The sequence below is a fragment of the Acuticoccus mangrovi genome (assembly GCF_016411865.1).
In the GTDB taxonomy this organism is placed as follows: domain Bacteria; phylum Pseudomonadota; class Alphaproteobacteria; order Rhizobiales; family Amorphaceae; genus Acuticoccus; species Acuticoccus mangrovi.
Map to the genome: position 1 here is coordinate 172,088 of NZ_JAEKJA010000006.1, position 57,057 is coordinate 229,144.

General features: G+C 69.9%; 46 protein-coding genes and 1 pseudogene (2 of these 47 only partly in view). 28 read left to right on the forward strand and 19 right to left on the reverse strand.

Going from position 1 to position 57,057, the window contains the following annotated elements; translation table 11 throughout:
- From JCR33_RS08780 to JCR33_RS08800, 5 genes are all read left to right on the forward strand, one after another.
- Positions 1–688: the 3' portion of an ABC transporter substrate-binding protein gene (locus JCR33_RS08780; RefSeq protein WP_198881676.1), read on the forward strand. It extends 632 nt beyond the left edge of the window; 688 of the gene's 1,320 nt are visible here — the last part of the coding sequence; its start codon lies beyond the left edge, outside the window; it ends in the stop codon at positions 686–688.
- Between the two features lie 155 nt (positions 689–843).
- On the forward strand, positions 844–1,311 hold the full coding sequence (locus tag JCR33_RS08785) for a hypothetical protein (protein WP_198881677.1): 468 nt from the start codon (positions 844–846) through the stop codon (positions 1,309–1,311).
- 12 nt (positions 1,312–1,323) lie between these two features.
- On the forward strand, positions 1,324–2,163 hold the full coding sequence (locus JCR33_RS08790; RefSeq protein ID WP_198881678.1) for an ABC transporter ATP-binding protein: 840 nt from the start codon (positions 1,324–1,326) through the stop codon (positions 2,161–2,163).
- Between the two features lie 173 nt (positions 2,164–2,336).
- The gene (locus tag JCR33_RS08795) at positions 2,337–3,947 is read left to right on the forward strand and encodes a sensor domain-containing diguanylate cyclase (protein WP_198881679.1); all 1,611 of its coding nucleotides are present in this window, start codon (positions 2,337–2,339) and stop codon (positions 3,945–3,947) included.
- Positions 3,948–3,982: 35 nt separating this feature from the next.
- Positions 3,983–4,906: a DUF6492 family protein gene (locus JCR33_RS08800; protein WP_198881680.1), complete on the forward strand. Its 924-nt coding sequence runs from the start codon at positions 3,983–3,985 to the stop codon at positions 4,904–4,906.
- 4 nt (positions 4,907–4,910) lie between these two features.
- Here JCR33_RS08800 and JCR33_RS08805 read toward each other — a convergent pair whose 3' ends face one another.
- From JCR33_RS08805 to JCR33_RS08825, 5 genes are all read right to left on the reverse strand, one after another.
- The gene (locus tag JCR33_RS08805) at positions 4,911–5,966 is read right to left on the reverse strand and encodes a glycosyltransferase family 2 protein (protein WP_198881681.1); all 1,056 of its coding nucleotides are present in this window, start codon (positions 5,964–5,966) and stop codon (positions 4,911–4,913) included.
- Positions 5,963–6,943: an NAD-dependent epimerase/dehydratase family protein gene (locus tag JCR33_RS08810; RefSeq protein WP_198881682.1), complete on the reverse strand. Its 981-nt coding sequence runs from the start codon at positions 6,941–6,943 to the stop codon at positions 5,963–5,965. The genes JCR33_RS08805 and JCR33_RS08810 overlap by 4 nt, the downstream gene beginning before the upstream one ends.
- Positions 6,940–8,088 carry a Gfo/Idh/MocA family protein gene (locus tag JCR33_RS25495; protein WP_198881683.1) on the reverse strand — a complete coding sequence of 383 codons (1,149 nt, stop codon included), beginning with the start codon at positions 8,086–8,088 and terminating at the stop codon, positions 6,940–6,942. The genes JCR33_RS08810 and JCR33_RS25495 overlap by 4 nt, the downstream gene beginning before the upstream one ends.
- A gap of 69 nt (positions 8,089–8,157) precedes the next feature.
- On the reverse strand, positions 8,158–10,230 hold the full coding sequence (locus tag JCR33_RS08820) for a xanthine dehydrogenase family protein molybdopterin-binding subunit (protein ID WP_198881684.1): 2,073 nt from the start codon (positions 10,228–10,230) through the stop codon (positions 8,158–8,160).
- Positions 10,227–10,700 (reverse strand): (2Fe-2S)-binding protein, encoded by a 474-nt coding sequence (locus JCR33_RS08825; protein ID WP_198881685.1) that lies wholly within the window; start codon positions 10,698–10,700, stop codon positions 10,227–10,229. The genes JCR33_RS08820 and JCR33_RS08825 overlap by 4 nt, the downstream gene beginning before the upstream one ends.
- Positions 10,701–10,994: 294 nt before the next feature.
- Here JCR33_RS08825 and JCR33_RS08830 point away from each other — a divergent pair, with 294 nt between their 5' ends.
- Positions 10,995–12,209: an OsmC family protein gene (locus JCR33_RS08830; protein WP_198881686.1), complete on the forward strand. Its 1,215-nt coding sequence runs from the start codon at positions 10,995–10,997 to the stop codon at positions 12,207–12,209.
- 53 nt (positions 12,210–12,262) lie between these two features.
- Here the strand turns inward: JCR33_RS08830 and JCR33_RS08835 are convergent, their stop codons facing one another.
- The gene (locus JCR33_RS08835; RefSeq protein WP_198881687.1) at positions 12,263–13,285 is read right to left on the reverse strand and encodes a cobalamin-independent methionine synthase II family protein; all 1,023 of its coding nucleotides are present in this window, start codon (positions 13,283–13,285) and stop codon (positions 12,263–12,265) included.
- An 87-nt stretch (positions 13,286–13,372) separates the two neighbouring features.
- Here JCR33_RS08835 and JCR33_RS08840 point away from each other — a divergent pair, with 87 nt between their 5' ends.
- The 4 genes from JCR33_RS08840 (at position 13,373) to JCR33_RS08855 (ending at position 16,913) form a co-directional block, all read left to right on the forward strand.
- Entirely contained in the window at positions 13,373–14,245 is an 873-nt protein-coding gene (locus JCR33_RS08840; protein ID WP_198881688.1) for an ABC transporter permease, read from the forward strand.
- A 19-nt stretch (positions 14,246–14,264) separates the two neighbouring features.
- Positions 14,265–14,891, forward strand: coding sequence for a TetR/AcrR family transcriptional regulator (locus tag JCR33_RS08845; protein WP_198881689.1), 627 nt, complete (start codon positions 14,265–14,267; stop codon positions 14,889–14,891).
- 138 nt (positions 14,892–15,029) lie between these two features.
- Complete coding sequence (locus JCR33_RS08850) at positions 15,030–15,794, forward strand: phytanoyl-CoA dioxygenase family protein (RefSeq protein WP_198881690.1); 765 nt, start codon at positions 15,030–15,032, stop codon at positions 15,792–15,794.
- 72 nt (positions 15,795–15,866) lie between these two features.
- Positions 15,867–16,913, forward strand: a complete 1,047-nt coding sequence (locus JCR33_RS08855) for an NAD-dependent epimerase/dehydratase family protein (RefSeq protein WP_198881691.1) — start codon at positions 15,867–15,869, stop codon at positions 16,911–16,913.
- A 24-nt stretch (positions 16,914–16,937) separates the two neighbouring features.
- On the opposite strand, the pseudogene JCR33_RS24700 reads toward JCR33_RS08855, so the two are convergent.
- Positions 16,938–17,991 (reverse strand): annotated as a pseudogene (locus JCR33_RS24700) (class I SAM-dependent methyltransferase).
- A gap of 259 nt (positions 17,992–18,250) precedes the next feature.
- On the reverse strand, positions 18,251–19,417 hold the full coding sequence (pobA, locus tag JCR33_RS08870; protein ID WP_198881694.1) for a 4-hydroxybenzoate 3-monooxygenase: 1,167 nt from the start codon (positions 19,415–19,417) through the stop codon (positions 18,251–18,253).
- A 71-nt stretch (positions 19,418–19,488) separates the two neighbouring features.
- On the opposite strand from pobA, the gene JCR33_RS08875 reads away from it, so the two are divergent.
- Both JCR33_RS08875 and JCR33_RS08880 read left to right on the forward strand, forming a co-directional pair.
- Positions 19,489–20,400 carry a helix-turn-helix domain-containing protein gene (locus JCR33_RS08875; RefSeq protein ID WP_198881695.1) on the forward strand — a complete coding sequence of 304 codons (912 nt, stop codon included), beginning with the start codon at positions 19,489–19,491 and terminating at the stop codon, positions 20,398–20,400.
- A gap of 55 nt (positions 20,401–20,455) precedes the next feature.
- Positions 20,456–22,360 carry an ABC transporter ATP-binding protein gene (locus tag JCR33_RS08880; RefSeq protein ID WP_211110169.1) on the forward strand — a complete coding sequence of 635 codons (1,905 nt, stop codon included), beginning with the start codon at positions 20,456–20,458 and terminating at the stop codon, positions 22,358–22,360.
- A 55-nt stretch (positions 22,361–22,415) separates the two neighbouring features.
- On the opposite strand, the gene JCR33_RS08885 is transcribed toward JCR33_RS08880, so the two are convergent.
- Entirely contained in the window at positions 22,416–23,369 is a 954-nt protein-coding gene (locus JCR33_RS08885; protein WP_198881696.1) for an alpha/beta hydrolase, read from the reverse strand.
- Positions 23,370–23,661: 292 nt separating this feature from the next.
- Here JCR33_RS08885 and gltB point away from each other — a divergent pair, with 292 nt between their 5' ends.
- Complete coding sequence (gltB, locus tag JCR33_RS08890) at positions 23,662–28,347, forward strand: glutamate synthase large subunit (RefSeq protein ID WP_198881697.1); 4,686 nt, start codon at positions 23,662–23,664, stop codon at positions 28,345–28,347.
- Positions 28,348–28,467: 120 nt separating this feature from the next.
- Here the strand turns inward: gltB and folB are convergent, their stop codons facing one another.
- Entirely contained in the window at positions 28,468–28,833 is a 366-nt protein-coding gene (gene folB, locus JCR33_RS08895; RefSeq protein WP_198881698.1) for a dihydroneopterin aldolase, read from the reverse strand.
- Between the two features lie 62 nt (positions 28,834–28,895).
- Between folB and JCR33_RS08900 the strand changes: the two genes are divergently transcribed.
- Both JCR33_RS08900 and JCR33_RS08905 read left to right on the forward strand, forming a co-directional pair.
- Positions 28,896–29,741, forward strand: coding sequence for a 23S rRNA (adenine(2030)-N(6))-methyltransferase RlmJ (locus tag JCR33_RS08900; protein ID WP_198881699.1), 846 nt, complete (start codon positions 28,896–28,898; stop codon positions 29,739–29,741).
- An 88-nt stretch (positions 29,742–29,829) separates the two neighbouring features.
- Positions 29,830–30,318 carry a DUF2938 domain-containing protein gene (locus JCR33_RS08905; protein ID WP_198881700.1) on the forward strand — a complete coding sequence of 163 codons (489 nt, stop codon included), beginning with the start codon at positions 29,830–29,832 and terminating at the stop codon, positions 30,316–30,318.
- 3 nt (positions 30,319–30,321) lie between these two features.
- Here JCR33_RS08905 and JCR33_RS08910 read toward each other — a convergent pair whose 3' ends face one another.
- From JCR33_RS08910 to JCR33_RS08920, 3 genes are read right to left on the reverse strand one after another with little or no spacing between them, the layout of a single operon-like run.
- Complete coding sequence (locus tag JCR33_RS08910) at positions 30,322–31,041, reverse strand: FCD domain-containing protein (protein WP_198881701.1); 720 nt, start codon at positions 31,039–31,041, stop codon at positions 30,322–30,324.
- Positions 31,042–31,069: 28 nt separating this feature from the next.
- Positions 31,070–32,158 carry an Ldh family oxidoreductase gene (locus tag JCR33_RS08915; protein ID WP_198881702.1) on the reverse strand — a complete coding sequence of 363 codons (1,089 nt, stop codon included), beginning with the start codon at positions 32,156–32,158 and terminating at the stop codon, positions 31,070–31,072.
- Position 32,159: 1 nt separating this feature from the next.
- A complete protein-coding gene (locus JCR33_RS08920; protein ID WP_198881703.1) occupies positions 32,160–33,134 on the reverse strand; it encodes a sialic acid TRAP transporter substrate-binding protein SiaP in 975 nt (324 codons plus the stop codon).
- Positions 33,135–33,409: 275 nt separating this feature from the next.
- Between JCR33_RS08920 and JCR33_RS08925 the strand changes: the two genes are divergently transcribed.
- From JCR33_RS08925 to JCR33_RS08970, 10 genes are all read left to right on the forward strand, one after another.
- Positions 33,410–34,387: a 5'-methylthioadenosine/S-adenosylhomocysteine nucleosidase gene (locus JCR33_RS08925; protein ID WP_198881704.1), complete on the forward strand. Its 978-nt coding sequence runs from the start codon at positions 33,410–33,412 to the stop codon at positions 34,385–34,387.
- Positions 34,388–34,495: 108 nt separating this feature from the next.
- On the forward strand, positions 34,496–35,917 hold the full coding sequence (locus JCR33_RS08930; protein WP_198881705.1) for a glutamate synthase subunit beta: 1,422 nt from the start codon (positions 34,496–34,498) through the stop codon (positions 35,915–35,917).
- Positions 35,914–36,978 carry an AbrB family transcriptional regulator gene (locus JCR33_RS08935; protein ID WP_198881706.1) on the forward strand — a complete coding sequence of 355 codons (1,065 nt, stop codon included), beginning with the start codon at positions 35,914–35,916 and terminating at the stop codon, positions 36,976–36,978. The genes JCR33_RS08930 and JCR33_RS08935 overlap by 4 nt, the downstream gene beginning before the upstream one ends.
- Before the next feature lie 44 nt (positions 36,979–37,022).
- Positions 37,023–38,276, forward strand: a complete 1,254-nt coding sequence (locus JCR33_RS08940) for a multidrug effflux MFS transporter (RefSeq protein ID WP_198881707.1) — start codon at positions 37,023–37,025, stop codon at positions 38,274–38,276.
- A 76-nt stretch (positions 38,277–38,352) separates the two neighbouring features.
- A complete protein-coding gene (locus JCR33_RS08945; protein ID WP_198881708.1) occupies positions 38,353–38,517 on the forward strand; it encodes a YdcH family protein in 165 nt (54 codons plus the stop codon).
- A gap of 894 nt (positions 38,518–39,411) precedes the next feature.
- The gene (locus JCR33_RS08950; protein ID WP_232372448.1) at positions 39,412–41,283 is read left to right on the forward strand and encodes an AMP-binding protein; all 1,872 of its coding nucleotides are present in this window, start codon (positions 39,412–39,414) and stop codon (positions 41,281–41,283) included.
- Positions 41,280–42,068, forward strand: a complete 789-nt coding sequence (locus JCR33_RS08955; RefSeq protein ID WP_198881710.1) for an SDR family NAD(P)-dependent oxidoreductase — start codon at positions 41,280–41,282, stop codon at positions 42,066–42,068. Before JCR33_RS08950 ends, JCR33_RS08955 begins: the two co-directional genes overlap by 4 nt.
- A 180-nt stretch (positions 42,069–42,248) precedes the next feature.
- On the forward strand, positions 42,249–43,421 hold the full coding sequence (locus JCR33_RS08960; RefSeq protein WP_198881711.1) for an acetyl-CoA acetyltransferase: 1,173 nt from the start codon (positions 42,249–42,251) through the stop codon (positions 43,419–43,421).
- Between the two features lie 140 nt (positions 43,422–43,561).
- Positions 43,562–44,941 (forward strand): DUF1800 domain-containing protein, encoded by a 1,380-nt coding sequence (locus tag JCR33_RS08965; protein WP_198881712.1) that lies wholly within the window; start codon positions 43,562–43,564, stop codon positions 44,939–44,941.
- Positions 44,942–44,946: 5 nt separating this feature from the next.
- The gene (locus tag JCR33_RS08970; RefSeq protein WP_198881713.1) at positions 44,947–46,185 is read left to right on the forward strand and encodes a DUF1501 domain-containing protein; all 1,239 of its coding nucleotides are present in this window, start codon (positions 44,947–44,949) and stop codon (positions 46,183–46,185) included.
- 70 nt (positions 46,186–46,255) lie between these two features.
- On the opposite strand, the gene JCR33_RS08975 is transcribed toward JCR33_RS08970, so the two are convergent.
- Genes JCR33_RS08975 through JCR33_RS08990 form a run of 4 tightly spaced genes read right to left on the reverse strand, consistent with a single transcriptional unit; the run spans position 46,256 to position 51,294 of the window.
- Complete coding sequence (locus JCR33_RS08975) at positions 46,256–46,810, reverse strand: sarcosine oxidase subunit gamma (RefSeq protein ID WP_198881714.1); 555 nt, start codon at positions 46,808–46,810, stop codon at positions 46,256–46,258.
- Positions 46,803–49,757 carry a sarcosine oxidase subunit alpha family protein gene (locus JCR33_RS08980; RefSeq protein ID WP_198881715.1) on the reverse strand — a complete coding sequence of 985 codons (2,955 nt, stop codon included), beginning with the start codon at positions 49,755–49,757 and terminating at the stop codon, positions 46,803–46,805. The genes JCR33_RS08975 and JCR33_RS08980 overlap by 8 nt, the downstream gene beginning before the upstream one ends.
- The gene (locus JCR33_RS08985; RefSeq protein ID WP_198881716.1) at positions 49,754–50,032 is read right to left on the reverse strand and encodes a sarcosine oxidase subunit delta; all 279 of its coding nucleotides are present in this window, start codon (positions 50,030–50,032) and stop codon (positions 49,754–49,756) included. The genes JCR33_RS08980 and JCR33_RS08985 overlap by 4 nt, the downstream gene beginning before the upstream one ends.
- A gap of 5 nt (positions 50,033–50,037) precedes the next feature.
- Positions 50,038–51,294 (reverse strand): sarcosine oxidase subunit beta family protein, encoded by a 1,257-nt coding sequence (locus tag JCR33_RS08990; protein WP_198881717.1) that lies wholly within the window; start codon positions 51,292–51,294, stop codon positions 50,038–50,040.
- Positions 51,295–51,684: 390 nt separating this feature from the next.
- On the opposite strand from JCR33_RS08990, the gene JCR33_RS08995 reads away from it, so the two are divergent.
- On the forward strand, positions 51,685–53,199 hold the full coding sequence (locus tag JCR33_RS08995; RefSeq protein ID WP_232372467.1) for a putative bifunctional diguanylate cyclase/phosphodiesterase: 1,515 nt from the start codon (positions 51,685–51,687) through the stop codon (positions 53,197–53,199).
- 94 nt (positions 53,200–53,293) lie between these two features.
- Here the strand turns inward: JCR33_RS08995 and JCR33_RS09000 are convergent, their stop codons facing one another.
- Positions 53,294–54,058, reverse strand: coding sequence for an SDR family oxidoreductase (locus tag JCR33_RS09000; protein ID WP_198881719.1), 765 nt, complete (start codon positions 54,056–54,058; stop codon positions 53,294–53,296).
- Positions 54,059–54,151: 93 nt separating this feature from the next.
- Positions 54,152–55,147: an ABC transporter substrate-binding protein gene (locus tag JCR33_RS09005; RefSeq protein WP_198881720.1), complete on the reverse strand. Its 996-nt coding sequence runs from the start codon at positions 55,145–55,147 to the stop codon at positions 54,152–54,154.
- Positions 55,148–55,331: 184 nt separating this feature from the next.
- Here JCR33_RS09005 and JCR33_RS09010 point away from each other — a divergent pair, with 184 nt between their 5' ends.
- Entirely contained in the window at positions 55,332–56,393 is a 1,062-nt protein-coding gene (locus JCR33_RS09010; RefSeq protein WP_198881721.1) for a dihydrodipicolinate synthase family protein, read from the forward strand.
- A gap of 2 nt (positions 56,394–56,395) precedes the next feature.
- Positions 56,396–57,057, forward strand: partial view of an ABC transporter ATP-binding protein gene (locus JCR33_RS09015; protein WP_211110187.1) — the 5' portion only. Its footprint extends 124 nt past the window's final position; only the first 662 of its 786 coding nucleotides appear in the window; the start codon lies at positions 56,396–56,398; its stop codon lies beyond the right edge, outside the window.

The following is a 57,057-nucleotide window of genomic DNA, read 5'->3' on the forward strand; positions in this document are numbered from 1 at the left end:
GCAGAACCAGTCGTCCCAATGGCTCAACGTGCGCCGCGACCGGCCCGACTACATGATCATGTGGGGCTGGGGCGCGATGAACCCCACCGCCGTGCGCGAGGCGGCCAAGGTGCGCTATCCGATGGAGAAGTTCATCGGCACCTGGTGGTCGGGTGGTGAGGACGACGCCCGTCCCGCCGGCGGCGGCGCCAAGGGCTACAAGACGATGAACTTCAACGGCGTCGGCACCGACTTCCCGGTCATCGCGGACATCACCACCCACGTCTACGACAAGGGCCTCTCCAAGGTGTCCGACAAGTCGCGTATCGGCGAGAACCTATATAATCGCGGCGTGATGAACTCGTTCCTGATGGCCGAGGCGGTGCGCAACGCCCAGGCCGCCACCGGCAAGACGCTGGTGACGCCCGCCGAGGTGCGTGCCGGCTTCGAAGCGCTCGACATCACCGCGGAGCGGCTGAAGGAGGCGGGCATGGAGGGCTTCATGAAGCCGCTCAAGCTCTCCTGCACCGACCATGCCGGCCAGAGCGACGTCTACGTGCAGGAGTGGACCGGCGAGGCCTGGCAGCCGGCGTCCGACTGGTTCTCGCCGATGGTGGAGAAGGTGCGCCCGATGCTGGAGAAGGCGGCCGAGGAGTACGTCGCCGCCAACCAGCCCTGGCCCAAGCGCGAGGTGCCCTGCGCGGACTGATTTAACCATCAGGTATCCGTCCACGGCCACTATGGTTGTGGACGGATTTGACGGAACGGCCATATGATTAACGGACCGTCATCGACCAAGGCGGGGCAAAGCACCGCGGACTAAGGAACGACTTTTGCGATAACGGGATTAGGAGCCATCGGCACGTGAGCTTTGATAGTTTGGGCTATGCGCGCCGTTTGCGCGATGACGGTGGTGTGGAGCAGAAGCAGGCGGAGGCGCATGCAGCTGCGGTACAGGAGTTCGTTGTGAAGGATCTTGTCACCAAGGACGACCTTGGTGTCAGCTTCGCCAAGCTGGACGCCTCTCTTGGCGAGCGTCTCAGCTCTGTCGAGGATCGCGTCAGGCACCAGTTCTCGACGTTGCACTCAGATCTTGCCACCGTCCGCGAGAAGCTCAACTCCTTCGATAGCCGCTTTGCTCCGATTGATCAGAGAGGCTCGCTGATCGACCAACGCATGCAGCACCTCACGGAGCGGATGACGGAGCTCACGCGGAGCCTCGAGCGCTCGCAGAGCGTCGTCATGGACAAGCTGACCCTTCGGTTTGGCGCGATGTTCCTGACGCTCGCTCTTTCGCTCGTCGTCATCTATTTCCGCAAAGCGCTGTTCTAGAACGGGCAGAGCATGACGACCGCGTCGCTCCCCCACGCCTCGGGCTCTTCCGCGCCGATCCTCGACGTCGCCAACATCGAGGTGATCTACGACCATGTGATCCTCGTCCTGAAGGGGGTGTCGCTCACCGTCCAGCAGGGCGGCATCGTGGCGCTGCTCGGGGCGAACGGGGCGGGCAAGACCACCACGCTCAAGGCGATCTCCAACCTCTTGCGCGCTGAGCGGGGCGACGTGACGAAGGGTGCCATCCTCTTCGACGGGGAGGAGGTGCAGGCGCTCTCGCCCAACGCTCTCGTCACCCGCGGCTGCATCCAGGTGATGGAGGGGCGCCACTGCTTCGGCCATCTGACGGTGGAGGAGAACCTTCTCACCGGCGCCTTCACCCGGCACGACGGATGGGGTGCGGTGAAGGCCGATCTCGAAAAGGTGTACGACTACTTTCCCCGCCTGCGCGAGCGGCGCTCGAGCCAGGCGGGCTACACCTCCGGCGGCGAGCAGCAGATGTGCGCCATCGGTCGCGCCCTGATGAGCCGTCCGAAGATGATCCTCCTCGACGAGCCCTCGATGGGCCTCGCCCCGCAGCTCGTGGAGCAGATCTTCGAGATCGTGAAGGAGATCAACGCCAAGGAGGGGGTGTCGATCCTCCTCGCCGAGCAGAACACCAACGTCGCCCTGCGCTACGCCACCTACGGCTACATCCTGGAATCGGGACGCGTGGTGATGGACGGCGACGCCGACGCGCTGCGCCAGAACGAGGACGTGAAGGAGTTCTACCTCGGGGTCGCCGGCGACGGCCGCAAGTCGTTCCGCGAGGTGAAGCACTACAAGCGGCGCAAGCGCTGGCTCAACTGACGCTGTCCACACCGACGCTGTCCACCGTCCTCGACGGCCGAACGGTTGGTGTTCGCACCGAAGACCGATAGGGTGCGCCATCATCTCCGAGCCGAGCGTGCCGTCTCCTTCTATGCTCCGACCCTCGATCCGCGCTGCAGCGCTGCCGCTCCCCACGAGGCGGGCGAGCGGCAATGAGTGAGCGGCTGCACCCGCAGGAGGCGGCGCGGGCGCGGCAGACCCCGGTGCCGTGGGGCGACTTCTGGCGCGTGTTTCCGCTCCTCGCGCTGGTGCCCATCGGCATCTTGTGGCTCTACGCCGACTGGATCAGCGAGCGCCGATACGGCGACCTCCTGCGCGCCGAGCGCATCGCGGTGTCGATGCAGGTGGCGGCGGTCTCGCGCGGGCTGCGCGACGTCTCCGTCGGCGTCTGCACGCTCGCCGAGCAGAACGAGCTCGGCGCCTATCTCGAATCACCCGATCCGAAGATGCTGGCAGCCATCGCCAACGAATATCGCTCCGTCGCCCGCCACGGCGCCCTCGTCAGCGACGTCCATCTCCTCGACAAAAGCGGCAGTCAGCTCGTCCACGTGCTGCGCATGGGGGCGGGCGAGGAACCGCGGGTCATGTCGACCGACGAGCTGCAGCAGCTCTCCGACGCCTTCTACGACGACGTCGCCTCGGCGAAGCGGACGGGGGAGCTCTTCGTTTCCCCTCTGAAGCGGGACGCCGACGGCAAGGGGGTGACGATCCGCTTCGGCACGCCCGTCTTCAGCGAGGATGGTGGCGACAAGGCGATGGTGGTGATCGGCTACAATGCCGCGCCGATCCTCGACAGTGCGGCGGCCGCCGGCGCCGCTTCACTGGGCGTGCCGATCATCATGGACAGCGACGGGATGCTGCTGATCACGCCCGACATCGACGGCGGCATCGGCTTCGGCGATCCAGCCGATCCCGCGCACGGCCTCGCCCTCGGCCTGCCGGACGAGTGGCGCACCATGGCCAACACCGACATCGGCAGCGTGCGCACCGAGGCGGGCCTCTTCACCTTCGAGGCCTACCGCCCGCTCGCCGACCTCAAGGGCTGCGAGGGCGATCCGGCGAACGCCGCGGGGGCCGACGGCGAGCGCTATCGCTGGGTGGTCGCCTCCCACGTGCCCGACCCGGTGCTCGACGACATCCGCGAGGACGCCTACATCACCGCCGCGGCGATCGGCGCCCCCATCCTGCTCCTCCTCGCGGTGGCGACGCGGACGGTGGGGGTGATCGTCGGCAATCGGCGCATCTACCGCGCCGAGCTCGAAGCGATGGCGCGTCGCGATGCCTTGACCGGGCTCGCCAACCGCATCGCCTTCGAGGAGGCGCTGACGGAGGCGTGCCAGCGGGCCGAGGACGAGGCCACCCGCTTTGCGGTGATCTTCATGGATCTCGACGGCTTCAAGGGCGTGAACGACGCGCTCGGCCACTTCGCCGGCGATCTGGTGCTGCGCCGCATCGCCCGCCTGCTCTCCGAGAACTGTCGCGACGGCGACACCGCGGCGCGCGTCGGCGGCGACGAATTCGTGGTGCTGATGCCGGGCGCCGATCATCAGGGGGCGCACGGTTTCGCCGAGCGGGTGAAGGACCGCGTCATCGCCGCGGGCTCGCCGGAGCGTCCCATCGGCGTCAGCATCGGCATCGCCATCTGGCCGGACGACGGCGGCGATGCCGAGACGATTGTCGTGCGGGCCGATCAGGCGATGTATGAAGCGAAGCGGGCGGGCAAGAACACCATCCGTCATGCATCCGCGACCGGCGTCGCGTAGCGGCGCGGCGACGGGCAGGGCAAGCGGGGATGCCGATGCGGATCGAACTCCAGACATGCTCCTACGCGGGCGACTTCGGCCTCTGCGAGATGCTGTGCGAGACGATCGACCGCTTCGCCCCCGCCGACATGCGGCACGTGCTCATCGTGCCCACCGCCGACCTTGCGGTGTTCCGCCCGCTGGAGCGCTCGGGCCGCGAGGTCCGCTCCGAGGACGAGTATCTGCCGCGCTGGCTCCACCGGCTGCCGATCCCGCGCGGATCGTGGCGGCGCTACCTGATGCTGCCGCGCCGCGACATCTTCCTCTCCTTCCGCAGCGCGCCGGTGCGGGGCTGGATCGTGCAGCAGATGATCAAGATCGGCGCCACCCGCGCCTCGGAGGCCGACGTGGTGCTGCACGTCGATTCCGACACCGCCTTCGTACGCCCCTTCACCGAGGAAAGCCTCGTGGTGGACGGCAAGGTGCGCTGCTATCGCAATCCCGGCGCCGGCATCCTCGATACGCACGCACTGTGGCACGAGGCGGCCTCGCGCCTCCTCGGCCTGCCGCCGACCCCCTACCACGGTGCCGACTTCATCGACGCCATGGTGACGTGGCGGCGCGATACGGCGCGGGCGATGATCGACCGCATCGAGAGCACGACGGGCGTCGACTGGCAGGTGGCGCTCGCCCGCACCCCGCACTTTTCCGAGTACATCCTCTACGGCGTCTATGCCACGAAGATCGCCGAGGCCGAGCCGGCCACCGCGGGCCGTCTCTGGTTTACCGAGCGCTCTCTCAGCCGCTCGCTGTGGACGGAGGGGCTGGCGGACGAGGCGCACAAGGCCGCCTTCGTCGCGAGCCTCGAGCCCGACGAGATCGCCTGCCTGGTGCAGTCCACCCTGCCGATGAGCGCGGCGGAGCGGCGGGCGCTGATCGAGGACCTCGCGGCGGTCGCAGCGCGGCAGCAGGCGGGCTGACCGCTCAGCCGGCCGGGACCCGCGTCGCGTCCTCGTGGCGGTAGAGGGGGACGCGGCGGCTGAAGAAGGTGAGCTTGCCCCACTGGCCGGCAAGGCGCATCGCGAGCGACCGGCGGCGCTCCGTGGAGCCGGTGACGGCGGCAAGGCACCACGCCGCGGCGAGGAGGACGAGCTTCACCGCCGCCCCCGCCATCAGCTTCGCCGCGGCGAGCCGCCGGTCGGGGGCGGTGAGGTAGATCACCCAGGCGTAGCTCTGCCCTCCGGCGAGGAGGCGGCGCCGTAGGTAGGCGGGTTCGGTGCGGCTCGCCGGCACGACATCGCGGGCACCGGCCTCGGCGAGCCAACCGAAGCGGCTTCCGGCCTGATGCATCCGGTGGAAGAGCAGGAGGTCTTCCCCGCCATTGGCGCCGAGATAGAAGTCGAACGGATCGTGGTCGGGGATCGCGGCGCGGCGCAGGATGCAGTTGGAGGTGGCGAGCACGAAGCCCTGGCGGTGCCGCTCGGGACCGTCGACGGCGAGCTCGGTCCCGTCGGGAAGGTCCGGCTCGCGCTCGTAGAGGCCGCGGGCGATGGGGCCGACCCCGTCGGGGTTGCCATAGATCGGCTCCACCGGGCCGAAGAAGCCGTCATAGGGCAGCCGCGCCACGCCCTGGCGCACGGCGCGGATCCAGGTCGGTACCACGGCCTGATCGTCGTCGAGGAAAGCGACGAACTCGGCTTTGGAGGCGGCTATGCCGGCGTTGCGCGCGACGGAGATGTTGGGCGGGTGCGCCTCGACGTAGCGCACCGGGTAGGGTAGGCGCGGGGCGGCCGAGGCCACCGCACGGCGCGCCGTCGCTCCGTCGGAGTTGTCGACGACGATGATGCCGAGGTCGGCGCGCGGGTCCGCCGTCGCGGCGCCGATGCTCGCGAGGAGGGCGACGAGCAGGTCCTCTCGGTGGAAGGTGCAGATGATGATGTCGATGCCGACGCGGCGCTCCGCCGCGATCCGGTCGGCCGTCGTCGGGCGGCCCGTGCCCGCATCGCTCGCTCCGACGCCGCTCGTCGCCGCGTCGCTCATGGTCGCACCGCCGCGACGGCGGGGCCGATCGCCTCCTCGAGCCGTACGCGGGGCTCCCACCCGATGGTCTCGGCGGCCGCGTCGGTCAGGTAGCGCGCGTCGCGGCGGAAGAGGGCGAGCTCGCCGCGCGCCGGCGCGAGGGCGGCTCGCTCGAGCCCCGGCAGGCCGAGCCGGCGCCACGCCTTGGCGGGGAGGCTCGCCGCGACCTCCGCGGTAAGCCGCGACGGCGACACGCGGCGCAGCGGCGGCGCCCCCGCCGCGGCGGCGAGGCGGGCGAAATAGTCGTTCCAGCTCATCCTGTCCGGCCCGTCGATGTTGAGGGGGAGGAAGCCGTCGGGCCCGGCGAGGATCGCGGCGGCCGCGGCGCGCGCCACGTCGTCGACGTGGACGAGGGGGGCGCGGGCGGCGGCGGCGCTGCCGAAGTCGCCCCAGGCGCCGGCGCGGATGCGGTGCACCATCTTGTCCACCCACAGCGTGCTGCCGGGCCCGTAGACGGCGCTCGCCCGCAGCGCCACCGCGCTGCGGTTGGGACCCGCCGCGGTCCATTCCGCGAGGCGGGCCTCGGCCGCGACCTTCGCCGCGCCGTAGTCGCCGACGGGGGGGACCGGAGGATCGTCCTCGCGCACCTCTCCGGTGCGGGCGCCGTAGACCTCGATGGAGCTCAGATAGACGACGCGGGCGACGCCTGCGGCCGACGCCGCCTTGGTGAGGCGCACGACGTCGTCGGCAAGGCTCGAGGTCGCGCCGCCGTAGGCCGCGTGGACGACTCCTGTGGTACCGGCCATCGCGGCGGCGAGCGCCTTGGCGTCGTCGAGCGGCGCCGAGGCGGTGGCGACGCCGCGCGCCGCGAGCGAGGCGGTAAGCGGGCTGTGGTGGAGCCCCGCCCGCACCGGCGCGCCGCGATCGAGGAGGGCGGCGCACACCGCGCGGCCGATGAAGCCGGCGGCGCCGGTGACGAGGACCGGGCCCGCCGTCATGCAGCCGCCCACGGCATCGGTGCGATGGGGGGAACGGTGCTCGTCACGCTATAGGGCATCGCGAATCGGTCGGGATGCTGCACCACCTCGGTCACCTCGGTGATGTGCACCGCGAGCTCGGAGGAGAGGCGGCAGGGGCGCCCCTCGCGCAGCGCGTCCGCGAGCTCGGCGACGCCGCGCATGAAGTCCATCGTCGGCACGCCCCGGCGCGTCGGCAGCGCGGGCTTGCGCACCGGCGGCACGGTCTCGGTCGGGCGCCAGCCGAGGCGCCGCTCGGCGAGGCGGGCGAGGCGGCTCGTCGCCGGCCGCGACAGCCGCACCGGCGAGGCGTAGGTCCACGGCTCGGCAAGGCTCAGCATGCCGGTTTCGCCGAAGAGGCGCAGGCGATGGTCGTAGGGGGCGATGACGGAGTTCGTCATGCGGGCGGTGACCCCGCCGTCGAAGGTGAGGAGGGCGACCGACATGTCGGGGGCGGGGTCCGGCAGCGGCGGGTCGGTCTGCTTGTCGGCGATCACCAGGGCGGAATGGGCCGTGACTGTGCGCACCGGCCCGAAGAGGGCGACGAGGGGGCCGAGCGTGTAGCCCGCGTGCTCGAAGGTGCAGCCGACCTGGAACTCGCCCCGGGCCGGCCACGGCGCGCCGGAGCGGTTCGCCCAGTCGCGATAGGCGGTCCGGTGGATCATGCCGTCGTCCATCTCGGCATAGACGAGGCCGATCTTGCCCGCGAGCCCGTCCCGCGCCGCCTTCATCAGCGTCTGCGAGTGCTCGCCGAGGAAGTTGCAGGGGGCGGCGGCGAGGGCGACGCCGCGTGCCTCGGCCGCGGCGGCGAGGCGCTTGGCGGCCGCCCCGGTCATCGCCAGCGGCTTCTCCGAGTAGACGTGCTTGCCGGCCGCGATCGCCGCCGCGCTGACGGCCTCGTGGTTGTGCGGGTCGGTGAGGTTGACGACGATCTCCACCGCCGGATCGGCGAGCATCGCCTTGAGCGAGGCCGCCGTCGGCAGCGACCAGGTGGCCGAGGTGCGGGCGAGGCGATCGGGATCGCGGTCGTAGACCGCGCGGATCGCCACCCCGTCGTGGAAGGGGGCGGTCGCGGCGTAGCTGTCGGCGATATAGCCGCAGCCAACGATGCCAAGTCCCGTCGCCACTCCGATCTCCTCCCGCCATAGGTGCGGCGAGGAGATTGCACACCCGCGGCCGCCGAATAAAGCCTGCCGTCAGGCCGAAAGGGCCGCAACGATCGCCTCGCGCGAAAACGGCATCGCCGTGAGGCGCACGCCGAGCGCTTCGGCGAGGGCGTTGGAGATGGCCGCGGCGGTGGGACCCTGGGCCGCCTCGCCGCATCCGAGCGGCGGCGCGTCCTGCGGGCCGACGATCCTCACGGTGATGCGGGGCACCTCGGGGAAGGTGAGGATCGGGTAGGTCTCCCAGTCCCGCGTCGCGACACGATCGCCCTCGTAGCGGACGGCCTCCTTGAGCGCCCAGCTCGTCGACTGGACGATGCCGCCCTCGATCTGGTTGCGCACCCCGTCGGGGTTGATCGCCTCGCCGACGTCGACGGCGGCCCAGGCGTCGGTCACCCTGACGTCCTCCTCCACCTCGATGCGCGCCACCACGGCGCAGTAGCCGGCGCGGTTCTTGTAGCGGGCGTAACCGATGCCGTAGGCGGCGCCGTCGGCGGAGGTGCCCGGCCAGCCGGCGCCGTCGGCCGCGGCCTCCACCACGGCGCGAGCGCGCGGGTCGTCGAGATGGGCGAGGCGGAAGGCGACCGGATCCTCGCCGAGCGCGCGGGCGACGTCGTCGACGAGGGTCTCGATGGCGGTCACGTTGAGGAAGGCGCCGAGCCCGCGCATCGCGGAGGTGCGCACGGGAATGTCGCCCACCACGCGCTTTGCCACCCGCTGATAGGCGATCGCGTAGGCCGGGATGGCGTTGCGCTCGGCCCCGCCGCCGGCCGCGAGCGGAATGTCGCCCGGCGTCTCTATCGGAACGCCGTCTTCGATGAGGTAGGCGGAACGCAGGTAGGGCGCGCCGGGGCCGGGGCGGCTCGAATGGGTGAAGCTCGTCGCCGTCGCCTCGAAGCCTTCGATGCGGCCGTTCGCGACGATGGCGGTGGCGCGCGTCACCATCGGCGCGCCGACGGGGGCGGTGCCGAACTCGTCGGCGCGGCTCCAGACGACGCGCACCGGTCGGCCGGGAACCGCCCGGGCGAGGAGAGCGGCGTCGAGGGCGACGTCGTCGGCGCCGTTGTGGCCGTAGCAGCCGGCGCCGTTCCGGTGGATCACGTCGACCGTCGCGGGATCGAGCCCGAGAACCTCGGCGAGCGCCGCCTTGAGGCGATAGACCGCCTGGCTGTGGCAGTGGACGGTGAGGCGCTCTTCGCTCCATTGCGCGATGGCGCAGGAGGGGCCGATGGAGCCATGCGAGAGGGGCGGGCGCGACACCTCCACCGAGAAGCGGGTTCCTTCGGCGGGCGGCTCGCCCTTCAAAAGCACCACCTCAGCCTCCCCGTCGGCTGCGGCGAGGTGGGCGACGGGGTCGAGGCTCTCGGCCGGCCCGTCGGACCAGACCGCGTTCGCCGTGGCCCACGCGACGGCGGCGAGCGCGTCGTCCTCCCGCTCGGCGAGGACGCCGAGGAAGTCGCCGTCGCGCACCACCTTCGCAACGCCCGGCCGGGCGGCGAGGGCGTCGACGTCGACGCTCAGGAGCCGGGCGTGCAGGGCGGGGGGATGGACGGGCCGGCCGTGCAGCATGCCGGGCAGGCGCATGTCGTGGATGAAGCCGCCGGCGATGCGCGACAGGAGATCGGCGCGCGGCAGCGGGGCGAGGGTGTGGGGCACGGGCGGCACGTCGGTGGTGATCGCGACGGCGAGGTCCACCTCCTCGGCGAGGCGCCACAGGGTGAGGTCGCTCGCCATGCCGCTGCGCCGCACCTCGCCGTCGACGATGTCGAGCGCATCGGTGCTCGACTGAAGGAGGGCGGCGGCCCGCTCCAAGAGGCGCGCGCGGGCGGCGAGCGCGGCAAATCGCAACGAGACGCCGCCGACCGAGACGGAGAGGCTGCCAGCCGTCACGCCCTCGTCAGGGGCCTCGCGCGTGTCGCCGGAGACGAGCCGCACCCGCTCCGGCGCGACCGACAGCGCGTCGGCCGCGATCTGGACCATCGCCGTGGCGATGCCCTGCCCGAGCTCCACCCGCCCGGTCCGCACGCGAAGGGTGCCGTCCGGCTCGAACCGGATCCAGTCGGAGATGAGCGGATAGGCGACGACCGGGGCGGGGAGGGTGCTCATGCCGCCTCGGCGATGGTGCGGGCGGCACGCTCGATGGCGTCGAGGATGCGCCCGTGCGCGCCGCAGCGGCAGAGATTGCCGGCGAGCGCGGTGGCGATGGCCGCCCGGTCGGGCACCCCGTCCGTCCGGTCGAGGAGGGCGCGCGCCTGCATCAGGATGCCCGAGAGGCAGTAGCCGCATTGGCCCGCGTTGCCGGCGAGGACTTCGGTGACGAGGGGATGGCGCGGCTCGGCGATGAGCGCCTCCACCGTCTCCACCCGCTTCGCCTCCACCTCCCACACCCGCAGCTGGCAGGCCCAGCGCGGCTCCCCGTCGACGAGCACGGTGCACACGCCGCACAGCCCGTCGCCGCAGCCGAACCGCGTGCCGGTCAGCGCCAGATCGTTGCGCAGGGCGTAGAGGAGCGGCGTCTCCGGCGGCACCGTCACGACAATCTCGGCGCCGTTGACGACAAATGCAAACGATTGCATTCTCGGGTCCGACGCAGGGGCGTCGCGCTCGACGGATGGCGCACGAGGGTCGTTCATAGCGGTCTCGGGGTTCTTCTGATCTCGGTTCGGATGGGACCCGCGTCAGGGCAGGGTGCGCAACGGTCCGCACCGTCCGCAGGGTTTCGAAGCGACGCCGTCGATCATAGGCGGCTATGCCGATCGTGCAAGGGCGGGTTGCCGGCGAGGGGCCCCGCGTCGATGATCCGCCGGCGGGGCGTCGTCGCGTCGCCGGCCATAGACGTGGCCGAAGGGCCCGCACCGGGAGGAGCCGAGATGGCGCTGACGCTCGAAGAGATGACCACACCGCTCACCTATCGGGTCGGCAACGCGTCGGAGGCGGGCTTCGACGCGCCGCCCGACCGGCACGGCCGTTCGATCCGCACCTACGTGCGCTCGTTGGAGGGCATTCAGAAGGAGGCGGTGACGGTGTCGCGGGCGACCGGCCTCGCCTGGCGCTACGCCTCCGACGAGGGCGTGCACCTCAACGGGCGCGACGCGGCGACCAATCCCTTGAGCTTCGTCGCGGTGGGGATGGTCGCATCCTACATGAGCGAGCTCCTGGCGCTCGCTGCCGCCCGCGGCATCGCCCTGCGCGGACCCGAGCTGACGCTGGAGAATTTCTATTATCGCGCCGGCTCCTTCCCGCGGGGGACGATGATCTCCGGCGCGCTGCCGCCCTCGCTCACCCTCGTCTGCGATACGGACGCGAGCGAGGACGAGATCACCCGCCTCCTCGCCGACGCGGTGGTAGCCTCGCCCCTCAACGGGCTGACGAAGGGGGAGAATGTCAGCCTCTTCACCATCGTCCACAACGGCCGCGAACTGGTGCCGGCGGGGGTCGCCCCCCTCGGCGCCCCGGCGGAGGCCGACAGAGGCGACCGCTTCGACGCGCTCGCCCTCGCGCCCGACGCGGAGCGCTTCCAGCCGCTCACCGAGCGCATCGGCTCCGAAGAGGCGATGAAGGCGCGCCTTGCCGCGAGCCCCGAGCCGGCGCCGAGCGTGGGGGAGGGCGAGGCGCTGCTTCATCTGCGCTCGGTCTGCCGCATCCTGCCGAACGGGGTGAAGGAGATCGTGCGCGAGCAGTACAAGATGCCGAGCTCCACCTGGCGCTTCCTCTGCGACGAGGCGAAGGGGGAGGGCGGCGAGGGCCGGGCGCCCGACGCGCTCAGCTATTTCGCGGCCGGTCTCGCCTTCTGCTTCATGACCCAGCTCGGCCGCTACGCCCACATGGCGAAGCTGCCGCTCCACGCCTACCGCGTGATCCAGGACACCCACTTCTCGCCGGGCGGCGGGTCGGCGGGTACCGGTCGGGCGGGCCGCGGCGATCCGGTGGAAACCCACGTCGCCCTCGAGACCGGGCTGGACGACGCCGCGGCGCAGGATCTGGTGCGGGTGGGGGAGCGCACCTGCTTCCTCCACGCCCTCTGCCGCGACGACGTGAAGGTGAAGACCCGCTATCGCCGCCGGGGGATGCGCCTCGCGGGCTGAGTGGCCGCCCACCCGCCGCCGCCCGCAACGCGGCCGCGGGTGGGCTCCATGCCTTAGGAGGCGATGGCGCTGACGCGATCCTCGAAGAGGTCGCGCCCCTTGACCAGCGCGGCGATCTTGGCGTCGGCGATGGAGCGCTTCAGCATCCAGAAGCCGCAGTCGGGGTGGACGTAGCGGATGCGGTTCTCGCCGAGGAGCGAGGCGGCGCGCTCGATGGCGCGGGCGATGCCGTCGGCGCTCTCCACCTCGGTCGCCTTCACGTCCACCACGCCGAGGCCGAGCCCGATCTCCGGCCGCAGCCCGCGGAACGCCGTGACTTCCTCGGCGGGCCGGTGGGCCATCTCCATCACGATGTGATCCACCTGCAGCGAGTTGAGGTAGCCGATCAGCTTGTCCCAGGTGCCGCGCTGGATGCTCTGGCCGCCATAGTTGCCGAAGCAGAGGTGGATGGCGGGCGTGGTCTTCACCGCCGAGAGCACGATGTTCGCCGCCTCGGACGCCCACTCCCACTCCTCCGGATGGCCGGGAAGGTTCGCCTCGTCGATCTGGATCACGTCGGCGTCGCAGGCGGCGACCTGCTCGGCGAGCACCTCGGCGACCGCCATCGCGAGGCGCGGCGTCGAGCCGTAGTGGTGGTCCGACAGCGTCTTGGCGAGCATGTGCGGGCCGGTGAGGGTGAACTTCAGCGGCTTGGTGGCGAGCCCCTTCGCCCGGGCGCAGGCGTCCGGCAGATCGAGCGTGCCGGAGCTGATCGGCCCGTCGACCACGCCGGCGGGCTGGGTGCGGAAGCCCATCCCCTCCTGCGAGCGGAAGGACTGGATCTCCTTGAAGGTGAGATCGGCCCGGACGCCCGCCATCGGCCGCACGAAATATTCGATCATCCCGTTGGTCTCGGGATGGTTGACGTCGAAGCGGTAGAGCTCGCCGTCGCACACGAGGTCGATGCCGGCCTTCTCCTGGGTCGCGAGCACCACGCGGGTGGCGTCGGCGAGGGCCTGCTCGCTCGGCGCGGCGGCGAGCCAGTCGGGCACCGGATAGGAGCCCACGACCGTCGTCTTGATCCCTGGCGTTGACATTCTCACGCACCTCCCGAGGCTGTTGTCTTGACCGCGCAGAACGGTCGCCGGATTATCTGGTTAGTTAATTCTAGGGACACGCCGCCGATGTCGCAACACGTCACGCTCGCCGCCAGCAACGACACAGCCTCGGCCGAGGAGGGGGCGCTCGAGCCTCGCAGCCGGCCGATCGAGAAGCCGGGCTTCGCCGCCAACGTCGCGAATTTCGTGGCGCGCAACTGGATCGCCGTGCTCGCCCACCTCGCGCTGATCGTGGCGTGGCAGCTCTGGGTCACGCTCGGCGACGTGCCGAGCTACGTGATGCCGAGCCCGGTCGAGACCTTCGCCTCGCTCGGGGAGGGCAACTACGACTGGGTGCGCAACACCCTCGTCACCGCCGGGGAGATTCTGGCCGGCTACTCCGTCGCGGTGGTGTTCGGCGTCGTCGTGGCGCTGCTGTCATCGTGGTCGCGTATCATCGACCAGGCGGTGATGCCCTTGATGGTGAGCCTCAACATGATCCCGAAGGTGGCGCTCGGCCCTCTCTTCATCGTCTGGTTCTCCTACGGGTTCACGCCCAACGTGCTGATCGTGTTCGCGATCTGCGTCCTGCCGATCCTCCTCACCACGGCGCGGGGGCTGAAGGAGGTGGAGCCGGACCTTCTGGAGCTGGTGCGGGCGCTGAAGGGCTCGCGCTGGCAGATCTTCACCAAGATCCAGCTGCCGTCGGCGCTGCCCTACGTGTTCTCGGGCATGAAGGTGGCGACGGTGCTCGCCGTCGCCGGCGCCGTGGTGGGCGAGTTCATCGCGTCGCAGGAGGGATTGGGCTACCTGATGTTGCAGGTCCAGGTGACTTTGGATACAGCGGCGATGTTTATGTCCGTACTCCTGATCACCCTCATCGGCGTGGTTTTGTATGGACTCGTTCAAATTCTGGAGTTCCTGACCGTGCCAAGAGACAGCCGTGTCGCCACAGCCTAGCGCCGCCTTCGAATCCAAAGTGACACGCCGGAGCACAACCCGAGATCCCGAACGCACCCGCCGCCACATTCTGGACGCCGCTCGCGCGGCGTTCGCCCATCAGGGCCTCGACGGGGCGCGAGTCGACGCCATCGCCGAGGCGTCGGGCGTCAACAAGCGGATGATCTACTACTATTTCGACGACAAGGAGGGTCTCTTCCTCGCCGTTCTGGAGGAGATCTACGCCGAGCTCTCCGCCGCCGGCGAAGCGATGGACCTCGCCGCCCCGCCGCTCGACGCGCTCACCCGCTACGTCGACTTCGTGTGGACCTACTATCACGGCCATCCGGAGGTCATCGCGATCCTCAACAACGAGAACCTGCATGGCGGCGCCCATCTCGCGCGCTCGCTGCATATCCGTGAGCTGGAGCGGCCGTTCATCGACAAGCTCGCGCGCCTCCTCCAGCAGGGCGAGGAGAAGGGCGCCTTCCGTCCGGGTCTCGACCCCGTGACCATTCACATCACGGTGATCGCCCTCGTCTATCTCTTCCTGGGCAACAACCGCACGCTCTCGATCTTCTTCGACCGCGACCTCTCCACCGCGGTGGCGAAGAAGAGCTGGCGCGAGCACATCCAATGCTCGGTCCGGGCCATCGTCACCGTCTGAGCATCGAAACCGTCTGAGCGTCGTCACCGCCTGAGCATCGCAACGGTCCGAGGATCAGGGGCCTCGTCTATGGGGCCCTTGACATCGTGTGTCTCGTAGTAACTAGTCAGTTAGTTACAAAATCCAAGGGAGGGGGCGATGCTCGCGAACGACGTGATGACCGCGCGCGACACCAAGGATCTCGTTGCGCTCTACGAGGAGGACGGCCACGCCACCAAGGCCGGGGTGTTCACGCCGGAGCGGATGGATGCCGCCATCGCCGACGTGATCGCCTGGAGCGACGAGGCGATCGCCGCGATGTCGGAAAAGGATCGTCGCTGGTTCGTCGACGGGGCGGCCAAGGGCACGGTGCTGCGCAAGCTCGACAACCCGCACACCAAGCGGGCCTTCTTCACCGAGCTTGCGAGCGATCCGGCGATCGTGGAGCTCGTCGAGGCGCTGGTGGGCAAGGGGGTCTCGGTCTACTTCAGCCAGATCTTCTTCAAGCCGCCGCACGGGGGCGGACCCAAGCCCGCCCACCAGGATAATTTCTATTTCGGCCCCTCCGATCACGACGGGGTGGTGACGGCCTGGATCGCCCTCGATCAGGCCGACGAGGAGAACGGCTGCCTGCGCTACGGGCGGGCGACCCATCGGGGTCCGATCATCGGTCACACCGCACCGCAGGATCGGCCGTTCGACCTCCAGATCGCGGCGCCGGACATGGCCGGCATGGAGATGCGCCCCGCGCCCGTGCCGAAGGGCGGCGTCTCCTTCCACCACGGCGGCACGGTGCACGTCTCCGCCGACAACAACTCCGAGCGCTGGCGGCGCGCGTGCGCCTTCCACTACGTGCGCAACGACGTGGTTTTCTCCCACCCCGCGCTCCCTTACGATCACTCCCTGGTGCTGCGCGTCTCCTGACGCGCGGCGGCCCACGAAACGGCAGAACGCCATGCGGCGCGGGCGATGATCCGCGCCCGCCGGAGGACACCCATGGACCAGCTCGCCCCCCGTGCCCCGTTGCCGGACAGCTTCGCCGACGTCGCCCATCTGGAGGAGGTGATGACGCGCCCTTCCGAGGCGCTGATCGCCGATCTCGAGAAGGCGCCGGGCGACATCGTCGTACTCGGAGCGGGGGGCAAGATGGGGCCCACCCTGTGCCGTCTCGCCAAGCGTGCGGTGCCGGATCGGCGCGTCTTCGCCGTCGCCCGCTTCTCCTCGCCCGGCCTTGCCGACGCGCTCGCCGAGCACGGGGTGGAGCCCATCGCGGCGGATCTTCTCGACCGCGACGCCCTCGCCGCGCTTCCCGATGCGCCCAACGTCGTGTTCATGGCGGGCTTCAAGTTCGGCGCCGCCGGCAAGGCGCCGCTCACCTGGGCGATGAACGCGCTGGTGCCCGCCAACGTCGCCGAGCGCTATCGCGCGGCGCGCATCGTCGCCCTCTCCACCGGCTGCGTCTATCCCTTCGCCACCGCCGCCTCGGGCGGGCCCACCGAGGAGACGCCGATCGGCCCGCCGCCCGGCGAATATGCCTGGTCGTGCCTCGCCCGCGAGCGGCTGTTCGAATATGGCTCGCAAATCCATGGCACCGCGGGCCGCCTCATCCGCCTCAACTACTCGATCGACATGCGCTACGGCGTGCTCCACGACGTTGCCGCCGCCGTGTTCGCGGGCTCGCCGGTGGACGTCACCATGGGCCACTCCAACGTGATCTGGCAGGGCGACGCCAACAGCCAGATCCTGCGCGCCCTCGCCCACGCGACGACGCCCACATCGCCGCTCAACGTGACGGGGCCGGAGATCGTCGAGACGCGCTGGCTCGCTCATCGGTTCGCCGAGCGCTTCGGCACCACGGCGACGATCGTCGGCGAGGAGGCGGCGGCGGGCTGGCTCAACAACTCCGCCAAGGCCCGCGCCCTGTTCGGCCCGCCGTCGGTCGACCTTCAGCGGCTGATCGACTGGCAGGCCGACTGGATCGCCCGCGGCATGCCCTCGCTCGGCAAGCCCACCGGCTTCCAGGTGCGCGACGGCAAGTTCTGAACTCGACGCGCGCCGGGGGCGGGGTCAGGGCCGCGCTTCGAGCACCATGTTGAACGGCGTCTCGGCAACACGGCGCACCCGCGTGAAGCCGCCCGCCGTCAGCACCGCCCGGAGCCGGTTCTCGCCGGCCTGGGCGCCGAGGGTGGCGCCCTCCTCCTGCGCCAGCGAGGCGGGCACGCAGATCATGGGGGAGCCGCTATTGAAGAGCCGGCCGACGGGGGTGAGATTGTCTTCCAGCCGGTCGCCGGCGTTGGGGCTCCACCAGCATCAGGACGCCGTCGTCGTCGAGCGCCCGCCGCGCCTGCCGCACCGTGCCCACCGGATCGCCGAGATCGTGCAACGTGTCGAAGAAGGTGATGAGGTCGAAGCCCCGTCCGCCATAGCCCTTGGCCATCGCCACCTCGAAGGTGACGCGGTCGGCGACCCCGTGGCGCTGCGCGTGCTGTGTCGCCGCCTTGATGGAGCCGTGGTGGAAGTCGTAGCCGACGAAGCTGGAGCCCGCGAACGCCTCGGCCATCATGATGGTGGAATGGCCGTGGCCGCAGCCGATGTCGGCCACCCTCGCGCCGTATGTGAGCCGCGCGACCACGCCGTCGAGCGCGGGAAGCCAGCTCTCCGCGAGGTCGCTGCGGTAGCCGGTGCGGAAGAAGCGCGCCATGGCGCAGAAGAGGCAGCTGCCGCGGCCGTTGTAGCCGACGCCCTCGGCCGGAGCGGAAGGCGTCCTTGACGGCGGCCTCGTCCCGCATCATCGCCGCCGCCGTGTCGAAGGCGCCCATCATGTAGACGGGGCTGTCCTCGATCGCGAACACCATCGCCTGCGCGATCGGCAGGGTGAAGCGGCCGTCGGCGAGGTCGTAGGTGAGATAGCCGGACGCGGCTTGCTGGCTCGCCCATTCGCGCACGTAGCGTTCGGCGCAGTCGGTCTCGGCGGCGAGCTCGGCGGAGGTCATGGGCCCCTTGGCGTGGAGCGCCTTGTAACGCCCGAGCCGGTCGCCGATGCGCACGAGGGGAGCGACATCGCGCCGCCGAGATCGTTGAGAATGCGGCCGACGACAGCGTCGAGAGTGGGCTGGTTCATCGCCTCGGGTCCTGTCGTTGGGAAATCGGGTCCTGTCGTTGGGAAAAAGGGGGGACAGGCCCCGCGCGCCGCTCCGCGAGGGGGAGCGCGGGGGCGCCGGCCGGTCGGGGGAACCGGGTGGGGGGCGGGGCCTGTCGTCGCCGATCTCGCGGCGACAGGCTGGAGATGGTACCCGCGCCCGCCGGCGCGTGTGACGACGATCACCGCCGGTCGCTTCGCCGCGCCGACCGAGCGAGGCCGAGGGCGGGGCGGTGAGCCGCTAGTAGGGCAGGCCCGTGTAGTTTTCCGCGAGCACGGTCTGCGCCGCTTCGGAGGTGGCGACGGCGTCGAGCTCGGCCTCCTGGATGCGCTGGTCGAACGGGGTTTGGTCGGGAAAGCGGTGCAGCATCGTCGTCATCCACCAGGAGAAGCGGATGGCGCGCCACACCCTCGCGAGGGCGCGGTCGGAGTAGGCGTCGAGCGCGCGGCGATCGCCGTCGCGCAGCTGCGCGATCAGCGCCTCGGCGAGATAGACGACGTCGGCGATCGCGAGGTTGAGGCCCTTCGCCCCCGTCGGCGGGACGATGTGGGCGGCGTCGCCGGCGAGGAACAGCCGGCAGTAGCGCATCGGCTCGGTGACGAAGCTGCGCAGCGGCGCCACCGATTTCTCGACGGAGGGTCCCGCGACGAGGCGAATGGCGACCTTGTGCGGCAGGCGGCGGCGCAGCTCGTCGAAGAAGGCGGCGTCGGACCACTCGGCCGGGTCGGTACCTGCGGGCACCTGGAGATAGTAGCGCGACAGCATCGGCCCCCGCATGGAGGCGAGGGCGAAGCCGCGCGGATGATTGGCGTAGATCAGCTCGGGTGCCGCGGGCGGCGTCTCGCACAGCACGCCGAGCCAGCCGAAGGGGTAGACACGCTCGAACTCGGTGCGGCGGTCGGCCGGGATCGAGCGGCGGCTGACGCCGTGGAAGCCGTCGCAGCCGGCGATGTAGTTGGCCGTCACCCTCTGCCGCGTGCGGCCGGTGGTGTAGGAGACGATCGCCTGCCCGGCCATCTCCTCGATGGCGACGTCCATCGCCTCGTGGACGATGGTGGCGCCGAGCGCGTCCTGTGCCTCGTAGAGGTCCTTGGTGATCTCGGTCTGGCCGTAGACCATCACGGCGCGGCCGCATCGGGCGGTGAAGTCGATGCGAAATCCCTCGTTGGCGAATCCCAACGACACGCCCTCGTGCATGCTGCCTTCGACGTCCATCCGGCGGCCGACGCCGGCGCCCCGCAGCGTCTCCACCGAGCCCCACTCCAGCACGCCGGCGCGGATGCGCGAGAGCACGTGCTCGCGGCTGTGCTTTTCGAGCACCACCGTCGAAACGCCAGCGCGATTAAGGATTTGCGACAACAACAGGCCCGCCGGCCCCGCTCCGATGATGACGACTTCTGTTCTCATTGGCGTGTTTCCCCCGCCGTGCAAGACTACGGGGGGAGGTGCCGGGGGAAATGGACGGTTCAGGCATAGACTTGGACGAATCGAACATTGCCGGTGGGGCGATCACCGCCACCCCCGCGTTCGATCTCTTTGCCGAAACCACAGAAATTGTCGACATCCTACACGCGGAGCCGATCTTCGCCCGTTCCGCCCTGCACGAATGGCATATCCGGCTGCACCGTCATCCCCGACTCCACCAGTTCCTCCTGGTGCTGCGGGGCGAGGCGGAGCTCCTCCTCGAGCGGCAGGCCGTTCCCCTCGTCCTGCCGGCGGTCGTCAACGTGCCCTCGGGGGCGGTGCACGGCTTTCGCTTCGCCCCCGGCACCGATGGGGTGGTGCTCACCCTGCCGGCGGCGATGGTCGCGCCGATCGTGGAGGCGGCCCCGGTTCTCGCCGCCGCCGCGACGACCGTGGCGGGGGAGGCGCTCGTGGAGCTCTTCCAGGCGATCGCGCGCGAGCATGCCGAGCGGGGGGCGCTGCGTCACACCTGTCTCGCCGCGCTCGCGACGCTCCTTGCCGCCCGCACCGCCGAGGCGCTCCTCGCCGCCGGCCCCGGCCGGGCCGCGGAAGGCGCTGAGCCGCCGCTGCTGCGGCGCTTCGAGGCGCTGCTCGAGGAACGCTTCCGCGAACATTGGCGTGTGGCAACCTACGCCATTGCCCTCGGCGTCACTCCGACCCATCTCACCCGTGTGTGCCGCGAGGCGACGGGGCGAAGCGCCTCCAAGCTCGTCGAAGCGCGCATGATGGCGGAGGCACGCCGCCTGCTCGCCTGCACGGCGATGCCGGTGGCGCGCATCGCGGAGGATCTCGGCTACCTCGACCCGGCCCATTTCTCGCGCGTCTTCACCCGCACCGCGGGGATGACGCCGACCGCGTTCCGCGCCTACGTCGCCACCGGCTCGCGCGATCCGACGGAGCGCCCCGATCGACCGACGAGGTCCTGAGAGACTGGACGAGGACGGTGCCGGCCGACGGCGTGCCGGCGAGGAAGGAGTGGGCGTGAGCGAGCGACGTGAGACGATCAGGACCCCCGATCCCGAGACCCTTCCCGACACCGAGATCTTCCATACGGTCTTCGCCCCCTTCGAGGGCATCATCGAGCCCTTCGCGTCCTATGACGATCCCGAGCCGCCGAGCGAGCTCGTCCCCTTCCTGCGCTGGAGCCTGAAGGACGCGCATGTCGCGATCGTCCTCCTCGCGTCGTTCTCGCTGCTCTTCGGGGCGGCGGAGGCGGCGGTGTTCTATCTCATCGGCGGGCTCGTCGACCGGGCCGCGGCGGCGGGACCAGCGGAGATCTTCGCCTCCGAATGGCCCTGGCTCGTCATGCTCCTCGTCGCCGTCCTCGTGGCGAAGCCGGTGATGCAGCTCGGCCAGAGCGCGATGGGCTCGCTGGTGCTCAGTCCGGGCCTCGCCCCGATGACCATCTGGCGGCTCCACCGCCACACGCTCGGCCAGGCGATGCGCTATTTCGAGGAGGACTTCACCGGCCGCATCGCCCAGAAGCAGACGCAGACGGCGACGGCGCTCACCACGGTGGTGATCGACACGCTGACGGGGCTCGGCATGCTCGTCGCCTACCTCGTCTCGATGGCCGCCTTCCTCGGTTCGGCCGAGCCGTGGCTCGCCGTCGTCGTCGGGGTGTGGGTGGTGCTCTTCGCCCTCGCGCTGCGCTGGGGCGTGCCCCGCGTGCGCGCCCGTGCCAAGGCGCGCGCCGCCGCCCGGGCGACGGTCACCGGCCAGCTCGTCGACAGCCTCAGCCACATCAAGACGGTGAAGCTCTTCGCCCACGCCAATCGCGAGGAGGACGCCGCCCGCAAGGCGCTCGCCGGCTTCCGCCAGGCGGGCCTCGCCTTCGGCCGTTCGATGATGACGATGCGCGTCATCATCGCGGCGATGAGCGCCGGCATCACCGTGGTGATGATCCTCGGCGCGCTGTGGTTCTACCACCTCGGCGAGGCGACGATCGGCGTGGTGGCGATGGCCGCGATGATGACGCTACGCCTCACCGCGATGAGCGGCTGGATGGCCCAGTCGGCGCTGACGATCTTCGGCGAGCTCGGCACCATCGAGGACGGCGCCGCCACCCTCTCGCCGAGCCACGAGGTGGTCGACCGGCCGCAGGCGCGCGCGCCGGCGACGACGCGCGGCCACGTGGAGTTCCAGAACGTGACCTTCCGCTATGGCCGCCCCACCGGCGGCGTCGCCGGCCTCGACCTCGACGTCGCGGCGGGTGAGAAGGTCGGTCTCGTAGGCCGCTCGGGGGCGGGCAAGTCCACCGCCGTGTCGCTCCTCCTGCGCCTCTACGACGTGGAGGAGGGGCGCGTCCTGCTCGATGGCGTCGACATCCGCGACCTCACCCAGGACGGTCTGCGGCGGGCGATCTCCACGGTCACGCAGGAGACCGCCATCTTCAATCGCTCCGCCCTCGACAACGTACTCTACGGTCGACCCAATGCCGGCCGCGAGGCGGCCTTCGACGCCGCTCGCCGCGCCCGCGCCCACGAGTTCATCACCGGCCTCAGGGACGGGCGGGGCCGCACCGGCTACGACGCCCATCTCGGTGAGCGCGGGGTGAAGCTCTCCGGCGGCCAGCGCCAGCGCATCGCTCTCGCGCGGGCGATCCTGAAGGACGCGCCGATCCTGGTGCTCGACGAGGCGACCTCGGCGCTCGATTCGGAGGTCGAGGCCGATATTCAGGACGCGCTGAAGGAGGTGATGGCGAACAAGACGGTGCTCGCCATCGCCCATCGTCTGTCCACCATCGCCGCGATGGACCGCATCGTGGTGATGGACGCGGGCCGCGTGGTGGAGGAGGGGCCGCACAAGGAGCTGCTCGCCCGCGGCGGCCTCTATGCCGACCTCTGGTCGCGCCAGTCGGGCGGCTTCCTGGAGGCGGCGGAGTAGGCGGCGGACAGAGAGTGGCGGCGGAGCCGGGTGGCGGAGGAGGGCGCCGGGCCGGTCAGTTCGCGACGCCTGCCCCGGTCGCGAGCGCGACGAGGAGCGCCGACAGCGCCGGCCCCTCCGGCCCGAGCTGGGCGAGATGGCCGCCCTTCGGCAGCGCATGCATGGTGCACGCCCGCATCGCGGCGCACATCTGCGCGGTCATGGCGTAGTCGACGCTGCGGTCGTCCTTCGCCATGACGATGTCGATGGGCGCGGTGATCGCGGCGGTCATCGGGGCGAGCACGTCGGCATAGTCGAAGAGGGCGAGCACCGCGTCGGGTACCAGATAGAAGAAGATCGTCTGGGCGTACTGGGCGGCGCGGGTGGCGTCGTCGGCGCCGGGGTCGGGATCGGGCACGCGGCAGCCGATCGGCGCGATGTCGCAGTAGGAGGCGAACAGGCGGAAGGCCTCGAGGCTGAGCCGGTTCGCCCGCGTGTTCGCCGGAATGTGGAGCGCGGGGGCAAAGAGGATCACCCGCGCTCCCTCCGGCAGGGCCCGGCGGGCGAGGAGGTCGGCCACCACCGCGCCGCCGAAGGAGTGGGCGATGATCGTCACCTCGTCGTAGCCCTCGGCCCGTTCGGCGAGGCGGGCGGCGAGGTCGTCGCGGATCGTGGCCGGGTCGAAGCGGCGGAAGTCGGCGAGGCTGCGGCCATGGAAGGCGAGGAGCGGGGCCCAGACGTCGACGTCGGTGGTGCCGCGGAACGCCTCGAGGAAGGGGGCCATCGTCATCGGCGAGGCGCTGAAGCCGTGCACGAGAACGACGAGATGGCGCGCCCCGCGCGTGACCTCCCGCGTCCCCGCCTTCACGATGATCCCGTCGGCGGTGAAGGCGTTGTGGTGGCGGTGGGTGCGCTCGGCGTTCCACGTATAGAGCGTGCCCGCGGCGAGAACCGCCACGATCAGAACCGCGAGAACGGCGAGGGTCGCGAGGATCCCCCGCCCGAGCCGCCGCAAGCGCCGCGCTGCCATCGCCGTCCTCCCTCGCGGCGCCGGCCGCTCGTTCATTCTGACGGGGCCGGCTGCGCCTGTCGCCCGCCGACGGCCCCGCCGGCACGCCCGTTCGGCGTCCTGCGACGCGGAATTTGTCGCTCGGCAACAAAAGCGCTATATGCGAGCCGCGCGATGCGGCAAACTGCGCAATGGTGCCGGCCGCGCGGCGCACCACCGAACATCGGTGATGACGGGGTTCGAGCCGCTCGTCCTCTTCTTGGGGCGAGCGACCCGATTGATAGGCGTGCCCGACATGTCGGGCAGGAGGAGCATGACGATGACAAGACTGTTGCCCATCGCCGGAACGTCCAACCAGGCCGCTCCCACCGCCAACGCGACCACCATTCGACGTGCTCCGAAAGACGGCCTCTATCGCGCCGATCGCGAGCACGATGCCTGCGGCGTCGGCTTCGTCGCCGACATTCACAACCGGCCCGACCACGCCATCGTGGAGAAGGGCTTGCAGATCCTCGTGAACCTCACCCACCGGGGCGCCGTGGGCGCCGACCCGGAGATGGGTGACGGCGCGGGCATTCTCGTGCGCATCCCGGACCGGCTCTTCCGCGAGGAGGCGGAGCGGCTCGGCTTTTCGCTGCCGCCGGCCGGCGAGTACGCCGTCGGCATGATCTTCCTGCCGCCCGACGACGGCGACCGGCGTGCGGTCGTCGAGCAGGTGGTCGCCGACGAGGGGCAGGTGTTCCTCGGCTGGCGCGAGGTGCCGGTGAACTCCGCCTGCCTGTCGGCGACGGTGCGGGCCTCCGAGCCGACCATCGCGCAGTTCTTCATCGCCCGGGGCGAGGGCGTCGAGGACGAGGACGCCTTCGAGCGCCGCCTCTTCATCGTGCGCAAGGTGATCTCCAACACCGTCTATGACGGCCGTCCGCCGGCTGAGCGCGGCTTCGTGATCTGCTCGCTGTCGTGCCGCACGCTGGTCTACAAGGGCATGTTCCTCGCCCATCAGGTCGGCGCCTACTACGACGACCTGACGGACCCGCGCTTCGAGTCCTCCTTCGCGCTCGTCCACCAGCGCTTCTCGACCAACACCTTCCCCTCGTGGGGCCTCGCCCATCCCTTCCGGATGGTCGCCCACAACGGCGAGATCAACACGCTGCGCGGCAACGTGAACTGGATGGCGGCGCGCCAGGCGACCGCTTCGTCGAAGACGTTCGGCGAGGAGATCTCCAAGCTCTGGCCGATCTCCTACGAGGGCCAGTCCGACACCGCCTGCTTCGACAACGCGCTCGAGTTCCTGGTGCAGGGCGGCTACTCGCTCGCCCACGCCATGGCGATGCTCGTGCCCGAGGCGTGGGCCGGCAACCCGCTGATGAGCCAGGAGCGGCGCGACTTCTACGCCTACCACGCCGCTCTGATGGAGCCGTGGGACGGGCCGGCCGCCATCATCTTCACCGACGGCCGCCAGATCGGCGCGACGCTCGACCGCAACGGCCTGCGTCCGGCGCGCTATTGCGTGACCCACGACGGGCTCGTGGTGCTCGCCTCCGAGGCCGGCGTGCTGCCGATCGAGGACGAGCGCATCGCCGCGAAGTGGCGCCTTCAGCCCGGCAAGATGCTGCTCATCGATCTTGAGGAGCACCGCATCATCTCCGACGAGGAGGTGAAGCGCGAGCTCGCCGAGAAGAACCCCTATGGCGAGTGGCTGCAGCGGACCCAGATCGTGCTCGAGGACCAGCGCACGGTGCGTGCCCGCGCGCCGCGCACCAACGAGTCGCTGCTCGATCGCCAGCAGGCCTTCGGCTACACCCAGGAGGACCTGAAGCTTCTCCTGTCGCCGATGGCGATCACCGGGCAGGAGGCGATCGGCTCCATGGGGACGGACACGCCCCTGTCGGTGCTCTCCGACCGGCCGAAGCTCCTCTACACCTACTTCAAGCAGAACTTCGCCCAGGTCACGAACCCGCCGATCGACCCGATCCGCGAGGAGCTCGTGATGAGCCTCGTGTCGTTCATCGGCCCGCGCCCCAACCTCTTCGACATCGAGGGGACGTGGGACCGCAAGCGTCTCGAGGTGCGTCAGCCCATCCTCACCAACGAGGACCTCGAGAAGATCCGCGAGATCGGCGACATCGCCGACAACCAGTTCCACACGGTGACGCTCGACATCACCTACGCTGCCGAGCGCGGCGCGGAGGGGCTCGCGGCGATGCTCGACCGCCTATGCGCGCGTGCCGAGAAGGCGGTGCACGACGGCTACAACATCATCATCCTGTCGGATCGGCTCCTGTCGCGGAACCGCATCGCCATCCCGGCGCTGCTCGCGACGGCGGGCGTGCACCATCACCTCATCCGCCGCGGTCTCAGGACCTCGGTGGGCCTCGTGGTGGAATCGGGCGAGCCGCGTGAGGTGCACCACTTCGCCGTCCTCGCCGGCTACGGCGCGGAGGCGATCAACCCCTATCTCGCGTTCGAGACGCTGGTGGAGATCCACAACACCTTCCCCGAGGAGGTGGACGACCAGGAGGTCGTGCAGCGTTACATCAAGTCGATCGACAAGGGGCTTCTGAAGGTGATGTCCAAGATGGGCATCTCCACCTACCAGTCCTATTGCGGCGCTCAGATCTTCGACGCCGTCGGCCTCTCGCAGGCCTTCGTCGACCGCTTCTTCTTCGGCACGGCGACGACCATCGAGGGCGTCGGCCTCGCCGAGGTGGCGGAGGAGACGGTGCGGCGCCACACGGTGGCCTTCTCCGAGGACGTGATCCTCGCCCGCTCGCTGGAGGTGGGCGGCGAATATGCCTTCCGCAGCCGCGGCGAGAACCACGTGTGGGTCGCCGACACGGTGGCGAACCTCCAGCACGCCGTGCGCCTCAACTCGCGCGACAAGTTCCGCGACTACACCCGCCTCGTGAACGAGGAGGCGGGCCGCTTCTCGCTGCGCGGCCTCTTCCGCATCAAGACCGCGGAGGAGATCGGCCGCGCGCCGGTGCCGCTCGAGGAGGTGGAGCCGGCCGCGGAGATCGTGAAGCGCTTCGTCACGGGGGCGATGAGCCTCGGCGCCATCTCCAAGGAGGCGCACGAGACGCTGGCGATCGCCATGAACAAGATCGGCGGCCGCTCCAACACGGGCGAGGGCGGCGAGGATCCCTATCGCTTCACCCCCGAGCCGTCGGGCGCCTCCAAGCGCTCCGCCATCAAGCAGGTGGCCTCGGGCCGGTTCGGCGTGACGACCGAATATCTCGTCAACTCCGACCAGATCCAGATCAAGATGGCGCAGGGTGCGAAGCCCGGCGAAGGCGGCCAGCTGCCCGGCCACAAGGTGGACGCCGTCATCGCGCGGCTGCGCTACTCCACGCCGGGCGTCGGCCTCATCTCGCCGCCGCCGCACCACGACATCTATTCGATCGAGGATCTCGCGCAGCTGATCTTCGACCTGAAGAACGTGAACCCGGCGGCGACCATTTCGGTGAAGCTCGTGTCGGAGGTGGGCGTCGGCACGGTGGCGGCCGGCGTCGCCAAGGCGCGCGCCGACCACATCACCATCGCGGGCTATGACGGGGGCACCGGCGCCTCGCCGCTCACCTCCATCAAGCACGCCGGCTCGCCGTGGGAGATGGGGCTCGCCGAGGCGCACCAGACGCTCGTCGCCAACGGCCTGCGCTCGCGCGTCGCGCTGCAGGTCGACGGCGGTCTGCGCACCGGTCGCGACGTCTTCGTCGGGCTGCTGCTCGGTGCCGACGAGTTCGGCTTCTCGACGGCGCCGCTCGTCGCCACGGGCTGCATCATGATGCGCAAGTGCCATCTCAACACCTGCCCGGTGGGTGTCGCGACGCAGGACCCCGTGCTGCGCCGCCGCTTCAAGGGGCAGCCCGAGCACGTCATCAACTTCATGTTCTTCATCGCCGAGGAGCTGCGCGAATTCCTCGCCGCCTCGGGCTTCCGCACCATGGCGGAGGCGACGGGCATGGTGGAGGTGCTCGACCAGCAGAAGCTCGTCGATCACTACAAGGCGAAGGGCCTCGATTTCCGCAAGGTGTTCGTGAAGATGGACGCCCCGATGGAGGAGCAGCGCAACACCACCCATCAGGTCCATCCGATCGATACGGTGATGGACCGCGAGCTGATCGCCGAGGCCCGCCCGGCGCTCGAGAACGGCGAGCACGTGGTGATCGAGAAGACCATCGCGAGCGTCGACCGCACGGTGGGCGCGATGCTCTCCGGCGAGATCGCCAAGGCGCACGGCATGGAGGGGCTGCCCGACGGCTCCATCACGGTGAACCTCACCGGCACCGCGGGCCAGTCCTTCGGCGCGTGGGTGACGCACGGCGTCACGCTCAACCTCACCGGCGACGCCAACGACTATGTCGGCAAGGGGCTTTGCGGCGGCCGTCTCATCGTCAAGCCGAACGAGCGGTCGGGCATCGTGCCGTCCCACTCCATCATCGTGGGCAACACGGTGCTCTACGGCGCGCTCGCCGGCGAATGCTACTTCTCGGGCGTCGCGGGCGAGCGCTTCGCGGTGCGCAACTCCGGCGCCATCGCCGTGGTGGAGGGCGTCGGCGATCACGGCTGCGAGTACATGACGGGCGGCGCCGTGGCGGTGATCGGCCAGACCGGGCGCAACTTCGCCGCCGGCATGTCGGGCGGCGTCGCCTACGTGCTCGACGAGGTGGGCGACTTCGCCCGGCGCTGCAATCTCGCGATGGTGGAGCTCGAGCCGGTGCTCGAGGAGGACGATCTCATGGAGCGCCTCCACCACCACGGCGGCGATCTCGAGACCAAGGGCCGTGTCGACGTCACCGCCGACATGACCCGCCACGACGACGAGAGGCTGCGTCAGATGATCGTCAACCACGTGGAGTGGACGGGCTCGCAGCGCGGCCAGATGATCCTCGACCACTGGGACGAGTATCGCCCGAAGTTCGTCAAGGTGATGCCGGTCGACTACCGCCGCGCGATGGAGGAGATGGAGGCCCAGCGCCTCGGCCTCGCAGCGGAGTAGACTTCCGCGCCCGGTGGCGGACGCTTCGAGCGCCCGCCGCCTCGGTCCACACTCGAGGCGATTGGGCGAGAGGCCGACCTCGAACCAGCGCCATGGCGGGAGACTGGCCCCGAGCCGATCTCATCCGCCGCGCTGCCGATCCACCTCCACGCTGACGCGGCCGGTGGCGATGGGGAGGGGGGCCCCGGGCTTGTGTACGCGCACACGAACGCGCTCGATCCGGGGGTCGAAGGCGAGAACGCGCTCGGCGACGGCGCCGGCAAGGCGCTCGATCAGGCGGAAGCGCGTCCGCGTCACCACCTCCTCGACCACGCCCACCAGCTCGGCATAGTTCACCGTCAGCGCGATCTCGTCCTTGCGGCCGGCCGGGTCGAGGTCGAGATAGCAGCTGAGATCGATGTGGAAGCGTTGGCCGAGCCGCGCCTCCTCCTCGTGCACCCCGTGGTAGGCAAAAAAGGCGAGGTCTTCCAGATGGATCGCGTCCAACTCATCACTCCGTCGATCGGGCCGGCGGGCCCGCTGGCGGGGGAGCCTTCCGAGGCCGCCCCTTGAACTATCGTCACGTCTATCACGCCGGAAACTTCGCCGACGTTCTGAAGCACGCCGTGCTCGCGCGTCTGGTGGACTATCTGAAGCGCAAACCCAAGCCGTTCCGCGTGATCGACACGCACGCGGGCGTCGGCCTCTATGACCTCTCCAGCGAGGCGGCGCAGAAGACCGGAGAATGGCGGGGCGGCATCGGCCGCCTCATCGAGGCGCCGCTTCCCGCCGACGCCGCGGCGCTGCTCGCCCCCTATCTCGACATCGTCGCCGAGATCAACGAGGGGCCGCTCACGCGCTATCCGGGCTCGCCGCTCCTCGTGCGCATGCTGCTGCGGCGCGAGGATCGGCTGTCGGCGATCGAGCTGCACCCTGAGGACTACGAGCGCCTCGCCGCGCTCTTCGCCGGCGATCGTCAGACCCGCGTGACGCGGCTCGACGGGTGGCTCGCCCTCGGCGCCCACGTACCGCCGAAGGAGCGGCGCGGCCTCGTCCTCGTCGACCCGCCGTTCGAGCTCGCGGGCGAGTATGAGCGGATGGTGGACGGGCTCGTCGCCGCCCACAAGCGCTTTCAGAGCGGCCTCTACTGCCTCTGGTATCCGCGCAAGGCGGGGGCTCCGGTCGCCGACTTCCATCGGCGGCTGCGGCGCAGCGGCATCGGCGACATCCTCGTCGCCGAGCTCGACGTGCGCAGCGAGAGCGCGCCGGGCCTCGCCGGCTCCGGCGTCGTGGTGGTCAACCCGCCCTATGTGCTCGAGGGCGAGCTCGCGACGCTGCTGCCGGTTCTCGCCGATCGGCTGGGCGAGGACGCGTCGGCCGCCCACCGCCTCTTCCGTCTCGCCGGGGAAGATTGAGCCACGGATCGGCGCTCATGGGTGCGGACAGGTGACGACGGTGGCGACACCGCATAGGCTGGCCGTCCACGGACCGGACTGACCCCCCATGCTCATCGAATTCATCGTCAAAAGCATTCTCATCGGCGTCGGCGCCACAGTGATCTTCGACCTCTGGGTGCTCTTCCTGGCACGGACATTTGGGCTGCCCGGCGCCAACTGGACCTTCGGCGGACGCTGGTTCGCCCACATTCCGCGCGGCACGATCGTGCACGAGAGCATCGCCACGGCGGCGCCGATCGCCGGGGAGACGGCGATCGGCTGGATCATGCACTACGTCACCGGGATCGTGTTCGCGGCCGTGCTCATCCTCATCTGGGGGCTCGGGTGGACCGAGAACCCCACCCTCGGCCCGGCGATGGTGGTGGGCATCACCACCGTGCTCCTCGGCTGGTTCGTGATGAGCCCGGGCATGGGCGGGGGCATTGCCGCGAGCCGCCGGCCGAACGCGTGGACGGTCCGCGGCCTCAATCTCGCGGCCCACGTGGTGTTCGGCCTCGGGCTGTGGGTGAGCGCGCTGCTCGTCGCGGCGGCCTGAGACTCACGCGCTTCCGGCGCGACCCTTCCAGTAGAAATGGGCGACGGTGGCGAGGTGGTCGTCCATCGCGGCTTCGGCCGCGACGTGGTCGCGCCGGGCGATGGCCTCGAAGATCGCCCGGTGCTGGACGATGACGTTCTCCCGCGTCGAGCCGGCGGCGGCCGACACGGTGCGCTGCCCGTGGAGCCATTCGCCGAAGGCGGTGTTGACGGCGAGATAGGTGCTGTTCTCGCACGCTTCGGCGATCGCGCTGTGGAAGGCGATGTCGGTCGCGACGAAGGTCGGAGCGTCGGGCGCGTCCTCGTTGGCCGCGAGCGCGGCGCGGATCGCCTCCAGCCGCTCCGCGCTCGCCATCTTGGCCGCCTGCCGGGCGAGGCCGATCTCGAAGAGGGCGCGTGCCTCCTGGAGCTCGCGCGCGCCTTCGGGGCGATTGAGGAGGAGGCGCGCGATGCCGGAGAGCTCGCGCACCATCATGTCGGCCTTCGGCTCCCCCACGCGGGGCACGGCGCCGCTCGAGGTGTGGATCAGCCCCTTGCGCTGGAGCACGAAGAGCGCCTCGCGCACGCTGCCCCGTCCGGTTCCGAAGCGCTCCATCAGCTCGCGCTCGGAGGGGAGGCGGTCGCCCACCTTGAGGTGTCCCGAAACGATGGCGAGCTCGATGTGATCGGCGATCTCCTCGAACTTGCGTCGCTTGGAGCCGGTGGCTGCGAGCCCTCGTGCCATGCTTCCCCCTGGCGGCTGTGGCGGACGGTCAGTGCGCCGCAGGCGCGACGAGCGGTGCCGCGTCGACGCCGAGCGTCTCGGCCGCACCGACCACGTCGTTGATCGTGTCGGCGGCGAGCAGGATGCCGGCGGCGTCGTAGTCGGCGGCGATGTCGTTTTCGACCTCGCCCGGCACGAGGAGCCGGTCGACGCCGGCGCGGCGGCGCGATCCGTGCACCTCGTCGATGGCGGCGTCGACGCGGCGGCGGAACGTGTCGAGCGGCACGAAGGCGTCGATGTCGATGGCGGCGAAGAACTGGCCGTCGCTGCCGGGCGTCGGCCCGTCGACCATGTTGCCGGTCTCGGTGCCGTAGCCGGTGTCGGCGAGGAAGCTCGCGAGCATGCCGATCGCCATTCCGAGCGCCACCCCCTTGTGGCCGCCGATCGGCTGGATGAGCCCGGCCATCGCCGCCGCGGCGTCGGTGGTGGGGTGGCCGTCGGTGTCGAAGGCCCAACCTTCGGGGATCGGCGTACCCTTTTGGTGATAGACGCGGATCTTGCCGTGGGCGGTGGCGCCGAAGGCGAAGTCGAGGACGAAGTCCGGGTGGCGGCCGGCGGGCAGCGCGATCGAGAGGGGATTGATGCCGACGATCTTGTCGGTCCCGCCGAGCGGGGCCATCGTCGGCAGCGCATTGGTGCCGGCGAGCCCTACGAGGCCGGCGCGGCTCGCGCGCAGCGTGTACCAGTCGAGCGCGCCGCAGTGGTTGGAGTTGCCGAGCGCGGCGAAGGCGATGCCGGCGGTGCGCGCCCGCTCCATGGCGCGGTCCATGGCGAAGGTGCCGCCGATCTGACCCATCGTGTTGGCGCCGTCCACGCGGATGGCGCCGCCGCGCTCGCTGACGACGCGCGGCGCGCCGCGCGGGTCGACGCCCTCGCGGGTGAGCTTGCCGACATAGTCCGGCACCCGCAGCACGCCGTGGGAGTGGACGCCCCGCCGGTCGGAGTGGACGAGCGTCTCGCCGAGGAGGCGCGCGTCGGCCGCGCGCATGCCGCATCGTTCGAAGATGGCGGCGACGACGGTCTGAAGCGCCGCCGCCGAGACGCGGCGGTCGCCCGCCGCCCGCGGATAGATGGCCATCCTATCGGATCGCTTCGACCGCCGCGACCTGCTCGGGTGTCCACGGCACGTCGCCGGAGGTGAGGAGGGGCATCATCGCCTCGCGGAAGGGGGCGCGGTCGACCTCCACCACCTCGATGCCGAGCTCGGTGGCGAAGTCCTCGGCAAGGCGCAACTCCGCCTGGCGCACGTCTTCGGTCGCCTTCGCGGCGGCCTCGGCGTAGACCTCGGCGAAGATCGTCTGGTCGTCCGCGCCGAGCGAGCGCCACTTGGGGCCGGCCATCAGCGTCACGAGGCTGTCCATAAGGTGCCCCGTCAGCATGATGTGCGACTGCACCTCGTAGAACTTCTTTTCCAGGATGGTGGGGAGGGGGTTCTCCTGTGCGTCGACGACCCCCTGCTGCAGCGCCAGATAGACCTCGGCGAAGGCGATCGGGGTGGGATTGGCGCCGACCGAGCGGGGAAAGAGCAGGTACATCTTGGCGTTCGGCACGCGCATCTTGAGCCCCTTCATGCTTTCGGGGGTCGGCAGCGCCTTGTTGGCGGTGAGGTGGCGGGCGCCGTAGTAGGTGAGGCCCAGCACCTCGTGGCCCGACTGCGCCTCGAAGGTGCCGGAGATCTCGGCGAAGACGGGGCTGTCGCGATAGGCCTTCCAGTGGTCGAAGTCGCGGAACATGTAGGGGGCGCTGGAGATCGCCATCGGGCCGTAGACGCTGCTCGCGTAGAAGGAGCCCGTGTAGGACATGTCGATGGTGCCGAGCGCGAGGCCTTCGAAGATCTCCGCCTCCTTGCCGAGCGAGGAGGCGGGGAACACCTCCACGGTGTGCCGTCCGTCGGTCCGGCTCGCGATCTCGTCGGCGGCCCATTCGGCCCACTTGTGATAGATCGAGTTGGCCTCGTAGACGTGCGCGAAGCGGAATTCGTCGGCGAGCGCCGTCGTTGCGACGGCGCCGGCGAACGCGGCGACCAGCGCCGCCCTCAGAGCCTGTGATCTCATGCTGTCCTCCCGGTCAATCTTGTCTCGCCGAACCGGCGTGGCGCGGTGTCGCGCGCGCTTCGGCGTTTTTTCTTGCTGAATGGTATGACAGGTTTGTCGAGGTACCGATAGTCCATAGAGTTCACAAAGACGGCGCTGAGAAATGATCTCTCGCCAGTTGGTATGACAGGATGAGTGAGGCCGTTATCCGGCCACCGGCGTGCCGGGTGCGTTGTTTTGGCGTGTGGCACGCGATCGGTTAGAATACGTCCAAGTCTTCCCGCACGAGGTTCCCGATGTTCCTGCGCACCCTCGCCGTCGCCGCGGCTATCGCGGCGGCCACGGTGGCTGCTAGCGCTGCCGAGCGGCTCGACGACACGTCCCGCATCGCCGTTCTCTCCGCCTTCGAGCCGGAGTGGCTGATGCTGCAGGAGATGGTGGAGGGGCGCGCCGATCATCTCGACAACGGGGTGCGCTACGTGACCGGCTCGATCGAGGGGCGCGACGTGGTGCTCCTCCTGTCCGGCATCGGCATGGTGAACGCGGCGATGACGGCGCAGATGGCGATCGACCGGTTCGACCTCACCGGCATCGTGTTCTCCGGCATTGCCGGCGGCGTCGACCCGGCGCTCAACGTGGGGGACGTCGTGGTGCCGGAGCACTGGGGCTCCTACCTCCACATGGTGTTCGCCCGCGAGACCGAGGACGGCGGCTTCGCCGTGCCGCCCTTTCTGTCGGCGCCGTTCGCGAATTTCGGCATGATCTTTCCGCAGAACGAGCAGGTGCGGCACGAGGGCGAGGAGACGCCGCAGTCCCGCTTCTGGTTCGACGTCGATCCCGACTATCTCGCCGCGGCGCGGGAGGCGGCGGCGAGGGTGGTGCTCAATCCCTGCCGCGAGGCGGGGGTGTGCCTCGAAGGCACACCTCAGATCACCGTCGGGGGCAATGGCGTCTCAGGCTCCGCATTTGTCGACAACGCCGATTTCCGCCGCTATGTGTTCGACACCTTCGCGGCGCGCGTCATCGACATGGAAAGCGCCGCCGTCGCGCAGGTCGCCTTCGCCAACGGGGTGCCCTTCATCGCCTTCCGCTCGCTGTCGGATCTCGCCGGCGGCGGGGAGGGGAGCAACGAGCTGCCGATTTTCTTCGCCATCGCCGCGGAGAATTCGGCGACGCTCGTCGCCGAATTCCTGCACGCCAGCAGCGAGGACGGCGAGGTCACACCGCTTAGCGACAAGACGTCGGACGATACGGCCGCGTCGACGCCGCAGTGAGGCGAGGCGGGACGACGGACGGCACGACTCAAGGGGAGTGGTTCTCCGGCACTTTACGATCTGCCGCGGGATGAATAATCCGCGACGGACGCGACAGGAAACGAACGTATGGGCAAGGTCACTGGGTTTCTGGAAATCGACCGGCAGGAGCTGAAGTATCAGCCCGCCGCCGACCGCATCCGGCACTTCAAGGAGTTCACCCTTCCGCTGTCGGACCCGGAGGTGGAGCGGCAGGCTGCGCGCTGCATGGATTGCGGCATTCCGTTCTGCCAATCCGACGTCGGCTGCCCGGTCGACAACCAGATCCCCGACTGGAACGACCTCGTCTACCATCAGGACTGGCAGGAGGCCGCGCGCAACCTCCATTCCACCAACAACTTCCCCGAGTTCACCGGCCGCGTCTGCCCCGCGCCGTGCGAGGAGGCGTGCACGCTCAACATCGAGAACACGCCCGTCGCCATCAAGGCGGTGGAACAGGCGATCGCCGACAAGGCCTGGGAGAATGGCTGGATCGTGCCGCAACCGCCGCTGCGCCTCACCGGCAAGAAGGTGGCGGTGATCGGCGCCGGCTCCGCCGGCCTCGCCGCGGCCCAGCAGCTCGCCCGCGTCGGCCACGACGTGCACGTCTTCGAGCGCTACGCCCGCCCGGGCGGCCTGCTGCGCTACGGCATTCCCGACTTCAAGATGGAGAAGGCGAACATCGACCGGCGCTGCGATCAGCTCGCCGGCGAGGGCGTCGTCTTCCACTATAACGAGGACATCGGCGCGGAGCGGATGCGCGAGCTCGTCGCAAGCTTCGACGCCGTGCTTCTGACGACCGGTGCCGAGCGCCCGCGCGATCCCGGCCTGCCGGGGGTGGAGCTCGAGGGCGTCCACTACGCGATGCCCTTCCTGGTGCAGCAGAACCGCCGCGTCGGCCGGGAGAACATCGCCGAGCCCGAGATCGATGCCGCCGGCAAGCACGTCGTCGTCGTCGGCGGCGGCGACACGGCGTCGGACTGCATCGGAACCTCGATCCGCCAGGGAGCGCTCGCCGTCACCCAGCTCGACATCCGCCCGATGCCGCCGATCCGCGAGAACAAGGACATCGTTTGGCCCTACTGGCCGACCAAGTTCCGCACCTCCTCCTCCCAGGCGGAGGGGGCGGACCGGGAGTTCGCCGCCGCGACGCTCGAGATCGTCGGCAACAAGAAGGGCCGGGTCAGCCACGTGCGCTGCGCCCGGGTGGATGAGAAGCGCAGGCCGATCGAAGGGACGGAGTTCGACATCCGCGCCGATCTCGTGCTCATCGCCATCGGCTTCTCCGGTCCGATGCTCGACACCTACGCCAAGGCGTACGATTTCGAGCTCGACGCGCGCACCAACATTGCAGCGAACACCACCGACTACCGCACCAACATCCCCAAGGTCTATGCGGCCGGGGACGTGAGGCGTGGTCAGAGCCTCGTCGTCTGGGCGATCCGCGAGGGCCGGCAGGCCGCCCGCGCCATCGACCTCGACCTGATGGGCTCCACGACGCTCCCCCGTTGAGGGCGCGCAAGCTCCTCGCGGTCGCATTCACGGTAGGTCTGGGTGCGATCGGTGGGCTGATCTTCTACGCGCTGCACCTGCCGGCGGCCTTCCTCACCGGCAGTGCCGTGGCGGTGACCATCGGCGTTCTCGCCCATGCGCCGCTGTCGCTGCCGAACCCGCTGCGGGCGCTGACCTTCTCGATCCTCGGCACCATGATGGGCGCCGGCATCGATCCCGAAGCGCTGACTCAGCTCGTCACGCTGCCGGTCGCCCTCGTCGGTCTGCTGCTCGTCATCGTCGGGGCGACGGCGGCCGGCTACGCCATGCTGCGCTATATCGGCGGCTGGGACCCGCTCACCGCCCTCTGCGGCTCCATCCCGGGCAACTTCTCGGTGGTGATGGCGGTCTCGTCCGACCGCGGGGCGCGGATGGAGCAGGTGGTGATGGCCCAGGTCACCCGCCTCTTCATCCTCGTCTCGGTGCTTCCCTTCGTGTTCGGCACGGGCGAGCACGGCGTGGGCCGACCCACCGCGCCGCCGGACTATACGATCCTCGACGTGCTGGAGACCGTCCTCGTCGCCGGAATGTCGGCCTTCACCGCCATCAAGCTGCGCCTGCCGGCGCCGGCGATGCTCGGCCCACTCCTCGTCTCCACCATCTTGTCCACCACCGGCCTTCTCACCATCGCCGTGCCGCTCTGGCTGTCGTCGGCCGCCTTCACGGTGCTCGGCGCCTCGGTGGCGGTGCGCTTCTCCACGATCCGGCGGGAGGGCTTCAGGCGGATGCTCCTCGCCTCGCTCGCCTCCTTCGTCGCCGCCTTTGCCGTGGCGATGGCGATCGCCGTCGTGGTGTCACTTCTCATTGACCAGCCGCTCGGGGCGATCTTCCTCGGCTATGCGCCGGGTGGGCTCGATGCTATGATCGGGCTCTCCTTCCTCCTCGGCTTCGAGGTCGCGTTCGTGGCGGTGCTCCACGCGGCGCGCATGATCCTCCTGTCACTCGGGATGCCGCTTTTCGTGGCTGTGATGATGCGCCGCGCCGACCGCAATCGGAACGCGTCGACCAGAAAGAGCCGCTGAGGCATTCCCATCGGGCGGTGCACCGCTCTTCGAAGGACATCATCATGAATGCTGAACGGCCCGACGACGGCCCGCCACCTCTTGGCATGCCGATGGGCGAGTTCGTCGCCTTGATGGCCATCCTGATGGCGCTCACCGCGCTGTCGACCGACATCATGTTGGGGGTGCTGCCCGACATCGCCGCGGACTTCTCGCTCGAGGGTGCCAACGAGCAGCAGTTCATGATCACCGTCTACATGATCGCGTTCGCTGTCGGCCACGTGTTCGTGGGGCCGCTGTCGGACCGGCTCGGGCGCAAGCCGGTGCTGATCGGTGGCCTTCTCGTCTACGCCGTCGGCTCGGTGATCGCGATCCTCGCCCACAGCTACACGCTCCTGCTGGTGGCGCGGGCGATCCAGGGCTTCGGCGCGTCGGCGCCACGGGTGGTGGCGGTGGCGGTGGTGCGCGACCGCTTCGTCGGCCGCGCCATGAGCCAGGTGATGAGCTTCGTGATGACGGTGTTCATCATGCTGCCGGTCATCGCTCCCGCGCTCGGCAGCATCATCGCGGCCTCCGGCTCGTGGCACCCGATCTTCACCTTCCTCCTGGTGGTCGCGATCGCGACGACGGCTTGGGTGATGCTGCGCCTGCCGGAGACCAACCCGGTGTCGGGGGAGGGGGCGCGGGCGCCCGTCGGCCTGCGCCTCGCCCTCGAGACCATTGTCGAGAGCCGCCAGACGATGGGCTACATGCTGGCGCTCGGCTTCGTGTTCGGCTGCCTCGTCACCTACATCACCTCCACGCAGCAGCTGTTCGCCGACGTCTACGGCATCGTGCGCTGGTTCCCGGCGGTGTTCGCCTCGGTCGCCGGCGGCATGATGGTGGCGACCCTCGTCAACGCCCGCCTGGTGCGGCACGCCGGGATGCGGCGTCTGTCGCACGGCGGGCTCATCGCCCTCGTTGTCGTGTCGGTGGTCATGAACGTCGTGGGGTTGGCCCTCGACGGTCCGCTGCCGATCTGGCTCCTCGTCGCCTACCTTGCCACATGCTTCTTCCTGGCCGGCCTGGTGATGCCCAACTTCAACGCCATCGCGATGGAGCCGCTCGGGCGCATCGCGGGCACCGGATCGGCCTTCATCGGCTTCGTGATGACGGGAATCGGCGCGATCCTCGGCGGCGCTGTGGGGCAGCTCTACGACGGCACGCCGCAGCCGCTGCTCCTCGGTTTCCTCGTCTATTCGACGGTGTCGCTCACCGTCGTGATGGTGACGGAGCGCGGCCGTCTCCTCGAGCCGGCGAAGGTGCACGCAACTCGATAGCAGAAAATCAACCGGAGGGTGTAGAAGGGCCGATATTTTGTGCTACCTTATTCGCCAGCTAAGCATGGAGGAGCCGATGTCGGCAGAGGCACGCAAGGCTGCGCTGGAACGCAAGCATGCAGCTCTTGAGGCGGAACTCCACTCTCTTTCGGCGCAGCCGGGCCGCGATAGCCTGGCCGCGACGGAGCTGAAGCGCGAAAAGCTCAGATTGAAGGACGAGATCTCTCGACTCAGAAACTAGCCCTCCACCCGCCGTCCGAGCTTCGGGCTCGGCTGGTCGGTTCCCCACGCTCAGCCGATTCCGGCCGCGGAGCGCGGGGCTGAGGCTGGTCGTCCCCAAGCACAGGTCTGGTGGGCCGGCGCTGCGGCGCGGCACCTTGTCGCAGGTCCGTTGGTGTCGTCCGCTCATGCCTCCCCGCGGTTGCCGCTCGTAGGCGGCGCTGCTGCGCGGGAGCATTCGGGTGGTCGGCCGTAGCGCGCGGACGGGGCACGCCATCGGGCCGATTGAACGGCACTCGCTCGCACATCGTGGCGAGGCCTGCGGGCGTCGGCTCGGTGCGTCGACCTTGGTCGGAGAGAGCTGCCGACTGACCGGCACTGCGGCGGCAGGTCGTCTGATGGGCTGCCCGACGGCTCCCGTCGCGACGAAAGGCTCGTCGCGCCGCCCGTCATCGCTCGGACGGCTGGCTCGGGCGGGCGTCGTGGCGGCGAGGGCACGGCCCGTCCCGTGCTTCGGACGGACACACCGACCGGCGTCGCTCGTCGCGACGCTGGCTGCATGGTGGTGTCGCTCGTCGCGTACTGCTCGCGGCGCGGCGGAGGCATGGTCTCTTGCACGCGGCTTGGACGACGCGCCGATCCGGCAGGCCGTGGCTGGGGTATGGTCTCTATCCGTGGCGAGGCGGGCGAGTTGTCGCAGCGCCGCCAGGTTCGCTCCATGCGTGTGCCCCCGGTGTCCGGTCGGGGGCGTTTCCACCATTCGGCGCATTGGCGTCCGGCACCGGGGGCGGCCTCGCTCGCTTCCGCCGGCCCGAACTGCCGGTTTGCGCGCCCTGTGGGTTGGTGGCATCGTTCGCGCAGCGCCAACAGAGCGCGCCGCGAGGAGAACGCCATGCCCGGGGAATATGCAGCCACAATGGACGCGTGGCGCCAGGATCCTTACGCCTTCTGGCTCGATGCATCCCGTGCGATCGACTGGATCGAGCCCCCGAAAGCCGTCTTCGACGCCACCACCGGTGCCTACGGCCGCTGGTTTCCCGATGCCGTCTGCAACACCTGCTGGAATGCCGTCGACCGGCACGTGCCGACGCGCGGCCACCAGCTGGCGGTGATCCACGATTCCCCGCTCACCGGCACCATCACGCGCTGGACCTACGCCGATCTCGCCGTCCGCGTCGGGGCGATGGCCGCTGTGCTCACCGACTTCGGCATCAAGAAGGGCGATCGGGTGATCGTCTACATGCCGATGATCCCCGAGACGCTCGTTGCGATGCTCGCCTGCGCCCGCGTCGGGGCCATCCATTCGGTGGTGTTCGGCGGATTCGCCGCCCGCGAGCTCGCCGCCCGCCTCGACGATTCCGAGCCCTCTCTCATCCTCGCAGCCTCCTGCGGCATCGAGCCCGGCCGCCTCGTGCCCTACGAGGACCTCGTCAACGAGGCGCGCGAGATCGCGACCTGCAAGCCTCCGGTGCTGATGTTCCAGCGCCCCCACCATCCGGCCCGGCTCGATGGGCCCGACACCCACGACCTCGGCTCGCTCTACGAGGCGGCGCTCGCCGCCGGCCGCACCGTGCCGTGCGAGCCGCTGATGGGCACCGATCCCCTCTATATCCTCTATACCTCCGGCACCACCGGCCACCCGAAAGGCGTGGTGCGCGACAATGCCGGCCACATGGTGGCCCTCGCCTGGTCGATGACCAACGTCTACGGCATCAAGCCCGGCGAGGTGTTCTGGGCCGCCTCCGACGTCGGCTGGGTGGTGGGCCACTCCTATATCGTCTACGCGCCGCTCCTCATCGGCGCGACCACCGTCCTCTACGAGGGCAAGCCCGTCGGCACTCCCGACGCCGGCGCGTTCTGGCGGGTGATCGCCGAGCACGACGTGAAGGCGCTGTTCACCGCGCCGACCGCCATCCGCGCCGTGAAGAAGGAGGATCCCGACGGCAAGCTGCCCGCCGAGTACGACCTCTCCGGCTTCCGCGCCCTGTTCCTCGCCGGCGAGCGGGCCGATCCCGCCTCGATCGCCTGGGCCGAGCAGGCTCTCAACGTTCCCGTCCTCGATCATTGGTGGCAGACGGAGACCGGATGGGCGATCGTCGGCAATCCGTTCGGGCTGGAGCCGCTGCCGGTCAAGCCGGGATCGCCGACCAAGCCGATGCCGGGCTACGACGTCGTCATCCTCTCCGACGCCGGCGAGGAGCTGTCGCAGGGCCGTCTCGGCAACGTGGTGATCCGCCTGCCGCTGCCGCCCTCGTGCCTGCCCACCCTCTGGGGCGACGACGAGCGCTTCCGCTCCGCCTACCTCACGCGCTTCGAGGGCTTCTACAACACCTCCGACGCCGGCCTGATCGACGAGGACGGCTACGTCTTCATCATGGCGCGCACCGACGACGTCATCAATGTCGCCGGCCACCGCCTCTCCACCGGCGTGATGGAAGATGTGCTGACCTCCCATCCCGCGGTGGTGGAATGCGCCGTCGTTGGTGCCGACGATCCCATCAAGGGTCAGGTGCCCGTCGGCTTCGTGGTGGTGAAACCCGGCACGTCCGTCGACGGGCTCGAGGCCGAACTTGTGGCGAAAGTGCGTCACGAGGTGGGTCCCGTCGCCGCCTTCAAACACGTGATCGCCGTCCCGCGCTTGCCAAAGACCCGTTCGGGCAAGACGTTGCGCGCCACGATGAAGAAGATTGCCGACGGAGAGGCCTACACCATGCCTGCCACCATCGATGATCCGGGCGCCCTCGCCGATATCGAAAACGCCATGACGCAGCGCAGCGAATCGGCGTGAGGGGGCTCGACGGCAAGGTCGCCATCGTCACCGGCGGCGCCCGCGGGATCGGGCGCGCCATCGCTGAGCGCCTCTGTGCCGAGGGCAGCAAGGTCATGATCGCCGACCTCGACGCCGCCGCCGGCCAGAAGGTGGCCCGGGCGATCGGCAGCGAAGATTGCATCCGCGCCACCGAGTGCGACGTCGCCGAGAAGCTCGACGTGCGCAACCTCCTCGCAGCGACGCGCGATGCCTTCGGCCCCATCGACGTGCTCGTCAACAACGCCGGCATCGTCGGCGGCGCCGAGTTTCTCGACCTCAAGGAGGACGACTTCGACCGCGTGATGGCGGTGAACCTCAAGGGCGCCTTCATCCTCAGCCAGGCCGTCGCCCGCCACATGGTGGAGCGGGTCAAGGCGGGGGAGACGCCGGGCGCGATCGTCAACATGAGCTCGGTGAACGCCGTCTTCGCGCTGCCCACCCAGGTCGCCTACTCGATCTCCAAGGCGGGGATCTCGCAATTGACCCGGGTCGCCGCCCTGTCGCTCGCGCCCTACGGCATCCGCGTCAACGCCGTCGGGCCCGGCTCGATCATGACCGACATGCTCGCCAGCGTGAACAAGGACGCCGAGGCGCGACGGGTGGTGATGTCGCGCACCCCGATGCGTCGTATCGGCGCGCCGGAGGAGATCGCCTCCATCGTCGCCTTCCTCGCCTCGGAGGAGGCGAGCTACATGACCGGCCAGACGGTGTTCGCCGACGGTGGCCGCCTGCCGCTCAACTATACCGTCCCGACCGAGGCCTAGCCGCCCGGCCAGCGACCCGCCGGTGTCGGCTCCCCTTGCTGGCCATTGGCGGGCGCCGGACGTAGGGTGTGCGGACGAACCGGCGAGCCGGCCTGTCGACGACGCCGACGGGCGCCTATCTACGTCGGAAGATCATGACAAGACGCACTGCACGCGTGGCGCGTGGCTGGAGGGACGGACATGACGGCGGCAATGGTCGGGTGGGCCCACACTCAATTCGGCAAGCTGAGCGAGGAGACGGTCGAGTCCCTCATCGTGCGCGTCGCCAACGAGGCGATGGAGGATGCCGGCATCGGTCCGGAGGACATCGACGAGATCGTGCTCGGCCACTTCAACGGCGGCTTCTCGGCGCAGGACTTCACCGCCTCGCTGGTGCTCCAGGCCGACGAGCGGCTGCGCTTCACCCCCGCGACACGCGTTGAGAACGCCTGTGCCACGGGGTCCGGGGCCATTCATCAAGGCATCAAGACCATCGCCGCCGGCTCGGCTCGCTTCGTGCTCGTCGTCGGCGTGGAGCAGATGACGGCGACGCCGGGCCCGCAGATCGCCGAGAACCTGCTGCGTGCGGCCTACCTCAAGGAGGAGGGCGGGATTCCGGCGGGCTTCGCTGGCGTGTTCGGGCAGATCGCCGGCCTCTATTTCCAGCGCTACGGCGATCAGGCGGACGCTCTCGCCAAGATCGCCGCCAAGAACCACGCGAACGGGGTGAAGAACCCCTACGCGCAGATGCGCAAGGATCTCGGCTACGAGTTCTGCCGCACCGAGAGCGACAAGAACCCCATCGTCGCCGGCCCGCTGAAGCGGACGGACTGTTCCCTCGTCTCCGACGGCGCGGCCGCCGTCGTTCTCGCCGATATTCCGACGGCTCTGTCGCTGAAGAAGGCCGTCGCCTTCCGTGCAACGGCCCACGTGCAGGATTTCCTGCCCCTGTCGCGCCGCGACATCGTGCGCTTCGAGGGTTGCCGCGAGGCCTGGACCCGCGCCCTCGGTGACGCGCGGGTGGGGCTTGAGGATCTCTCCTTCGTGGAGACGCACGACTGCTTCACCATCGCCGAGCTGATCGAGTACGAGGCGATGGGCCTTGCGAAGGAAGGCGAGGGCGCCCGCGCCATCGAGGAGGGGTGGACGCTGCCCGATGGCAAGCTGCCGGTGAACGTCTCCGGCGGCCTCAAGTCGAAAGGCCATCCGATCGGCGCCACGGGCGTGTCGATGCACGTCATCAGCGCCATGCAGCTCACCGGGACGGCGGGCGACATGCAGCTGCCGAAGGCCGAGCTCGGCGGCATCTTCAACATGGGCGGCGCAGCGGTCGCCAACTACGTGTCGATCCTGCAGCCGCTCAAGAGCGCCTGAGGTTCACCCGCCGTTCAGCGGCCGGGGCCTAGAGGGTATTTGTGCTGACCTGAGGGTCGGCCCGTTCCGATTGCACGATGCCTTTCGGCGCCGCCGGCGTGATCACCGCGCCGGCGGACTTTGATGGTGGAGTAGGGGCGATGAGACCACGCGAGTTGACGGCGGTCACGCGTTTCGGCCTCGGACCAAAGCCCGGCGATATCGCGGCTCTTGCCGGCGACCCTGTCGGCTACGTTCGTGAGCAGTGCTTCCGGCCAAACTCGGCGCTGATCACCGGGCCGGATCTGCCGGACTCCGATACGATCCGCAACGACTTCGTTCGCCTGCAGGGGACGTTCCGAGAGGCGCGTCTGTCATTGAAGAAGAGGGGCAGCGACGAGGACGCGCGGGACGATTTCCAAAGCGCGGCGAAGGAACGCAACCTCGCCGGGCGCAACATCCAGGCGGCCGAGATCGGCGCCCGCTACGCTCATGGGCTCGCGACGGACGACCCGTTCGTGGAGCGGCTCGTTCTCTTCTGGGCGAACCACTTCGCCGTGCATCGTCTGAAATCGCCCGTCATGCGCTTCGTGACGGGAGCGTTCGAGCGCGAGGCGATCCGCCCCTACGTGCTGGCCAACTTCTCCGACATGCTCGCCGCGACGACGACGCATCCAGCGATGCTGCACTACCTCGACAACGATGGCTCCGTCGCGGCCGACAGTGCCCTCGGGCGTCGTCGTAAGTCGCGCGTCAACGAGAACCTCGCCCGCGAGCTCTTGGAGCTGCACACCCTCGGCGTCGATGGTGGCTACACCCAGGCCGATGTGATCGCCGTGGCGCACGTCCTTGCGGGGTGGAACAGCGGGATGTCAGCGAAAAAGCGGTCAGCTTTCCAGAAGACATGGCACGCGTTCGGCCCGCGCACCATTCTCGGCAAGACCTATCGGGAAAGTGGGAAGAGGCAGATCAAAGCCGTGCTCGCGGATCTCGCCCAGGCGCCGGCGACCGCCCGCCACATCTCCCGCAAGCTCGCCCGTCACTTCGTTGGCGACAATCCGCCGCCGGCGCTCGTCGACGCGCTCACCAAGTCCTATCTCGCATCGGGTGGCGACCTGCGCGAGGTGACCTTGACGCTCGTTGAGAGCGACGCGGCATGGTCGGGCGACGCGGTGAAGGCTGTGCCGCCCTACGATTTCATCGTCGCAGCCGGACGGGCGATGCGGCTGAACAAGCTGCCACCCCACTTCGTGATGGTGTCGGCCCGCGATCTCGCGCAGGAGATCTGGGGCCCACCGTCGCCGGCGGGCTGGCCGGACGACGACGGCGCCTTTCTCGGCGGCGACGCCCTTCTGGAGCGTGTCGACTTCACCCGGGCCGTCAGCCAGCGGTTCGGCCGGGACGTCGACCCGCGCCAGCTCGCGCGCCAGCTCTTCGGCGATGCGCTCGATCCCTTCGTGGCCGAAGCGGTCGCGCGCGCCGAGGACCGCAACCAAGCCATGGTCCTTCTCTTGATGAGCCCTGCGTTCCAACGGAGATAGTCCCCGTGTTTGAGCATCCTACACGACGCGGCGTTCTGACCGGTGCCCTCGCTTTCACCGCGTGGGCGACCATTCCGAAGATTGCCGTCGCCGCCGGTCCGCGCGATCCGCGGCTGGTGGTGGTGGTCCTGCGCGGGGCGCTCGACGGCATCGCCGCCGTCGCCCCCGTCGGCGATCCGCACTATGCGGCGTTGCGCGAAGAGTTCGCCTTTCCCACGAGCGGCCCGGACGTCGGTACGCGTCTCGACGACTTCTTCGTCCTGAACAGCCGGCTTCCGACCGTCGCCGAGCTCTACGGCAAGGGCGAGGCGCTGTTCGTCCACGCGGCCCACAGCCCCTACCGCGAGCGCTCCCACTTCGATGGGCAGGATGTGCTCGAGAACGGCACCACCTCGCCGATCCACCACCGGGACGGCTGGCTCGGCCGCGCCATCGCCATGCTGCCGGGGGACAGCACGATCGCGAGCCACGGCGCGTTCGCGGCCGCGAGCTCGACCCCCCTCCTGATGCGCGGCGCATCGAACGTCGTCACCTATCTGCCGGCGGGTCTGCCGGCCGCGTCCGACGACACGCGAGCGCGTCTCCTGTCGATGTACGAGCATACCGATCCGGTGCTCGCCGGCATTCTCGCCAGCGGTCTCGAGCTCGAAAAGGTGACGGGCTCGGAGAGCGAGGTGCAGATGGAAGTCGACGCCGGCATGATGGGCATGGAGGTGGGAGGACGCGATCGGCAGATCGTGTCGGCCGCGACCGCCGCGGGCCGCGCCATGGCGCTCGACGATGGGCCGCGCGTCGGCTTCCTCGACATGGTGGGCTTCGACACTCACCGCGGGCAGAGGGTGATCGACGGGCAGCTCGGCAACACGCTGAGCGGCCTCGACACGGCGCTTCTGGCGCTGCGCAACGCGCTCGGCGACACCTGGCGCGACACCGTGGTGGCGGTGATCACGGAGTTCGGCCGCACCGTGCGCATGAACGGCTCGTGGGGTACCGATCACGGCACGGCGACGGTCGCGATGCTCCTCGGCGGCGCGGTCAAGGGCGGCCGCGTGATCGCCGACTGGCCGGGCCTTGCCGAGAACGCCCTCTACGAAGGGCGGGACCTCGCCCCCACCACCGATCTGCGGGCGGTGCTGAAGGGGGCTCTGCGCGACCACATGGGCTTCGATCTCGGCCCCCTCGGGACCACGGTGTTCCCCGACACCGCCGACGTGCGACCCCTCGACGGCCTGATCCGGAGCTGAGCCCGATCGGGATCTCGGCCGCCGCGCGCATTGCGGGTGGCGAGCCGCGCGCGCCTTTCCGGGAGGTGCTCTATCGGCCGTCCTCGGCGGCGGCCGTCTCGAGCCAGGCGGCGAGCGATCGGCCGAACCCGCGATAGGGGTAGAGGTCGAACGCCTCCGGGGCGCTCCGTCGCAGGACCACGCCCATGTGGTCGAGCGTAGTCCACGCCGTCGCGTCGACCGGAAAGGCGCTGTCGTGGAGATCCACGGCAACGCCCTTGGCGAGCACCCAAGCGGCCCGCGGCCCCGCCACGCTGACGCAGATGCGGCCGTGGGAGAGATCCGTCACGGTGCCCGCGTCCTTCGGCACCGCGTCGTCGAGGGCGGCGAAGAGGGGGCGTTCGGATTCGACGAGCGCCCGGGCGGGTCCGGCATCCATCACCACGCCGCCCGCAAAGGGGGTGGCACGGGTCGGCGCGGGAAGCGGCGGCAGCGAGAGCGTCGCGAGCGCCGCGTTCACCATCTCCACCATGCCGGGAAAGGCCGCGACCTGGACGAGGCTCGCGATGGGCCGCTCCGTCACCGCGATGCGCGGAGCGGGGCGGAAGGCGTGACCGTCGAGCGGGCGGGCCATGCGCTCAGACATGCATCCGGCTCCCGTCCTTGTCGAAGAAGAGGGGGTCGGCCACGCGGACCGGCACCGCGTTGCCGCGCACGGGATCGGTGGCGAGAAGCTCCTCGCCGATGCGATCCGGCCCGCCGCTGAGGAGGGCGAGGGCGATCTCCGCGCCGGCGAGCGCCGGGCTGTGGGTCGTCGAAGTCACATGCCCCTCCGACCGCCCCGAGGGGCCGACGAGATGAGCGCCCGAGCGGATCGGCTTGCCGTCGAGCGAGACGAGCCCCACGAACCGCTTGCGTGCCGGATCGCGAAGGGCCGGCCGCCGCATCAGAACCGATCCCACGAACGCCTTCTTCGCGGATGCCATCCGCTCCAGGCCGAGATCGTAGAGCGTGGTGCGACCGTCGAGTTCGGGCCCGGAGACGTGGCCTTTCTCGATGCGCAGCGTGCCGAGCGCCTCGACCCCGTAGGGGGCGATCTCGTGCACGGCACCCGCCGCCATGATCCGCTCCCATACGGCCGCGCCGTGGTGGGCGCCGCAATAGACCTCGTAGGCGAGCTCGCCGGAGAAGGAGAGGCGGGCGACGATCACCGGCACCTCGCCGATCGCCCCCTCCCGCACGGCCATGAACGGGAAGGCCTCGTTGGCGAAGTCGATGCCGGCGACCGTCGCGGCGAGGGTCGTCCTCGCGAGCGGACCGGCGACGGCCATGCCCGCCCACTGCTCGGTGGTGGAGGTCACGTGCACCCTGAGGTCCGGCCAGGCCGTCGCGAGGAGCACTTCGAGGTGGGACAGAACCGCGGCGGCGTTGGCCGTGGTGGTCGTCATCAGAAAGCGCGTTTCGCCGAGGCGCCAGGTGGTGCCGTCGTCGAACACGACGCCGTCCTCGCGCAGCATCACCCCGTAGCGGGCGCGGCCGACGGGCAGCTTGGCGAAACCGTTGGCGTAGACGCGATCGAGGAGGGTGGCGGCGTCGGGCCCCGCCACCTCGATCTTGCCGAGCGAGGAGACGTCGACGATGCCGACGCCCGTGCGTACCGTGGCCGCCTCGCGGATATAGGCCTCGCGCACGCCTTCGCCGGGCCGCAGATAAGCGCGTGGCCGCAGCCAGGCGCCCGTCGCGACGAACACCGCGCCATGGGTGGCGTGCCAGTCGTGCATGGGCGTGAGGCGCGTGGGGCGGACGTGGGCGCCGGTCTCGGCGCCGGCGAGGGCCCCGAGCGCCACCGGCGTATAGGGCGGGCGGAAGCGCGTGGTGCCCACCGTCGGGATCGGCGCGCCGAGGTGCTCCGCCATGATGGCGAGGCCGTTGACGTTGGACGTCTTGCCCTGGTCCGTCGCCATGCCGAGGGTGGTGTAGCGCTTCAGGTGCTCCACCGCCTGGAAGCCCTCGTCGTGGGCGAGGGCGATGTCGGCGGACGTGACGTCGTGCTCGAGGTCCACGAAGGCCTTCTTGCCGGCGACGTGGAAGGGGGCGGCGGGGGCGGTCGCGGTCAGCGCCGCGTCGTCGGCCGCAGCGAGGGCGGGGCGGGCGAGGGGAGCCACGGTGCGGCCCAAGGCGGCGGCCGCGGCCTCGCCCGCCGCGGCGCCCGTCTCCAGCGCGTCGGTGGTGGCGTAGCGGCCGGTGACGGCGCCGGCCGCAGTCCAGCCTTCCGGCAGCGGGCCGGGGCGGAAGGCGGCGAGCGCGTCGTCCCACTGCGGCCGGGCGCCGGCCTGCGAGGCGAGATGGAGCGTCGGCGTGTAGCCGCCGGAGACGAGCAGGGCGTCGACCGCGATCGACCCCCCGTCGGCGCCGGCGACGGTAAGGCCGGCGAGTCCCTTGCGCCCTCGCGTCGCGCCGACGTGATGGCCGGCGAAGAGGCGAGCGCCGGCCGCCTCGGCGAGGCTTGCGGCGGCGGCGGGCACGGCCGGCCGCGCGTCCACCACCGCGGCGACGTCGATGCCCGCGGCGGCGAGGTCGCGCACCGTGCGGTAGGCACCGTCGTGGGCGGCGAACACCGCGACGCGACGGCCGACGGCGACGCCGTAGCGGTTGGCGTAGGCGCGGGCGGCGTCGGCGAGCATCACGCCCGGCCGATCGTTGCCGGGAAACACGATCGGCCGCTCGATCGCACCGGTCGCGAGCACCACGTGCCTCGCCCGGATCTGCCAGTGGCGCTGACGGGGCAGGCCGTGCGGATCGCCCGGATGGTCGACGACGCGCTCCACCGCGCCGAAGCGCCCGTCATAGTGGCCGTAGACGGTGGTGCGGGGGAGGACGACGGCGCCGCCGTCGGTGAGGCGGGCGGCGGTGGCGGCGGCGAAATCCGGGGCGGGCACGCCGTCCACCTCCGAGAGGTCGTGGAGGAGGGCGCCGCCCGGCCGCTCGCGCTCGTCGGCGAGGATCACCCGTGCGCCGGCGGCGAGCGCTGCGGTCGCCGCCATCAGGCCAGCGGGGCCGGCGCCGATCACGAGCACGTCGCAGGTGGCGTTCATCGTCTCGTAGCGGTCGGGATCGGGGGTGGTCGCGGCACGGCCCATGCCGGCCGCCCGGCGGATCACCGGCTCGAAGAGGCGCGTCCAGGTGCCCCGCGGCCCACCGATGAAGGTCTTGTAGTAGAAGCCCGCCGAGATCAGCGGGCCCGCGAGGCCGTTGATCGCGCCGACGTCGAAGCCGAGCGAGGGCCAGGCATTCTGTCCGTCGGCGACGAGCCCCTCCACGAGCGGCACCATCGGCGCCTTGGCGTTGGGCTCGTGCCGGCCGCCTTCGCCGAGCGAGACGAGGGCTCCCGCCTCCTCCGGTCCCGCCGCCGTCACGCCGCGGGGGCGGTGATATTTGAACGAGCGCCCCACCACGCCGACGCCGTTAGCGATGAGCGCGGAAGCGAGGGTGTCGCCCGCGAGCCCGCCATAGGGGCGGCCGGCGAAGGTGAAGCCGAGGCGGCGCGTCCGGTCGATGCCGCTGCCGCCCGTTGCGAGGCGATAGCCCGTCATTCGCCGGCCCCTGCCGCGGTGGCGGCGTGCGGGCCGACGATCTCGCACCCCTCCACCTCGTGGGTGAGGGTGTTGCGGGTGACGGCGAGGACCGCGCGGCAGCCCGTGTGCTGCCAATATTCCCGGTGCCGCCCCATCGGATTGCGGCGGGCGAAGACGTAGCGCGTCCACACCGCCTCGGGTGCGTCGAGGGCGGGCGGGGTGCGCTCGGCGTCGCCGATATAGGTGAACTCGTCGCTCTCGCGCGGGCCGCAGTGGGGGCAGGGAATGAGCATGGGCCTCAGTGGTGCTGCGGAACGGGGCCGGCGCCGCGCTCGTCGAGGACGAGGCCGCGCTCGAAGCGGTCGAGGGTGAAGGCGGCGTTCTCCGGGTGTGGCTCGTCGCGGGCGATGGTGTGGGCGAAGCAGAAGCCCGAGGCGGGCGTCGCCTTGAAGCCGCCGTAGCACCAGCCCGCATTGAGATAGAGGCCCGGCAGCGGCCCCTTGGTGATGATCGGCGAGCCGTCCATCGACATGTCCATGATGCCGCCCCAGTTGCGCAGCACGCGCACGCGCTTGAGGTTGGGGAACATCGTGACGGCGAGGCTCGCGACGTCGCGCACCACGGCGAGACCGCCACGCTGGGCGTAGGAGTTGTAGCCGTCGATGTCGCCGCCGAACACGAGCCCGCCCTTGTCGGACTGCGAGATGTAGAGGTGCCCCGCGCCGAACGTCACCACGGTGTGGATGATCGGCTTCAGCGGCTCCGACACGAAGGCCTGCAGCACGTGGCTTTCGATCGGGAGGTCCTCCACCCCGGCAAGACGCATCACCTCGCTGGTGGACCCGGCGACGGCGAGGCCCACCTTCGCGGCGCGGATCTCGCCGCGGGGGGTGACGACGCCGACGATCCGCTCGCCCTCGCGCAGGAAGCCGGTCACGGGAGCGTTCTCGATGATGTCGACGCCGAGCGCATCGGCGGCGCGGGCGTAGCCCCAGGCGACGGCGTCGTGGCGGGCGGTGCCGCCACGGGGCTGGAGGAGGCCGCCCACGATCGGAAAGCGTGCGGCGGGGCTCATGTCGAGATGGGGCACGAAGTCGCCCACGGCATCGCGGTCGAGGAGCTCGGCGTCGATGCCTTCGAGGCGCATCGCGTTGCCGCGGCGGGCGAAGCCGTCGAGCTGGGAGGGGGTGTGCGCAAGGTTCAACACACCGCGCTGGGAGAACATGACGTTGTAGTTGAGGTCCTTCGACAGGCCCTCCCACAGCTTCATGCCGAGCTCGTAGAAACGGCTATTCTCCGGCAGCAGATAGTTGGAGCGCACGATGGTGGTGTTGCGTCCCACGTTGCCGCCGCCGATCCACCCCTTCTCGACCACCGCCACGTTGGTGAGGCCATGCTCCCTGGCGAGGTAGTAGGCGGTGGCGAGGCCATGGCCGCCGCCGCCCACGATGATGGCATCGTAGGCCGGCTTGGGAACGGCCGCACGCCACTGGCGCGGCCAGTTTCGATTGGCGCCGAGAGCGCCCTTCAAGAGGGCGAGGGCGGAGTATTTCATCGATCACGGTCTCGCATTGGGGCGACCGTAGCCGGCCGTCCGGGCGGCGTCACCCACCATCGGCAAAGACGTTGGCCGCCATTGGTCGCGCCGATGCCGGGCGGTCGGCGCTGCCGCAATATGTGCCGGTGCGGCGGTCTCGTGCATGGCTGCCTTCTGCCGCACGTCGGTTTGCATTGATGCAGGTTCGCCCTAAGAAAGTCCCAAATTGAATCAATCTAATGTGGGCGGCACCGGTCGGTGGCGGCGATGGCGAATCAACGAGGAGGAACTATGGCCCAGGGCCCCTTTGTGTCACAGCCTGAGATGGGGTCTTTGGGACTGATGGTCGCGCCGAAGCGGGCTGCATCCGCGGGTGGTCTGCGCCAGATCAGGATGGATCTGCTCGTGATGACGATCATCGGCATCGCGGCGTGGATCATCGCCATGGGCGTCGACGCCTTCGATTATTTCTACACCTACTCCCGGGCTCACGAGGACTGGGAGCTCGACGAGATCGCTATGGGCGTGCTCATCTTCTTCCTCATGGGCACCGTCTACATGGTCCGCCACAGCCTCATGCTGAGGCGGGAGATGGAGCGGCGCCTGAGCGTCGAAGCGTCGGCCTCCTGGGCCGCCTACCACGACGCGCTGACGAGGCTGCCCAACCGGCACTTCCTCCAACATTTCGTGGCCGACGCCGATCGCGAGGTCGGGCGGGGCGCCACCGCCTCGCACGGCGTGTTCGTCATGGACCTCGACGGCTTCAAGAAGGTCAACGACCTCCTGGGACACGCCTGCGGCGACGCGCTCCTGATCGCCGTCGCGGATCGGCTGCGCGAGCTGTTGCCGAGCGCCGTCATCGTGCGCATGGGCGGCGACGAGTTCATCGTCATCGTCGACACCGCCGAGGTGAAGGACCCCTTGGCCGCCGCCCACAAGATCGTCGCCCGGATGGCCGATCCGTTCACCGTGTCGACGATGCGGGCGCAGATCGGCTGCTGCGTCGGGGTCGCATGCACGCCGGGCGACAGCGAGCGTCTCGCCGATGCGCTGCACTATGCCGACGTCGCCCTTGGCGAGGCGAAGCGCAACGGGCGCAACAACGTGGTGGAATTCACGCCGGCGATGTCGGCCCGGCTCGAGGAGCGGGCCGACATCGAGGCCGATCTGCGCAAGAGCATCGAGCGGCGGGCCGTCGACCTTCACTTCCAGCCTCTCTTCGATCTGAAGAGCCAGACCCTGCGCGGCTTCGAGGCGTTCGCCCGCTGGCGCCGACCCAATGGCGAGTGCGTGCCGGCCGCCACCCTCATCGAGGTGGCGGAGAGCATCGGTCTCATCGTGGACCTCTCCGACCTTCTGCTGCGGCAGGCCTGCAAGGCGGCGCTGCTGTGGCCGGAAGAGCTGACGCTCTCGTTCAACGTCTCGCGCGCCCAGCTCGTCGACAAGATGATGGCCGCGCGCGTTCTGAAGGTGCTGCAGGACACCGGCCTCAGTCCGGAGCGGTTGCAGCTCGACGTGTCCGAGCAGGCGCTGAAGGGCGGGGTGAGCGAGGCCATCCTGTCCTCCATCGAGGAACTGCGCCGCGCGGGCGTGCGTGTCGCCCTCGACGATTTCGGCACCGGCTTCTCGAACCTCACGAGCCTCTGCCGGTACGGCCTCGACGCGATCAAGATCGACCACAGCTTCTTTGCAACTCGCGGCCGCCGCAGCGGCGATCGCAGCGTGGTGGAGGCGGTGGTGCGGCTCGGCCAGGGCTTCGGCCTCGCCGTCACCGCCGAGGGGATCGAGACCGAGGCGCAGCTCGAGTGGCTCGCCAAGCTCGGCTGCGAATACGGCCAGGGCTATCTCCTCAGCCGCCCGATGCCGCAGCAGAACATCCCCGCCTTCCTCAAGGCCTACACGGACCCATCGGGGCTCCGCTAGCGCGCACGCCGGCCAAGCGCGTACGGCTCGCCGCGCGCAATGGGCGGCAAAGCGAAGAGCTGAGACGAACCGGGTTTCGGCGAACGGGCTCGGGCTAGCGACCCATCCACCCGCCGTCGACCGGCAGGACCGCGCCGTGCACGAAGGCGGCGAGGGGAGAGGCGAGGAAGAGGACCGGGCCGGCGATGTCCTGCGGCGCGCCCCACCGGCCGGCGGGGACGCGGGCCATCAGCTCGCGCGAACGCCCCGGATCGTCCTGCAGGGCTTGGGTGTTGTCCGTCGCGACGTAGCCTGGCGCGACGGCGTTGACGTTGACGCCCTTGCCCGCCCACTCGTTGGCGAACGCCTTGGTGATCTGGGCGAGGCCGCCCTTCGCCGCCGCATATCCGGGAACGTTGATGCCGCCCTGGAAGGAGAGCAGCGAGGCGATGAAGATCACCTTCCCCCCGCCGCGGGCGATCATCCCGCCGCCGATGCGCTGGGTGACCAGGAAGGGGGCCGAAAGGTTCACCTCGAGCACCAGATCCCAGTCGGCCATCGGATGCTCTGCCGCGGGGGCGCGGCGGATGAGGCCGGCGTTGTTCACCAGAATGTCCACCGGCGGGCTCTCCGCCTCGAGCCGGTCGAGGAAGGCGAGGGTGGCGGCCCGGTCGGAGAAGTCGCAGCGATAGGGGGTGAAGCGCCGTCCGGCGCGGCCCACGGCCTCGGCGACGTCGCCGCCGTCGAGCGGCTGGGCGGCCGAGGCGCCGATGATGTCGGCGCCCGCCGCCGCGAGGGCCTGCGCGATGGCGGTGCCGATGCCCCGGTTCGCCCCGGTCACAAGGGCGGTCTTGCCGGACAGGTCGATGTCGGTGGCCATGGGTGAGCCGTCTCCAGCGCTCGGCACGGGCCGGTGCGCGACCGGCCCGCTCGCGGATGGGAGAGGCCGCTCGGCGCGGCGACCTCGGGGGTGTCAGTCGGTCGGAACCGTGATCGAGGTGTCGATATACTGGTTCGTCACCACGTCCATGATGTCGAACGGCTTCTCGATGTCAAAGTAGGTCTCGGTCAGCTCGTAGTCCGACTTCAGCCGATCCTCGTCGAAGTAGCCGAGGCCCTTGGTGGTGGACGTCTCGTCGGTCATCAGCTCCACCACGAGAGCCCAGTTCTGCAGCTCGTTGTCCTTGGTGAGGCCGCTGTTGGCGGACACCAGAGCGTCGATGCAGGGGTCGGGATTGTCGACGCAGAAGGCGAACGCCTTCTGCGTGACGTGGACGAAATTCTCTACCGCCTCCGGGTGCGCCGCCGCGAATTCGGCGTTGACGAGGATGGAGTTGGAGTAGGGATTGATGCCGTAGTCCTTCCAGGCGAAGAAGCCCATGTCCTCGCCCAGCTCGCGCTGGAAGATGTGGTGGATGTTGTAGAAGGACGAGGTCACGTCGATCGCGCCCGACTTGAGGCCCGCGAGCTTGGCGTTGGGCTGGACGTTCACCCAGGTCACGGCATCGGCGTCGAGCCCCACCGCCTTGGCGAGCGCCGGCCACATGGCGCGCGCCGCGTCCCACGGCGGGTTGCCGATCTTCTTGCCGGCGAAGTCCTTCACGTCCTTGATGCCGGAGGATTTCAGCCAGTACATGCCGAAGGGCGAGTTGGCGTAGATGTTCATCACCGCCACGAAGTCGGCGCCCTTGCCCTTGGCGACGAGCGCGGTGCCGAGATCGGCGAGCCCCATGTCGGACTGGCCGACGCCCACCTTCTGCGCCGACATCGAGGAGCCCTTGCCCTGCTCGATGTCGAGGTCGATGCCGGCGTCCGCGTACCAGCCTTCCTGCTTGGCGTAGTAGTAGGGCGCATGGTCGCCACCGGCGATCCAGTTCAGCACGAGGTCGATCTCCACCTCGTCGGCGAAGGCTGCGGCAGGCGCCATCGCAAACACGGCCGCCCCAAGGGCGACGACGGTCTTTCGCATCGTTTTTCCTCCCGTCTCGTTTCGCCGCCGGTGCCGATTGACGGCGCCGGCGACATCGGACAAAGTAACTTTATGGTTACAAAAGGTTGCGTCGAGTGACCCTGACTGTCAACGACAAAGAAGGTCCCTCCAGGGACACCGTTGGGAGAGACGTGCATCGGAACGGGCGGCGGGGCGATCGAGAATGAGCCTTCACCGCAGTGACATTCCGGCCGCCGTCGCGGCTGCGCTCGCCGATGGCGTCGTCATCCCCGCCCATCCGCTCGCGCTGACGCAGGATCGGCAGTTCGATCCGCGCCGCCAGCGCGCGCTCACCCGTTACTATGTCGATGCCGGGGCGGGCGGTCTGGCGGTGGGCGTGCACACCACTCAGTTCGCGATCCGCGAGGCCGGCCTCTACGAGGAGGTGCTACGGAGCGCCGCCGACACCGCCGCCGCGTGGACCGATCGGCCGCTGGTGATGATCGCCGGCGTCTGCGGTCGCACCGAGCAGGCGCTGCGGGAGGCGGCCGTCGCGCGAGACCTCGGTTACCATGCCGGCCTCCTCTCGCTCGCCGCCTTCGGTGCCGCGAGCGACGACGAGCTGATCGAGCACGCCTGCGCCATCGCCGCCGAGATCCCGCTGGTGGGCTTCTATCTGCAGCGCGCGGTGGGTGGGCGCGATCTCTCGCCCGACTTCTGGCGCCGCTTCGCCGAGATCGACAACGTCGTCGCCATCAAGATGGCTCCGTTCGACCGCTACCGCACCATCGACGTCGTCCGCGGCGTCGCCGAGGCGCGCGCGGAGGACCGGGTGACGCTCTATACCGGCAACGACGACCACATCGTCCTCGACCTCCTCACCCCCCACCGCGTGGTGCGGGGCAACGGCGAGGTGACCCTGCGCATCAAGGGCGGTCTCCTCGGCCAGTGGTCGGTGTGGACGAGCAAGGCGGTGGAGATCCTTGCCCGCGCCCACGAGGCGGCGGAGGCGGGGTCGATGCCGCTCGATCTCCTCACCCTCGATGCCGAGCTGACCGACGCCAACGGCGCGCTGTTCGACGTCAAGAACGCCTTCGCGGGCTGCATCGCCGGGTGCCACGAGGTGCTGCGGCGCCAGGGGCTGCTCGACAACCTGACCCTTCTCGATCCGGACGAAGGCCTCGGCCCCGGTCAGGCCGGCGAGATCGACCGGGTCTGCGCCCACTATCCGCATCTTGCCGACGATACCTTCGTGGCCGAAAACCGTGAGAGGTGGCTATCGTGACGATGCCGGCCGTAGCGAGCGAACCCAAGCGTTCGTTCATTCGCCTCAACAACGTGCGCAAGATCTACCGCACTGGCGGCGTCGAGTTCGTCGCGGTGTCGGACGTCACCATGAACGTGACGAAGGGCGAGCTCGTCTCGCTGGTCGGCCCGTCGGGGTGCGGCAAGACCACCGTGCTGAAGATTCTCGCCGACCTCCACGGCTATGACGGGGGGACGGTGGAGATCGGCGATGCCGACCATCCCTTCGTGCCGGGCCGGGACGTCGGCATGGTGTTCCAGCAGCCGCTGCTTCTCAAATGGCGCACCATCCTCGACAACGTGGTCCTGCCCGCCGAGATCCTCGGACAGCCGATGAAGGCCGCGCGGGAGCGGGCGAGGGACCTTCTGAAGCTCGTCGGGCTCGAAGGCTTCGAGGCGAAGCGGCCCTACGAGCTTTCCGGCGGCATGCAGCAGCGCGCCGCCATCGCCCGTTCGCTCGTCCACGACCCCAAGGTGGTGCTGATGGACGAGCCCTTCGGCGCGCTCGACGCGCTGACGCGCGAGCGGATGAACCTCGAGCTCCTGCGGATCTGGGAGGAAAGCGGCAAGACGATCCTGTTCGTCACCCACTCCATCCAGGAGGCCGTGCTGATGGGCTCGCACTGCGCCGTGCTGACGGCGGG

What these genes read in the sequence shown, in the direction of transcription:
- JCR33_RS08790 (WP_198881678.1), top strand. Translation starts at nt 1,324, where the DNA reads ATGACGACCGCGTCGCTCCCCCACGCCTCGGGCTCTTCCGCGCCGATC.
- JCR33_RS08795 (WP_198881679.1), top strand. Translation starts at nt 2,337, where the DNA reads ATGAGTGAGCGGCTGCACCCGCAGGAGGCGGCGCGGGCGCGGCAGACC.
- JCR33_RS08800 (WP_198881680.1), top strand. Translation starts at nt 3,983, where the DNA reads ATGCGGATCGAACTCCAGACATGCTCCTACGCGGGCGACTTCGGCCTC.
- JCR33_RS08805 (WP_198881681.1), bottom strand. Translation starts at nt 5,966, where the DNA reads ATGAGCGACGCGGCGACGAGCGGCGTCGGAGCGAGCGATGCGGGCACG.
- JCR33_RS08810 (WP_198881682.1), bottom strand. Translation starts at nt 6,943, where the DNA reads ATGACGGCGGGCCCGGTCCTCGTCACCGGCGCCGCCGGCTTCATCGGC.
- JCR33_RS08820 (WP_198881684.1), bottom strand. Translation starts at nt 10,230, where the DNA reads ATGAGCACCCTCCCCGCCCCGGTCGTCGCCTATCCGCTCATCTCCGAC.
- JCR33_RS08825 (WP_198881685.1), bottom strand. Translation starts at nt 10,700, where the DNA reads ATGCAATCGTTTGCATTTGTCGTCAACGGCGCCGAGATTGTCGTGACG.
- JCR33_RS08830 (WP_198881686.1), top strand. Translation starts at nt 10,995, where the DNA reads ATGGCGCTGACGCTCGAAGAGATGACCACACCGCTCACCTATCGGGTC.
- JCR33_RS08835 (WP_198881687.1), bottom strand. Translation starts at nt 13,285, where the DNA reads ATGTCAACGCCAGGGATCAAGACGACGGTCGTGGGCTCCTATCCGGTG.
- JCR33_RS08840 (WP_198881688.1), top strand. Translation starts at nt 13,373, where the DNA reads ATGTCGCAACACGTCACGCTCGCCGCCAGCAACGACACAGCCTCGGCC.
- JCR33_RS08850 (WP_198881690.1), top strand. Translation starts at nt 15,030, where the DNA reads ATGCTCGCGAACGACGTGATGACCGCGCGCGACACCAAGGATCTCGTT.
- JCR33_RS08855 (WP_198881691.1), top strand. Translation starts at nt 15,867, where the DNA reads ATGGACCAGCTCGCCCCCCGTGCCCCGTTGCCGGACAGCTTCGCCGAC.
- pobA (WP_198881694.1), bottom strand. Translation starts at nt 19,417, where the DNA reads ATGAGAACAGAAGTCGTCATCATCGGAGCGGGGCCGGCGGGCCTGTTG.
- JCR33_RS08885 (WP_198881696.1), bottom strand. Translation starts at nt 23,369, where the DNA reads ATGGCAGCGCGGCGCTTGCGGCGGCTCGGGCGGGGGATCCTCGCGACC.
- gltB (WP_198881697.1), top strand. Translation starts at nt 23,662, where the DNA reads ATGACGATGACAAGACTGTTGCCCATCGCCGGAACGTCCAACCAGGCC.
- JCR33_RS08905 (WP_198881700.1), top strand. Translation starts at nt 29,830, where the DNA reads ATGCTCATCGAATTCATCGTCAAAAGCATTCTCATCGGCGTCGGCGCC.
- JCR33_RS08910 (WP_198881701.1), bottom strand. Translation starts at nt 31,041, where the DNA reads ATGGCACGAGGGCTCGCAGCCACCGGCTCCAAGCGACGCAAGTTCGAG.
- JCR33_RS08915 (WP_198881702.1), bottom strand. Translation starts at nt 32,158, where the DNA reads ATGGCCATCTATCCGCGGGCGGCGGGCGACCGCCGCGTCTCGGCGGCG.
- JCR33_RS08920 (WP_198881703.1), bottom strand. Translation starts at nt 33,134, where the DNA reads ATGAGATCACAGGCTCTGAGGGCGGCGCTGGTCGCCGCGTTCGCCGGC.
- JCR33_RS08925 (WP_198881704.1), top strand. Translation starts at nt 33,410, where the DNA reads ATGTTCCTGCGCACCCTCGCCGTCGCCGCGGCTATCGCGGCGGCCACG.
- JCR33_RS08930 (WP_198881705.1), top strand. Translation starts at nt 34,496, where the DNA reads ATGGGCAAGGTCACTGGGTTTCTGGAAATCGACCGGCAGGAGCTGAAG.
- JCR33_RS08940 (WP_198881707.1), top strand. Translation starts at nt 37,023, where the DNA reads ATGAATGCTGAACGGCCCGACGACGGCCCGCCACCTCTTGGCATGCCG.
- JCR33_RS08945 (WP_198881708.1), top strand. Translation starts at nt 38,353, where the DNA reads ATGTCGGCAGAGGCACGCAAGGCTGCGCTGGAACGCAAGCATGCAGCT.
- JCR33_RS08950 (WP_232372448.1), top strand. Translation starts at nt 39,412, where the DNA reads ATGGACGCGTGGCGCCAGGATCCTTACGCCTTCTGGCTCGATGCATCC.
- JCR33_RS08960 (WP_198881711.1), top strand. Translation starts at nt 42,249, where the DNA reads ATGACGGCGGCAATGGTCGGGTGGGCCCACACTCAATTCGGCAAGCTG.
- JCR33_RS08965 (WP_198881712.1), top strand. Translation starts at nt 43,562, where the DNA reads ATGAGACCACGCGAGTTGACGGCGGTCACGCGTTTCGGCCTCGGACCA.
- JCR33_RS08975 (WP_198881714.1), bottom strand. Translation starts at nt 46,810, where the DNA reads ATGTCTGAGCGCATGGCCCGCCCGCTCGACGGTCACGCCTTCCGCCCC.
- JCR33_RS08980 (WP_198881715.1), bottom strand. Translation starts at nt 49,757, where the DNA reads ATGACGGGCTATCGCCTCGCAACGGGCGGCAGCGGCATCGACCGGACG.
- JCR33_RS08985 (WP_198881716.1), bottom strand. Translation starts at nt 50,032, where the DNA reads ATGCTCATTCCCTGCCCCCACTGCGGCCCGCGCGAGAGCGACGAGTTC.
- JCR33_RS08990 (WP_198881717.1), bottom strand. Translation starts at nt 51,294, where the DNA reads ATGAAATACTCCGCCCTCGCCCTCTTGAAGGGCGCTCTCGGCGCCAAT.
- JCR33_RS08995 (WP_232372467.1), top strand. Translation starts at nt 51,685, where the DNA reads ATGACGATCATCGGCATCGCGGCGTGGATCATCGCCATGGGCGTCGAC.
- JCR33_RS09000 (WP_198881719.1), bottom strand. Translation starts at nt 54,058, where the DNA reads ATGGCCACCGACATCGACCTGTCCGGCAAGACCGCCCTTGTGACCGGG.
- JCR33_RS09005 (WP_198881720.1), bottom strand. Translation starts at nt 55,147, where the DNA reads ATGCGAAAGACCGTCGTCGCCCTTGGGGCGGCCGTGTTTGCGATGGCG.
- JCR33_RS09010 (WP_198881721.1), top strand. Translation starts at nt 55,332, where the DNA reads ATGAGCCTTCACCGCAGTGACATTCCGGCCGCCGTCGCGGCTGCGCTC.